At 67.0% G+C, this 57,671-nt stretch carries 44 protein-coding genes (2 of these 44 cut by a window edge); 18 read left to right on the forward strand and 26 right to left on the reverse strand.

All coding sequences use genetic code 11. The annotated features are described in order from the left end of the window. On the forward strand, positions 1-1,303 hold the 3' portion of the coding sequence (locus QK287_RS08470) for a 3-hydroxyacyl-CoA dehydrogenase NAD-binding domain-containing protein (protein ID WP_282359834.1). It extends 860 nt beyond the left edge of the window; the window shows 1,303 of its 2,163 coding nt (coding positions 861-2,163); its start codon lies beyond the left edge, outside the window; it ends in the stop codon at positions 1,301-1,303. Between the two features lie 236 nt (positions 1,304-1,539). Here QK287_RS08470 and QK287_RS08475 read toward each other — a convergent pair whose 3' ends face one another. From QK287_RS08475 to QK287_RS08510, 8 genes are all read right to left on the reverse strand, one after another. Next, positions 1,540-2,517: an aldo/keto reductase gene (locus tag QK287_RS08475; protein WP_226773217.1), complete on the reverse strand. Its 978-nt coding sequence runs from the start codon at positions 2,515-2,517 to the stop codon at positions 1,540-1,542. 83 nt (positions 2,518-2,600) lie between these two features. Next, complete coding sequence (locus QK287_RS08480) at positions 2,601-2,819, reverse strand: hypothetical protein (protein ID WP_282359835.1); 219 nt, start codon at positions 2,817-2,819, stop codon at positions 2,601-2,603. 68 nt (positions 2,820-2,887) lie between these two features. Continuing rightward, entirely contained in the window at positions 2,888-3,442 is a 555-nt protein-coding gene (locus QK287_RS08485; RefSeq protein ID WP_226773219.1) for a hypothetical protein, read from the reverse strand. After that, entirely contained in the window at positions 3,439-3,984 is a 546-nt protein-coding gene (locus QK287_RS08490; RefSeq protein ID WP_226773220.1) for a DUF402 domain-containing protein, read from the reverse strand. Before QK287_RS08490 ends, QK287_RS08485 begins: the two co-directional genes overlap by 4 nt. Beyond that, the gene (gene dxs, locus QK287_RS08495) at positions 3,981-5,954 is read right to left on the reverse strand and encodes a 1-deoxy-D-xylulose-5-phosphate synthase (protein WP_226773221.1); all 1,974 of its coding nucleotides are present in this window, start codon (positions 5,952-5,954) and stop codon (positions 3,981-3,983) included. Before dxs ends, QK287_RS08490 begins: the two co-directional genes overlap by 4 nt. A 132-nt stretch (positions 5,955-6,086) precedes the next feature. Further along, entirely contained in the window at positions 6,087-8,912 is a 2,826-nt protein-coding gene (gene acnA / locus QK287_RS08500; RefSeq protein ID WP_282359836.1) for an aconitate hydratase AcnA, read from the reverse strand. Positions 8,913-9,083: 171 nt separating this feature from the next. After that, on the reverse strand, positions 9,084-10,457 hold the full coding sequence (locus QK287_RS08505) for a TRAM domain-containing protein (RefSeq protein ID WP_226773223.1): 1,374 nt from the start codon (positions 10,455-10,457) through the stop codon (positions 9,084-9,086). Further along, entirely contained in the window at positions 10,454-12,430 is a 1,977-nt protein-coding gene (locus tag QK287_RS08510) for an APC family permease (protein WP_226773224.1), read from the reverse strand. The genes QK287_RS08505 and QK287_RS08510 overlap by 4 nt, the downstream gene beginning before the upstream one ends. 166 nt (positions 12,431-12,596) lie before the next feature. Here QK287_RS08510 and QK287_RS08515 point away from each other — a divergent pair, with 166 nt between their 5' ends. Next, positions 12,597-13,268 (forward strand): TrkA family potassium uptake protein, encoded by a 672-nt coding sequence (locus QK287_RS08515; RefSeq protein ID WP_282359837.1) that lies wholly within the window; start codon positions 12,597-12,599, stop codon positions 13,266-13,268. Further along, positions 13,269-14,003 (forward strand): TrkA family potassium uptake protein, encoded by a 735-nt coding sequence (locus QK287_RS08520; protein WP_282359838.1) that lies wholly within the window; start codon positions 13,269-13,271, stop codon positions 14,001-14,003. It begins immediately after the preceding gene. Between the two features lie 36 nt (positions 14,004-14,039). Here the strand turns inward: QK287_RS08520 and QK287_RS08525 are convergent, their stop codons facing one another. From QK287_RS08525 to dut, 4 genes are all read right to left on the reverse strand, one after another. Further along, the gene (locus QK287_RS08525) at positions 14,040-14,789 is read right to left on the reverse strand and encodes a DUF3159 domain-containing protein (protein ID WP_226773227.1); all 750 of its coding nucleotides are present in this window, start codon (positions 14,787-14,789) and stop codon (positions 14,040-14,042) included. After that, positions 14,786-15,196 carry a hypothetical protein gene (locus tag QK287_RS08530; protein ID WP_282359839.1) on the reverse strand — a complete coding sequence of 137 codons (411 nt, stop codon included), beginning with the start codon at positions 15,194-15,196 and terminating at the stop codon, positions 14,786-14,788. Before QK287_RS08530 ends, QK287_RS08525 begins: the two co-directional genes overlap by 4 nt. Beyond that, positions 15,189-15,920: a DUF3710 domain-containing protein gene (locus QK287_RS08535; RefSeq protein WP_226773229.1), complete on the reverse strand. Its 732-nt coding sequence runs from the start codon at positions 15,918-15,920 to the stop codon at positions 15,189-15,191. The genes QK287_RS08530 and QK287_RS08535 overlap by 8 nt, the downstream gene beginning before the upstream one ends. A gap of 166 nt (positions 15,921-16,086) precedes the next feature. Next, entirely contained in the window at positions 16,087-16,575 is a 489-nt protein-coding gene (gene dut, locus QK287_RS08540; protein WP_226773249.1) for a dUTP diphosphatase, read from the reverse strand. Positions 16,576-16,745: 170 nt separating this feature from the next. Here dut and QK287_RS08545 point away from each other — a divergent pair, with 170 nt between their 5' ends. Both QK287_RS08545 and sepH read left to right on the forward strand, forming a co-directional pair. Beyond that, positions 16,746-17,231, forward strand: a complete 486-nt coding sequence (locus tag QK287_RS08545; protein ID WP_282359840.1) for a DUF3093 domain-containing protein — start codon at positions 16,746-16,748, stop codon at positions 17,229-17,231. 161 nt (positions 17,232-17,392) lie between these two features. Beyond that, positions 17,393-18,733, forward strand: a complete 1,341-nt coding sequence (gene sepH / locus QK287_RS08550) for a septation protein SepH (RefSeq protein WP_282359841.1) — start codon at positions 17,393-17,395, stop codon at positions 18,731-18,733. Positions 18,734-18,783: 50 nt separating this feature from the next. Here the strand turns inward: sepH and QK287_RS08555 are convergent, their stop codons facing one another. The 3 genes from QK287_RS08555 to QK287_RS08565 all read right to left on the reverse strand — a co-directional run bounded on the left by QK287_RS08555 (position 18,784) and on the right by QK287_RS08565 (position 23,549). Next, entirely contained in the window at positions 18,784-20,010 is a 1,227-nt protein-coding gene (locus tag QK287_RS08555) for a nucleotide pyrophosphatase/phosphodiesterase family protein (RefSeq protein ID WP_282359842.1), read from the reverse strand. A 1-nt stretch (position 20,011) separates the two neighbouring features. After that, positions 20,012-20,755 carry a DUF5998 family protein gene (locus tag QK287_RS08560; RefSeq protein WP_253033111.1) on the reverse strand — a complete coding sequence of 248 codons (744 nt, stop codon included), beginning with the start codon at positions 20,753-20,755 and terminating at the stop codon, positions 20,012-20,014. A 103-nt stretch (positions 20,756-20,858) separates the two neighbouring features. Next, entirely contained in the window at positions 20,859-23,549 is a 2,691-nt protein-coding gene (locus QK287_RS08565) for a GNAT family N-acetyltransferase (RefSeq protein WP_226773234.1), read from the reverse strand. A 67-nt stretch (positions 23,550-23,616) separates the two neighbouring features. Between QK287_RS08565 and QK287_RS08570 the strand changes: the two genes are divergently transcribed. Both QK287_RS08570 and QK287_RS08575 read left to right on the forward strand, forming a co-directional pair. Beyond that, entirely contained in the window at positions 23,617-26,136 is a 2,520-nt protein-coding gene (locus QK287_RS08570) for a DNA topoisomerase IV subunit A (protein ID WP_282359843.1), read from the forward strand. 49 nt (positions 26,137-26,185) lie between these two features. Then, the gene (locus QK287_RS08575) at positions 26,186-26,704 is read left to right on the forward strand and encodes a DinB family protein (RefSeq protein WP_226773236.1); all 519 of its coding nucleotides are present in this window, start codon (positions 26,186-26,188) and stop codon (positions 26,702-26,704) included. A 43-nt stretch (positions 26,705-26,747) separates the two neighbouring features. Here the strand turns inward: QK287_RS08575 and QK287_RS08580 are convergent, their stop codons facing one another. From QK287_RS08580 to QK287_RS08595, 4 genes are read right to left on the reverse strand one after another with little or no spacing between them, the layout of a single operon-like run. Then, positions 26,748-27,740: a GNAT family N-acetyltransferase gene (locus QK287_RS08580; protein WP_282359844.1), complete on the reverse strand. Its 993-nt coding sequence runs from the start codon at positions 27,738-27,740 to the stop codon at positions 26,748-26,750. Positions 27,741-27,761: 21 nt separating this feature from the next. Next, the gene (gene cydD, locus QK287_RS08585; protein ID WP_282359845.1) at positions 27,762-31,277 is read right to left on the reverse strand and encodes a thiol reductant ABC exporter subunit CydD; all 3,516 of its coding nucleotides are present in this window, start codon (positions 31,275-31,277) and stop codon (positions 27,762-27,764) included. Between the two features lie 6 nt (positions 31,278-31,283). Continuing rightward, positions 31,284-32,333: a cytochrome d ubiquinol oxidase subunit II gene (gene cydB / locus QK287_RS08590; RefSeq protein ID WP_226773238.1), complete on the reverse strand. Its 1,050-nt coding sequence runs from the start codon at positions 32,331-32,333 to the stop codon at positions 31,284-31,286. 36 nt (positions 32,334-32,369) lie between these two features. Further along, positions 32,370-33,959: a cytochrome ubiquinol oxidase subunit I gene (locus QK287_RS08595; RefSeq protein WP_226773239.1), complete on the reverse strand. Its 1,590-nt coding sequence runs from the start codon at positions 33,957-33,959 to the stop codon at positions 32,370-32,372. Positions 33,960-34,290: 331 nt separating this feature from the next. Here QK287_RS08595 and QK287_RS08600 point away from each other — a divergent pair, with 331 nt between their 5' ends. Then, positions 34,291-34,677 (forward strand): BlaI/MecI/CopY family transcriptional regulator, encoded by a 387-nt coding sequence (locus tag QK287_RS08600; RefSeq protein WP_226773240.1) that lies wholly within the window; start codon positions 34,291-34,293, stop codon positions 34,675-34,677. A 6-nt stretch (positions 34,678-34,683) separates the two neighbouring features. Further along, complete coding sequence (locus QK287_RS08605) at positions 34,684-35,673, forward strand: M56 family metallopeptidase (RefSeq protein ID WP_226773241.1); 990 nt, start codon at positions 34,684-34,686, stop codon at positions 35,671-35,673. Between the two features lie 57 nt (positions 35,674-35,730). Here the strand turns inward: QK287_RS08605 and QK287_RS08610 are convergent, their stop codons facing one another. After that, entirely contained in the window at positions 35,731-37,839 is a 2,109-nt protein-coding gene (locus QK287_RS08610) for a DNA topoisomerase IV subunit B (protein WP_226773242.1), read from the reverse strand. Between the two features lie 237 nt (positions 37,840-38,076). Between QK287_RS08610 and QK287_RS08615 the strand changes: the two genes are divergently transcribed. Next, positions 38,077-38,298 (forward strand): hypothetical protein, encoded by a 222-nt coding sequence (locus QK287_RS08615; protein ID WP_160666415.1) that lies wholly within the window; start codon positions 38,077-38,079, stop codon positions 38,296-38,298. Between the two features lie 197 nt (positions 38,299-38,495). Here QK287_RS08615 and QK287_RS08620 read toward each other — a convergent pair whose 3' ends face one another. The 4 genes from QK287_RS08620 to QK287_RS08635 form a co-directional block, all read right to left on the reverse strand. Then, on the reverse strand, positions 38,496-39,824 hold the full coding sequence (locus QK287_RS08620) for an RNA polymerase sigma factor (RefSeq protein ID WP_226773243.1): 1,329 nt from the start codon (positions 39,822-39,824) through the stop codon (positions 38,496-38,498). Positions 39,825-40,151: 327 nt separating this feature from the next. Continuing rightward, positions 40,152-41,471 (reverse strand): DUF4192 family protein, encoded by a 1,320-nt coding sequence (locus QK287_RS08625; RefSeq protein ID WP_226773244.1) that lies wholly within the window; start codon positions 41,469-41,471, stop codon positions 40,152-40,154. A 92-nt stretch (positions 41,472-41,563) separates the two neighbouring features. Then, positions 41,564-42,895 (reverse strand): MFS transporter, encoded by a 1,332-nt coding sequence (locus tag QK287_RS08630; protein ID WP_226773245.1) that lies wholly within the window; start codon positions 42,893-42,895, stop codon positions 41,564-41,566. Positions 42,896-42,930: 35 nt separating this feature from the next. Then, positions 42,931-43,869: a PAC2 family protein gene (locus QK287_RS08635; protein ID WP_282359848.1), complete on the reverse strand. Its 939-nt coding sequence runs from the start codon at positions 43,867-43,869 to the stop codon at positions 42,931-42,933. A gap of 292 nt (positions 43,870-44,161) precedes the next feature. Between QK287_RS08635 and QK287_RS08640 the strand changes: the two genes are divergently transcribed. From QK287_RS08640 to QK287_RS08660, 5 genes are all read left to right on the forward strand, one after another. Further along, positions 44,162-45,688, forward strand: a complete 1,527-nt coding sequence (locus QK287_RS08640) for a leucyl aminopeptidase (protein ID WP_282359849.1) — start codon at positions 44,162-44,164, stop codon at positions 45,686-45,688. Between the two features lie 257 nt (positions 45,689-45,945). Continuing rightward, complete coding sequence (gene lpdA, locus QK287_RS08645) at positions 45,946-47,331, forward strand: dihydrolipoyl dehydrogenase (protein ID WP_282359850.1); 1,386 nt, start codon at positions 45,946-45,948, stop codon at positions 47,329-47,331. Between the two features lie 126 nt (positions 47,332-47,457). Then, positions 47,458-49,203, forward strand: coding sequence for a 2-oxoglutarate dehydrogenase, E2 component, dihydrolipoamide succinyltransferase (gene sucB / locus QK287_RS08650; RefSeq protein WP_282359851.1), 1,746 nt, complete (start codon positions 47,458-47,460; stop codon positions 49,201-49,203). A gap of 168 nt (positions 49,204-49,371) precedes the next feature. Next, complete coding sequence (locus QK287_RS08655; protein WP_282359852.1) at positions 49,372-49,722, forward strand: hypothetical protein; 351 nt, start codon at positions 49,372-49,374, stop codon at positions 49,720-49,722. Between the two features lie 255 nt (positions 49,723-49,977). Beyond that, positions 49,978-50,406, forward strand: coding sequence for an OsmC family protein (locus tag QK287_RS08660; protein ID WP_226773300.1), 429 nt, complete (start codon positions 49,978-49,980; stop codon positions 50,404-50,406). Between the two features lie 85 nt (positions 50,407-50,491). Here QK287_RS08660 and QK287_RS08665 read toward each other — a convergent pair whose 3' ends face one another. Next, entirely contained in the window at positions 50,492-54,043 is a 3,552-nt protein-coding gene (locus QK287_RS08665) for a S41 family peptidase (protein ID WP_282359853.1), read from the reverse strand. Positions 54,044-54,117: 74 nt separating this feature from the next. On the opposite strand from QK287_RS08665, the gene QK287_RS08670 reads away from it, so the two are divergent. Further along, entirely contained in the window at positions 54,118-55,020 is a 903-nt protein-coding gene (locus QK287_RS08670; protein WP_282359854.1) for a TIGR01777 family oxidoreductase, read from the forward strand. Between the two features lie 16 nt (positions 55,021-55,036). On the opposite strand, the gene QK287_RS08675 is transcribed toward QK287_RS08670, so the two are convergent. Further along, complete coding sequence (locus QK287_RS08675) at positions 55,037-56,716, reverse strand: serine/threonine-protein kinase (RefSeq protein ID WP_282359855.1); 1,680 nt, start codon at positions 56,714-56,716, stop codon at positions 55,037-55,039. A 107-nt stretch (positions 56,717-56,823) separates the two neighbouring features. Between QK287_RS08675 and lipB the strand changes: the two genes are divergently transcribed. After that, positions 56,824-57,492, forward strand: coding sequence for a lipoyl(octanoyl) transferase LipB (lipB, locus tag QK287_RS08680; RefSeq protein ID WP_226773304.1), 669 nt, complete (start codon positions 56,824-56,826; stop codon positions 57,490-57,492). Continuing rightward, positions 57,489-57,671, forward strand: partial view of a lipoyl synthase gene (gene lipA / locus QK287_RS08685; protein WP_226773305.1) — the 5' portion only. Its footprint extends 825 nt past the window's final position; 183 of the gene's 1,008 nt are visible here — the first part of the coding sequence; it begins with the start codon at positions 57,489-57,491; its stop codon lies beyond the right edge, outside the window. Before lipB ends, lipA begins: the two co-directional genes overlap by 4 nt.

The raw sequence follows: 57,671 nt of genomic DNA on the forward strand, positions 1-57,671 counted from the left end.
CGTGCTGGAAGCAAACCGCACCATGACCCAGGCTGAGTCGGCGGAGCTCGAGTGCCGGACCCTAGCGGACCTTATGCAGACCGACGAGTTCCGTTCCACTGTCTACGCCTTCCTGGATCTGGTGCAGCGCCGAGCCAAGCGCCCCGCCGGCGCCCCGGACCGCAAACTCGCCCGTCCGGTCACAAAAATCGGCGTCGTAGGGGCCGGCCTGATGGCCAGCCAGCTCGCGCTGCTCTTTGCCCGCCAGCTCAAGGTGCCGGTGGTGATGACGGACATTGACCAGGCCCGGGTGGACAAGGGTGTGGGTTACGTGCACGCGGAGGTGGATAAGCTGCTGGCAAAAAAGCGGATCAGCGCGGATGCCGCCAACCGGACCAAGGCCCTGGTCAGCGGCGCGGTTTCGAAGGAAACCTTCGCCGACGCCGACTTCGTCATCGAGGCCGTCTTCGAGGAACTCAACGTCAAGAAACAGGTCTTCAAGGAACTTGAGGCGATCATTTCGCCCGAGTGCATCCTGGCGACCAACACCTCCTCGCTGTCCGTCACCGCCATGGCTGAGGACCTGGAGCATCCGGAGCGGCTCATCGGCTTCCATTTCTTCAACCCGGTGGCAGTGATGCCTTTGCTGGAGATTGTCCGGGCCCCAAAGACCGACGACGCCGTACTGGCTACCGCGTTCGAACTGGCTAAGGGCCTGAAGAAGTCCGCAGTACTTGTCAAGGACGCCCCCGCTTTTGTGGTCAACCGCATCCTGCTGCGCCTGATGGGAGAAGTGACGGCCGCCTTCGACGAGGGTACCCCCGCCGGGGTGGCGGATAATGCGCTGCGCCCGATGGGCCTGCCGATGACACCTTTCGTTCTCGGGGCCATGGTGGGCCTGCCGGTCGCGCAGCACGTCCAGGAGTCCCTGCACGCTGCGTTCCCCGGCCGGTTCACCGTCTCGCAGAACCTGCAGAACCTGATCGCTCACGGGGTCCGGTCCATCTGGGACCCGGCCTCGGTGACGGCCGGTACGCCGACCATTCCGGCCGAGACCCAGGCCCTGATGTCCTTTGGGGATTCGCCGTCCACCGCCGGGGAGGTGCTGCGCCGCACTCAGGACGCCCTCGCCGAGGAAATCGGACTGATGCTGGACGAGGGTGTCGTCGCCGGTCCGGAGGACATCGACCTTTGTATGATCCTCGGTGCCGGCTGGCCGATGTTCCTTGGCGGCATCACCCCGTACCTGGACCGGGTCGGCGCCTCGGAGCGTGTCACCGGCCGGAAGTTCCTGGCGCCGGGTGTGGCGTCCGAGCCGGCCTAACGCCCGGAGCGGCCGGACGGTCGAAGTGACCTAACACCCCGCATGCCGGCGGCACTCCCGGCGGCGGGCATCAGAGTTCCTGAAGCCCGCCGCCGCTGCGCGTTAAGGTCGCTGGGCGTTAGGGTCGCTGGGCGATCAGATAAGGTGCGCAGTGGCCGCTGCCTAGCCGGCGTCGTGAGTAACCCGCAACGCCGTGCGGGCACGCGCAGCGGTTTCCCGGGCGACAGCGAGGCCATCTAGAAAAGCGCGACTTTCGGCGTTCGCGGGAAGAGGTCGTTGAGTTCGTCACGTTCCGCGGCGGTGGGGATCCAGGCCACGGCGGCGGCGTTTTGCCGGACCTGCTCCGGCCGGGTGGCTCCGGCGATAACACTGCTCACCGAGCGCTGGGCTGCAAGCCAGGAGAACGCCACCTGGATCTCGTTCAGGCCCCGCTCGGCTGCGAAGGCGCCCAGGGCCGCCAACTGTTCCCAGTCGGCGTCGTGGACCAGGTTCGTGCGGGTGTGGCTGAGGCGCGAACCCTCAGGTGCGGTGTCCCTGGCGTATTTGCCGGTCAGCAGGCCGTTGGCCAGCGGGAAGTACGGCAGCACGCCCAAGCCGTAGGCGTCCGCGGCCGGAGTGACCTCAAGCTCAGCGCGGCGGTCCAGCAGGTTGTAGTGGTTCTGGCTGGAGATAAACCGGGCTCCACCGCGGGCACGGGCCACGAATTCGGCTTCGGCGATCTGCCAGCCGGCACGGTTGGAGTGGCCGATGTAGCGGACCTTGCCGCTGCTGACGAGCTCATCGAGGGCATCGAGGGTCTCCTCGATCGGGGTCAGCGGGTCGGGTGTGTGGAACTGGTAAAGGTCGATCCAGTCCGTCCCGAGCCGGCGGAGCGAGGCCTCCGCAGCCTTAATGATGTACCGGCGGGAGCCACGGGCACCAAAGTCATTGCCGTTGGCACCGCCCATGTCCATCCCGAACTTCGTGGCGACCACTGCCTCGTCGCGGCGGCCGTTCAGGGCCTTGCCCAGCATGGTTTCGCTCAGTCCCGGTTCCCGGCCGTAGGTGTCCGCGACGTCGAAGAAGGTTATGCCGGAGTCCAGCGCCGCATGCACCACGGCGTCGGTCCCGTCCTGCGACTCGGTCGCCGTATTGGCCCGGCCAAGGTTATTGCAGCCAAGTCCAACGACGGAGACGGTCAGTCCGGAATTTCCCACGCGGCGGTATTCAGTCATGTACTTCAGCCTATAACGGCCCGGGCCCGTCCGCGGGCCGCTGCGGCGGCCGGCGTCCGGTGTGCTGCCCGGGCCGCGGAGGGTTATCCGGCGGTCAGCTCCAGCCCTTGATCGTCGAGGGCATCCTGGAGCTGGGCCAGGGTCCGCGGACAGATGCCGTGCATTCGGGCAAGTCCCCGCCCGCCGAGTGCCGCCACCTGTTCGAGTGACTCGACTCCGGCGTGTGCGAGGGCCCGGCGGGCCGGAGCCGAGATCCCCCGCGGCAGCGGGGTACGGCCCGGTTCAACGGATTTCGCCGCCATCTGGAATTCCTTTCCGTCGGGGTCCCCAAAAAATGGTCTGCAAGCTGCCCGTGGAGCGGCCCGCGGAACTAGAGGCTAAAGCTGTTCGCCGGCTTGGCTGAGTACTTGAGTCGAAAGCTGGACCCGTCGGTAGCGGCGCCGATGCTCAACTTGGTGAAGTCGAGGTCCTCGCCCCGAATGCAGACCTTGATGGCATTAACCGCCTTGTTGACGTCCGGGGTCAGGATAAAGATGTTGAGCTTGGAATCGGAAAATTCCGAGCGGTCCACTATTCCGAGGCCCCGCCACGCGAGGTGGCTGATCAGTGCGTCCTTGGCCTTTTCCTCGAGGTAACGGTCGCGATCCGTGCCACCCTTGGTCTTCAGTGCATACTGGGCCACGACCCAGAACTGCCCGTCCTCGGGGATTTCGGCAAAACCGTCTTCGGCGCACTGCACGGCGAAGGCATCCATCAGTCGCTCGGCAGCGCCGGCGTCGGCGACGTCGGTCTCATCGGTTTTGCTCTGGTGCCCGACGACGCCGTGGTTCATCACAAATTGGCTGTAGTCCTCGTCAAACCAGGCCTCCCTGAATTCGAGGACACCCTCATCGTTGCGCTTGTAAACCCGGATAATTCCGCTCATGCCCGTCCTTTCCTGAACCATTCGCGGTCTGTGCCGTCGAAGGGTGGCTGTTCTGCCTTGACGGCCTGGTAAAGCTGATCCGATGCGGCGCTGATCCGGGCCGCCACGTCCTCGGGGTAGTCCATCTCCACTCGGTGCTCGGCAAACTCGTCCTCATCGTCCACGTAGACTCCGCGCTCCGCGGTACGGATGACGTCCAGGTCCATGTCGATCAGGTGGAACTCGGTGACGCCGGGGCGGATGGTTCGCCAGCCGTGGTCCGTCGCGAGATCCACGTAAACCCTGACGCCGGCGGGATGGCCCGCTGCGTAGAAGGTGGCGACGTACTCGCCGCTTCGCGGAACCAGCAGCACGGCGTCCGATTCGGTGTAGAACGCGGCGCCCGGACGCGAACAGAACTCGTTGGTTCCCTGGAAGATCCACCAACCGTGGACGTCCTCGCCGAGGTAGGTACCGGGCACCACCCAGTGGGCCTTGCCGTTCCATTTGCGGTTCCGGGAGACTACCAGGTCTCCCGGAACCAGGTCCTTGGGGGTCCTCACAGAATCGGCAGGCTGCCGGTGCTGGGGTGTTCCTGGCCGGGGAGGGGACGCGCGAACGGTACCTTGGTCCCCAGGACCTGAGCCACGACGTCATGGGTGATCTGCTGGGCGGTCAAGCCGACCCGTTCGAGCACCTGGCTGCGGGTTCCATGGTCCAGGAATTCCACCGGCAGGCCCACTTCGTTCAGGGCGGTGTCCACTCCGGCGGCGCGCATTTCCTGCCTGATCCGGGACCCGACCCCGCCGGCGCGGACCCCGTCCTCGATGCAGATGACGAGCCGGTGGTGGGAGGCGAGGGCGACGATGGATTTCCGGACCGGCAGGACCCAGCGGGGGTCCACCACTGTGGAGCTGATGCCTTGCGCCCCGAGGCGGTTGGAGACGTCCAGGGCGAGTTCGGACATGGCCCCGACGCTGACGATCAGGACGTCGTTCTCGCTGGAGCCGACCGGGCGCCGTGCCAGCACGTCCACGCCGTCGCTGAGCCGCTCGACCGCCTCAACTTCGGCCCCGACAGTGCCCTTGGAGTAACGGATCACACTGGGGGCGTCTTCGATGGCGACGGCCTCGCGCAGCTCCTCACGCAACCGGTTGGCGTCCCGGGGCGCGGCGAGGTGCAGGCCTGGCACGATTTGGACCATGGCCATGTCCCACATGCCGTGGTGGCTGGCGCCGTCGGGCCCGGTAACGCCGGCCCGGTCCAGGACGATTGTGACACCGGCTTTGTGCAGGGCGACGTCCATCAGGAGCTGGTCGAAGGCGCGGTTCAGGAAGGTCGCGTAGACAGCGACGACCGGGTGCAGTCCCCCGAACGCCATGCCGGCGGCGGAGGTGAGAGCGTGCTGTTCGGCGATGCCGACGTCGAACACCCGCTCCGGGTGCCGGGCAGCGAACTTGTGCAGGCCGACCGGGATCAGCATGGCGCCGGTGATGCCGACGATGTCCTTTCGCTCATCGGCGATCTCGGCGATCTCGTCGGCGAAGACGGCGGTCCAGGATTTCGCTCCGCCGGCCTCGGTTGGCGCTCCCGTCTCCGGGTCAATAATCCCGACGGCGTGGAACTGGTCCGCTTCGTGTGCGCGGGCGGGCGCGTAGCCGTGACCCTTTTCGGTCATGGCATGCACAATCACCGGCCCGGCGTAATTCTTCGCGGTGGACAGTGCGTGCTCCATGGCCTGGAGGTTGTGGCCGTCGACCGGACCGATGTATTTCATCCCGAGGTCCTCAAACATACCCTGCGGGGCCCACCAGTCCTTAACGCCCTTCTTCATGGCGTGCAGGCTGCGGTAGGTGAACTGGCCCGCGGGTCCGCCGTTCTGCAGCTTGCGCCGCCACCAGTCCAAGGTGCCTTCGTAGGCAGGGGCGGCGCGGAAGGAATCGATGGTGGGGCGCAGCGAGGCGAGGTAGTCAGCGAATCCGCCCACGGTCGGGGCGTAGGAGCGGCCGTTGTCGTTTACGACGATCACCACCCGGCGCTTTTTGTCGGCCGCGATGTTGTTGAGGGCTTCCCAGGCCATTCCGCCGGTCAGCGCGCCGTCACCGACCACGGCGATAACGTAGCGGTCCCCGTCGCCGGTGAGCTGCCGGGCCCGGGAGATCCCGTCCGCCCAGGACAGCGAGGACGATGCGTGCGAGCTTTCGACGATGTCGTGCTCTGATTCGGCGCGGTCCGGGTAGCCCGACAGACCGCCTTGCTGGCGCAGGGTGCTGAAATCCTGGCGTCCGGTGAGGAGCTTGTGCACGTACGACTGGTGGCCGGTGTCAAAGACGATGCTGTCCCGGGGAGAATCGAAGACCCGGTGCACAGCGATGGTGAGCTCCACCACACCAAGGTTCGGGCCCAGGTGGCCGCCGGTCTGGGAGACGTTGGCGATCAGGAAGTCCCGGACCTCGGCTGTCAGCCGGTCCAGCTGCGCCTCGGACAACTTACTCAGGTCCTGCGGGTTGCGGACGGTCTCCAAGATTCCCAACGGCCCCTCCTTCGGGTGGTAGACATGCCTTTTAACTCTAACGCCTCAGGCATGGCGCCGGTGCCGGGCCACGAAAGCCCCGGTCCGTCGGGAACGGGCCGGGGCTTTCGGGTTGATACTTCCGGACTGCGGCTAGTTCGCGGAGATCTGCCGCAGCACGTACTGCAGGATGCCGCCGTTGCGGTAGTAATCGGCCTCGCCCGGGGTATCGATGCGCAGGACCGCATCGAAGCTCGTGACGGTACCGTCCTCGGCCGTGGCAATGACCTTCAGCGTCTTGGGTGTGGTGCCGTCGTTAAGGGCTGTGACGCCCTCAACCGCGAAGGTTTCCGTGCCGGTCAACCCGAGGCTGGCCGCGTTCTGGCCGGCCGGGTACTGCAGGGGCAGGACGCCCATGCCGATCAGGTTGGAGCGGTGGATGCGCTCGTAGCTTTCGGCAACTACAGCCTTGACGCCCAGCAGCGCAGTTCCCTTGGCTGCCCAGTCACGCGACGAGCCGGAGCCATACTCCTTGCCGGCGAGGACCACCAGCGGGATGCCGGCCGCCTCGTAGTTCTGCGCGGCGTCGTAGACGTAGGCCTGCGGGCCGTCGGCCTGGGTGAAGTCACGGGTGAAGCCACCTTCGACGCCGTCCAGGATCTGGTTCTTGATCCGGATATTCGCGAACGTACCGCGGATCATCACCTCATGGTTGCCACGGCGTGAGCCGTAGGAGTTGAAGTCCTTGCGCTCCACACCGTTGGCCAGCAGGTACTGACCGGCAGGGGTGTCCGACTTGAAGGAACCCGCCGGTGAGATGTGGTCGGTGGTGACGGAATCGCCAAGCTTCAGCAGCACCCGGGCGCCGGTGATGTCCTTGACGGGCTCCGGCTCCGCCTTCATGCCGTCGAAGTACGGGGGCTTGCGGACGTACGTGGATTTAGGGTCCCAGGCGAACGTGTCGCCGGCCGGCGTGGAGAGAGCTTTCCAGCGGTCGTCGCCGTCGAAGACGCCCTCGTAGCCGCGGGCGAACATTTCCTTGTCGATCGAGGAATCGATTACCTGCTGGACCTCAACCGGGTTCGGCCAGATGTCCTTCAGGAAAACGTCGTTGCCGGCCTCATCCTGGCCCAGCGGGTCAGCATCAAAATCGAAGTCCATGGTGCCGGCGAGGGCGTAGGCGATGACCAGCGGCGGGGACGCCAGGTAGTTCATCTTCACGTCCGGGTTGATCCGGCCCTCGAAGTTGCGGTTACCGGACAGCACAGCTGCAACGGAAAGATCGTTGGCCGCGATGGCCTCGGAGATTTCGGCGTCGAGCGGGCCGGAGTTTCCGATGCAGGTCGCGCAGCCGTAACCGACGATGTAGAAGCCGAGCTTCTCCAGGTAGGGGGTCAGGCCCGACTTGTTGTAGTAGTCGGTGACAACCTTGGAACCGGGAGCCACGGAGGTCTTGACCCACGGCTTCGAGGTCAGGCCCTTGTCGACGGCGTTGCGGGCCAAAAGCGCGGCGGCCAGCATCACGGACGGGTTGGACGTGTTGGTGCAGGAAGTGATCGAGGCGATCGACACTGCGCCGTGGTCCAGCTCGAACTCGCGGCCGTCAGCGGTCTTGACACTGACTTTCTTTGACGGCCGGCCGTTGGACTTCGGCCCGTGCGCGTGCGGGGCCTCGTCTGTCAGGTGCGTCTTGGTGGCGGTGAAGGACGGGGTATCGGACGCCGGGAAGCTCTCGTCAATGGCCTCATCGACGCTGCCGCCGACGAGGTCTTCCTTCACATAGTTGCGCAGGTCCTGGCGGAACTGGGCCTTGGACTCGGTGAGGATGATGCGGTCCTGGGGGCGCTTCGGGCCGGAAATCGACGGAACAACCGTCGACAGGTCCAGTTCGAGGTACTCGGAGAACTTGATCTCACGTGACGGATCGTGCCAGAGGCCCTGTTCCTTAGCGTAGGACTCCACCAAGGCGACGTTCTCGTCCGAGCGGCCGGTGAGGCGCAGGTAGTCCAAGGTAACGTCGTCGATCGGGAACATGGCGGCCGTGGAGCCGAACTCCGGGCTCATGTTGCCGATGGTGGCGCGGTTGGCCAGCGGCACGGCCGCAACGCCTTCGCCGTAGAACTCGACAAACTTGCCGACCACTCCGTGCTTGCGCAGCTGCTCGGTGATGGTCAGGACGACGTCGGTGGCGGTCGCGCCGGCCGGGATGGACCCGGTCAGCTTGAAGCCCACAACGCGCGGGATCAGCATGGAGACGGGCTGGCCAAGCATGGCTGCCTCGGCTTCGATGCCGCCAACGCCCCAGCCCAGCACACCCATGCCATTGACCATGGTGGTGTGCGAGTCGGTGCCGACGCAGGTGTCCGGGTAGGCCCGGACGACTGAGCCGGACTCGGTGTCGACCTCGCGGGTCATGACCGTGCGGGCCAGGTATTCGATGTTGACCTGGTGCACAATGCCGGTCCCCGGCGGGACAACCTTGAAGTCATCAAATGCGGTCTGGCCCCACCGCAGGAACTGGTACCGCTCGCCGTTGCGCTGGTACTCGATCTCCATGTTGCGCTCCAGTGCGCCGGAGTTGCCGAAGGCGTCGATCTGCACGGAGTGGTCAATCACCATCTCGGCGGGAGCCAACGGGTTGACCCGCTTGGGGTCCCCGCCAAGTTCCTTGACGGCCTCACGCATGGTGGCAAGGTCCACTACGCAGGGCACGCCAGTGAAGTCCTGCATGATCACGCGCGCCGGCGTGAACTGGATTTCAGTGTCGGGCTCGGCGCTGGGGTCCCAGCCGGCCAAAGCGCGGACGTGGTCGGCCGTAATGTTCGCGCCGTCCTCGGTCCTCAACAGGTTTTCAAGCAATACCTTGAGGCTGAACGGAAGGTTTTCTGCACCTTCGACGGAGTTCAACCGGAAAATTTCGTATTCGGTACCGGCAACATTAAGTTTGCCTTTTGAACCGAAGCTGTCCACAATGCTCATCACAGGACTCCTCTCGCAACAGTTTCATCTTTGTCGCGCCGCAGACCCCTTGCTAGTTAGGTGGCCCTAACTAATGCTTGGCCTTGCTCGCACAAGGATCGGTACAGGGTGCAGGAGGTCAGCCGTGGGTACGGAGCGCGACGTCGGACTACTTCGCCCATCCTAGTGGCCTCAGCCCCGCGGAGTCAGTAGCGCCACAGTCTCCATGTGGTGGGTATGCGGGTACAGGTCAAAGGCCCGCAGCCCTGCCAGCTCCCAGCCGGATTGCTGGAAGTAGCCGACATCGCGGGCAAAGGACGCCGGATCGCAGGACACGTAGGCAACGGCGCGGGGGCCGGCTCCGATCAGCTGGTTTACCACGGCCTTGCCGGCACCGGCCCGGGGCGGGTCCAGCAGGATCGCGTCGAAATTGCGCGCCTTTTCACGCAGGACGCGTTCCACCCGGCCCTGGACGATCTCAACCTGCGGTGCATCATGGAGGTTCTTGCGTGCGTCCCGGCTGGTCCCGGGAGCCCCTTCGACTGAGAGCACCGAACCCGTGGCGCCGACGGCGTCCGCGAGCGGGGCGGTGAACAGGCCCACCCCGGCGTAGAGATCCGCAACAACGGCCCCCGGTTCCAGGAACCCGCCGTTGTGCAGGAATCCGGTCACGGCCCCCACGAGGGCGGCGGGGGCCTCGCGGTGGATCTGCCAGAAGCCGTCGCCGGTCACACGGTAGTCGTGCCCCGCCGCGGTCTCCTGCACATAGGTGCGGCCGCGCAGCCGCAGTACCTCGCCTTTGACCGGATCAAAGCTCGCCACCGAAACATCGTCGGGCAGCTGGGCCAGGACCGCGCTGAGCCGCTTGGCCCGGGTGCCCGCGGCCGGGACCAGGAGCACCAGCGGCCGGGAGCCGTTCGCCGGTGCGGCGACCTCAATGCGTTCAATGCCCTGCAGGTCGATGTCCCAGAGCCGGAGGTTGTTGATGGCGTCAACGGCCAGCGGCATCTCCCGGACCGGAAGGACGGTATCGGAGCGGTGCGCGTGCATTCCAAGTTTGCCGGCCGGGGTCACGGCGAAACCGGCGCGGGTGCGCCAGCCCAGGCCGGCCGGCGCCGTCGTTCCCTCCTCCCCCACGGCTTCGACCAAGGAGCCTGCGGCGGTGTCCGTCCCTGCCAGCGGCAGTTCGACGCCGGCCAGGCGGTGCAGCTGCTCGGCCAGCACCTCGGCCTTGAGGCTGCGCTGGCGTGTCAGTGCGATGTGGCCGAGTTCTGCGCCTCCGACGGGCGGGTGACGGTGCGACCAGGAACGCGCGGAATCGGCCAGGTCCCAGAAGTGCGCCACCCGGTCCGGGGATGCGTCAAGGACTTCCACGACGTCGCCGCGCCAGAACTTGGCGTCCGCGCCGGACTCGGTGAGACGGACCTTGACTCTCTCGCCGGGAATGCCGTGCCGGACAAAGACCACCCGGCCCTCATGCCGGGCGACGCAGTGCCCGCCGTGGGCGACCGGCCCGACGTCGACGATGAGATCGGTGCGGTTTGGGGCCTGGGTGTCGGAGTTCATTGGATGTCCTGCAGTCTCTTGGCTTCTTCGGAGGATTTCAGCTGCCACGGCACACTGGCCACCATCACGCCGGGCTCGAAATGCAACCGGGTTTTGATGCGAAGTGCGGTCTGGTTGTGCACCAGTTGCTCCCACCACTTACCCACGACGTACTCGGGGATGTAGACCACAATCAGGTCGCGGGGCGAATCGCGCCGCATGTTCTTGATGTACTCCATGATGGGGGTGACCGTTTCACGGAACGGACTGGCCAGCACGGTCAACGGTACCGGGATTTCCAGTTTCTCCCAGTCCGCGACCGTCTGTTCGGTCTCTTCGCTGCTGATGTCCACGGTGATGGCGTCCAGCCGGGAGGGCCGTGACGCGCGTGCATAGGCGAGGGCGCGAAGGACCGGCTTGCGCACGTGGGAGACGAGGAGGACTGCGTGCACCCGGGTGGGCAGGGCCCGCGGCGAGGAATCCTCATCGACTGCGAGTTCCTTGGCCACGTTGTCATAGTGCGACCGGATGCTCCACATGATGAGGAACAGCGCGAACATTGCCAGCAGCGCGATCCACGCGCCCTGCTGGAACTTGGTTATCAGCACAATCACCAGGACCAGCGCGGTCATGCCGAAGCCGATCGTGTTGATGGTGCGCGACTTGAGCATACGCAGCTTGACGGCGGGGTCCTTCGCGAGCTTCAGTTCCCGGCCCCAGTGCCGGATCATGCCGAGCTGGCTGATCGTGAAGGAGATGAAAACACCCACAATGTAGAGCTGGATGAGCTTGGTGACGTCGGCGTTGAAGGCGATGATCAGCACCAAAGCGCCGGCTGCCAGCGCCAGGACGCCATTGCTGAAGGCGAGCCGGTCCCCGCGGGTGCGCAGCTGCCGAGGCAGGTAACCGTCCTGGGCCAGGATCGAGCCAAGCACCGGGAAGCCGTTGAACGCCGTGTTGGAGGCGAAGACGAGGATCACGCCGGTGGCGGCGACCACAATGAAGAAGGGGATGGAGCCGGCTCCAAAAATGGTCTGCGCAATCTGGCTGATCGCCGGACTCTGGATATAGCCCTCCGCCAGCGGCTTGCCATCGAGCAGGAACTCGGTGGCAGGGTCCAGCACAATGTGCACCTTCGTGGCGTTGGCCAGGTAGATGATCCCGGCCAGCATGGACGCCGCGATCACGCCGAGCAGCAGCAGGGTGGTGGCCGCATTCTTGGACTTGGGCTTCTGGAAGTTCGGCACACCGTTGCTGATGGCTTCAATCCCGGTCAGCGCCGCTGCGCCGGAAGAGAAGGCCCGGAGCAGCAGGAAGGCGCCGGCGAGGCCGACCATTCCCTCGTCGAAGCCCGCCGCGGGCACGATCGTGAAGGCTGCCGAGGGCGCTTCGCCCAGTTGGCCGGTGGCCGCCTGGAAGATGCCGATGGCCGTCATACCCAGGATGGAGGCCATAAAGATGTAGGTGGGGACGGCGAAGACGCTGCCGGCTTCCTTGATGCCTCGCAGGTTAACGAGGGCCAGGATCACGACGCCGATCACCGCGATGGCGGCCTGCTGGCCGTGCAGTGCGGGCACCGCGGAGGTCAGGTACGTCGCGGCCGAGGACATCGACACCGCAACGGTCAGCACGTAGTCGACCAGCAGCGCGGAGGCGACGGTGAGCCCGGCATATTTGCCCAGGTTCTCGTTTGCGATCTCGTAGTCGCCGCCGCCGGAGGGGTAGGCATGGACGTTTTGCCGGTAGGAGGCGACAACAGTCAGCAGCACCACCATGACGGCCAGCCCCACCCAGGGCGAGAACGCCACGGCGCTGACGCCGGCCAAGGCCAGGGTCAGGAGGATTTCGTCGGGCGCGTAGGCCACTGAGGACAGCGCGTCGGAGGCGAAGATGGGAAGCGCGATCCGCTTCGGCAGCAGGGTGTGGGCCAGGCTGTCGTTCCGGAAGGGCTTGCCTACCAGCACCCGCTTCACGGCATTGAATATTGTCGGCACTCCACAAAGCTAGTCGCATTCGGACCCGATGTCATGACGGCGACCGGGCGCCGCGCGGCGGCGGCTCCAGGTCGCCGGGGTGCGGCAGCGGCGGGGCTGGCTCCAGGTGGCGCCGTGGCCGGTAGAGTTTTCCGCAGTAGCAGTCACAAAGCTTGAGGAGGCACGGTTGGCGCACTTCGTGATTATGGGTTGCGGCCGCGTGGGGGCAACCCTCGCGCACACGCTCGAGGATGCGGGCCACTCCGTGGCCATCATCGACCAGGACGACCGCGCCTTCCGTCGGCTCCGAACGGGCTTCACCGGCCGCAAGGTCACCGGCGTCGGCTTTGACCGCGAGACCCTCAAGCAGGCCGGCGTTGCGGAGGCCTATGCCTTCGCGGCTGTCTCCAGCGGCGACAATTCAAATATCCTGGCCACCCGGGTGGCACGCGAAACCTTCCACGTCCCGCACGTGGTCGCCAGGATTTACGACCCGGGCCGGGCTGAGATCTACCAGCGGCTCGGCATCCCCACGGTCGCCGCAGTGCGCTGGAGCGCGGACCAGGTGCTCCGGCGGATCCTGCCCGAACAGCACCTGGCCGGCGACTATCGCGACCCCTCGGGCCGCCTTGTGCTCGCCGAAGTGGACCTGAACCCCGCGTGGATCGGCCACCCGGTCACCTCGATCGAGAAGGCCGCCGGGATCCGCGTCGCGTACCTGACACGGTTCGGTGAGGGGATGCTGCCCGCGGCCGGAACCCTGTACCAGGATGGCGACACCGTGCACGCCATGCTGGGCGTGGACCGCAGCAGCGAAGTCGGCCATGTTCTTGCCCAGCCCCCCGCCAAGGAGTCCTAAGTGAAAGTCGTTATTGTCGGGGCGGGAAGCGTCGGTTCCTCGATCGCGCGCGAACTGCTGGCCCACAAACACGAGATCCTGCTGATCGACCTCAAGCCCGAGGTAATCGGGCGAAGCGGACTGCGGGGCGCCCACTGGCTGGTTGGCGATGCCTGCGAACTGAGCACCCTCCAGGACGCGAAACTGGAAGACGCCGACGTCGTGGTCTCAGCTACCGGTGACGACAAGGTCAACCTGGTGGTCTCGCTGCTGGCGAAGACCGAGTTCGGCGTCGGACGCACGGTAGGCCGGGTCAACAACCCCAAGAATGACTGGATGTTCGACGATTCCTGGGGCGTCGACGTTGCGGTGAACACCCCGCAGCTGATGACTGCCCTGGTCGAGGAGGCCGTGGAGATCGGCGACCTCGTCCGGCTGCTGACCCTGCAGACCGGGGTGTCATCGCTGGTCGAGTTCACGGTCCCGCACGATTCACACGTCGTCGGACTGACCGTGGGCGGCATCGAATGGCCCGAGGATTCGACCCTTGTGGCAATCCTGCGGGATCAGGCACCAATCACGCCGAGCCGGGATGACGTGATTGACGGCGGGGACGAGCTGTTTTTCGTCACGACAATCGCAGCAGAGGACGAGCTGCGTGCCCTGCTCTCGCCGGAGTCCCAGGGCGAGCTGCCGGCGGAACAGCAGGGCGAAGACTCGCACGCCCACGAAGTCTTCGACGGCTTCGACGGCTAACCGGCTGTTGCCGGCAACCCCCGGTTGCCGGCCGGTTCAGTTGGGGGTTGCGGCTGGGGCGGGCCGGGTCAGCAGCCAGGCAACCCAGATGCCCAGGATGTACAGCGGTGCTCCCATCAGCAACCGCGTTGTGGCGAGGGCCGCGAAGCCCGCCTCGCCCATAAAGTACAGCGGAAGCTGGACCAGCAGGCGAAGGGCCAGGACCCCGATGATCACCCAGGTGCCGATCCGGTAGGCCCTGACCCGGGCTGGCTGCTTCCGCCAGTCCAGTCCTTCGTTCCGGATGAAGCCGAAGAGCAGCCCCGCAAACGGCCAGCGAACGGCGATCGAGATCGCCATCACCACGATGTAGGCGGCGTTGGTGAAGAATCCGGGGACGTAGAAGTCCTCGGCCTTGCCCGTGGTGTTGGCCAGCCACGCGGACAGCCCGACGCCGGCAATTCCCGCCAGTGCCTGCGTCAGCGGCTTGCGCTGGATGAGTCGGGCGACGGTAAACGCCGCCGCCACGGCCAGCGCGGAGACCAGCGCCAGGGGCAGCTCGCGCGCGATGGTGAAAGCGACCAGGAAGACCAGGCCGGGGAGGATGCTCTCGGCAATGCCCTGAATGCCGCCCGCGCTCTTGAGCACGTCGATGTTGCCGTTGCCGGACCGGTGCAGACCGGCCTTGGCGGCGTAACCTTCGGCGAGCTGCGCCGCTGTTGGCTGAACCGCTGTTGGCTGAACTGCTGTTGGCAGCGGCTCAGCGGGTTCCCGCCCTGCCGCGCCGGGATTTTCGGGAACCGTCATTGCTCCTCCTGCGGGGAGAGTATTTCGTAGCGGGGATTGAACATGGTCGGCAGTCCGTCCCGGACTGTGACCATGCCCTGCAGGCGCAGTTCGGTGCCGGCATCGACACCGGGTATACGGCGGCGGCCCAGCCAGACCACCCGGAGCCGGTCCTTGGGAACGGCGGACCGCTGGCGCCATAGGCCGGAGGCCGGCGTGGCGGCTGCGGTGCCGGATGCCACGGGGACGGAGCGTTTTTTGACCGGCGGCGCGTTGTGGTCGACGACGATCGCGGTAAAGGCAGCGACCTGGCTCGCCGGTGCGTAGGTGACCGATTCGATGAAGCCATGGCATAGCACGCGGCCGCGGTCCGGCAGTTCCCGGACGGAGACCGACGCAGCCGGGTCCTGGCGGGCAGCATCAGCCAATCTGGGTGGTCTCCGGTCCGCGTTCGGGGCGCTCGATGTCCGGGGCGGACTGTGGAGCGGGCACGGCGTTCTCCTTGGGCAAGTGCAGCTGCAGGAGGTCACGCGGGGGCATCGGGCTCTCGCCGCGCACCACCACGAGCTGCCGGAACAGTTCCTCGAGTCCGGCGGCCGCGTCGCGGTCTACAGCAGCCTCCCCGCCGAACACGCCGCGGAGGAACCAGCGCGGGCCGTCGACGCCGATAAAGCGGGCCACCCGGTAGCCGTGGCTGCCGTCGGCACCACCAGCGGGAAGCTTGGCGAGGAGTTCGGCGCCGAAGCCGCCCTGGACCTCCTCGACCTGGCCACCCTGGCTGCCGACGGACTGACCGATCTGCTCACGGATTTCCTCCCACAGGCCTTCGGAACGCGGAGCGGCGAACGCCTGGAGCTGAAGGCTTGAGCCGTTCAGGTCCATGGTGACGGCGACAACGCGCTGCGTGGCCTCTTCGACCTCAAGCCGGAGTTGCAGGCCTTCCGCCGGTGCAATCAGGAGGGCGCCGAGGTCCACGTAGCCGTCCTGGTCCTCGATCTCCGAGACGTCGAAGGGACCCGTGCCGCCGCGAAGCGGTGCGGCGGCTGCAGTCCCGGTCGAGTCATCGGCGGACGCTTCAGCAACTGCCCTCGGGGACTCCCCGGGTTCCGTCGCCTGTTCCTGCTTGGCTTTCTTGCCACGCCCAAAAACCATGGGGTCGTCTCCTTAATTGTGATCCTGTGCCGCCGCGCCACACTGCGCGTGCGGGGCTCCGGCTTTTATAGGCTGGCTGATGCAGCAAAAAAGCCGGCTGGTACGTCCTGCAAACGGGTCCTGCTGACCAGTTCGCGGCATCCGTTCGGGCCCGGCAGGCCTTTGCTTAGACCGGCGCGCCAAAACCTCCGGTAGACCCGAAGCCTGCGCCGCCGCGGACCGAGCCACTAAGTTCCTGGACCGGCAGGAAGCGGGCGTACTCCACTCGTTGAATTACCATTTGTGCAATTCTATCGCCGCGCGAGAGTTCGATCGCCTGGTGCCGGTCGGTATTGAGCAGCGTCACCGCGATTTCTCCGCGGTAGCCGGCGTCGACGGTTCCTGGGGCGTTAACTACTGTCAGCCCGTGTTTGGTCGCCAGCCCGGACCGCGGGTGGATCAAGGCAACAAAGCCGTCGGGGAGGGCAATGGCAACCCCGGTAGGGACCAGTTTGCGCTCCCCCGGTTCCAGCACTACGTCCTCGCGGGTCCGCAGATCCGCACCGGCGTCGCCGGGGTGCGCATACGACGGCGGTTCCAATCCGTCGTCGAGCATCTTCAGCTGGACCGTAAGGGTGGTGGTTCCGTATTCGGGCGCAGGCTGCGTTTCCGGCAAATCTTCGGGCGTTGCGTCGGTGGCGTCCACGGCAGTCGTTTCTTCAGTCACAGTTCCTCACTCTAACGCCAGCGGCGACGATCGGCCACGCGGCGTCCGGCCGGCCGGGATACAGGACCTGCTGCCGCCGCCAAGGTGAAATAGCCCGGGAAAAGTGGAAAGCTGGCCTTATGCCCGAATCCAGCGCAGCCACGCCTGCCCCCATAAGCACCCCCAGCGACGCCACAGTTGTGTACAACGAGAAACTCTGGCCGAACGCTTGGATCTGGCTGGTGGCCGCGGGACTGTCGGGCGCCGGGATTCTGGTATTCGCCCCGATCAGCATGTTCGCAGGGATCACCGCTGCGGTGGTCCTCTTTACCATCATCTCGGTGTTGCTGGTCCTGTCGACCCCTTCCATTACGGTCACGGCCGCCACCTTGCGCGTCGGCCGGGCCACGATCGAGCGCGGCTTTGTTGGCAGCGCATCCGCGTTCCGGGGCAAGGAAGCGACGGCAGAACGCGGCACCCGCCTAAACGGCCTGGCGTTCCTGTGCATCCGTGGATGGATCGATCCAGTGGTCCGGGTCGAGATCACCGACCCCTCCGACCGGACCCCGTACTGGCTGGCCTCCACGCGGCACCCGGACCAACTCCTCGCCGCCCTGGCCTCCTAGCCCGCACAGTCCCGGCATTAAGGGAGCGAACGGGGCCGGCTGCGGACCGAAAAGCCCTGGAAAGTAGCGGAAAATTGCGGCGCGCCCTCCGTCCTCACCGGAATTCGCCCGCATCGATGGCAGAGTTTCGATTGTTAGTAATGCCAGGGTGGAGGATTTGTATGCAGGATCTACGGCTTGTAGGCGTCCACGACGACGGGGAGCATCTCCTGTTGAGCGGCACCGGCGGCGAGATGTTCCAGCTGCCGATCGATGAGGCGCTTCGAGTGGCGGCCAGCAGGACCGCGGCTAAGGCCGCCTCCGGCGCTGCGCCCATTGCCATGTCTCCGCGCGATATCCAGGCGCGGATCCGCAGCGGCTCGACGGCGGCCGAGGTGGCTGAGCTCTCCGGCATTCCGCTCGCGAAAGTGCAGCGCTACGAGGGCCCGGTCCTGGCCGAGCGCGAGCACGTGGCTGCGCAGGCCCAAAAGGTGGAAGTCGCTGCCCCGGCCCCAGGCCATGACGTGTACCGCTCCGTGTTTGGCGACCAGCCGGCATTGCTTGGCGACATGGTGGCCCACCGGCTTAGCGCGCACGGCATCGATGCCTCCACTGTGGAGTGGGACTCATGGCGGCGCCCCGACGGCAGCTGGAACGTGGTGGCCCGGTTTGAGGCGAAGGCCGGCGGACCCGCTGGCATCGGCGAGGAACCCCCTGCCATGTGGACCTTCAGCCCGGCCCGGAAGTCCCTGCAGAACGCGAACCGCTGGGCGCAGCAGCTCAGTGAACTTGAGCCCCTCGACGGTCCGGTCCCGGCCCGTCGGCTCGCTGCCGTCTCCGACCGGCCCTTCGATTTTGAAACCGACGCCGATGCCGCCGCGCGGACCGCCACCGCACAGCTCCAGGTCGTCCAGCAGCTCCAATTGCAGCAGGAGCAAGAGTCCGACGGACTGCTTGACATGCTGCGCTCCCGCCGCGGCCAGCGCCTCGGTGTGGACGAGGACGCCGACGACGCCCTGGCCACGCTGCTGACGAACGGGGTCCCCGCCGCCCACCCGCGGCCCTCCGAAGTCCCTGCCGAGGTCTCCGCCGAACCGGAACCCGCCGGGACCGGGGGCAACACTCCGGAACCGGAAGACACCGAACAGCCGGTTCCTGCCGCGGATCGCTGGGAACGACGCCGCGACGGCCGGCCCTCGATCATGTCCAGGCTCACCTTGGCGCCCCGGCACCAGGACGCACCGGATGACGCCCTGCGGCTGCACGACGGCGTCAGCACCGAAACGCGCGAGATCACGATCGCGGCGTCACAGCTGCGTCCGGTCGGCAAGCAGGGGCCTGTTTCCAGCCCGGGGCTCGATGAGCTCCTCGGCGGCGGAACGTCCCGGCGCCAGCAACGGGAACCCGCAGCGGCAGCCCGCGATGACCGCGACGCCGAGCAACCGGAGCGCCAGCCGGCAAAGCCAAAACGCTCCAGCATCCCGAGCTGGGATGACATCGTCTTCGGTGCCCGCGGGGACTAGGCCTTCTCCGGAAGATCCGGTGCCCCCGGCGCGGGGCCCTGACCGCGCAGTCAGCCGCGGTGGGCCCTTCGTCCGTCCGCCTGGAAACACAGCAGCGGGACTTCACGTTCGGCTTTTGTCAGCGATCCGTGCTGGCCCACCACCTCAAGGGCCGTTGGCCGGACCCGCCGGGTGTCATAAAAGGCCACGGCGTCCCTGGCCGCGATCATCACGTCCCCGATCCGCGTAACAACCTCGGCCCGGACCTCACCAAAGAGTCCCGCGGCGATGCCTTCCGCCCGGGTAAACGCCCAGATCCGCTCTCCGAAGCGTGCCCGCCAGGCCTCAACCAGCCGCAACCGGCCGGCATCGCCCACCTGGTCGTCCAGGTACAGGTGGACCATCCGCGGCTCCCCCGCCGTGTGCCGGACACCGGCCACAAGTTCGGGGTCGGCGGAATAATCGATTCGCTGCGACTGCGGCACGTCAAGCATGCCGTGGTCCGCCGTGAGCACAATGGTGGTGCCTGCCGGCAGGGTGGCGCTCAGCCGTTTGGCGGTGGCATCGAGTTCCTCCAGCTGGTGCTCCCACTGCGCTGACTGGCAGCCGTAGCGGTGCCCGGCCTTGTCCAGTTCGTTGACGTAGAAGTACATCAGGGACCGTCCCGATCCGGCCATCGCCTCGGCGGCGGCAGCGGTCCTGGCCTGCGCGGTGGTGGCAGTGACGTAGCGGCCACCACGCAAGGCAGCGCGGGTCATGGCCGAGTCACTGAACTTCGGGAGGCTGACTGTGGTGACGTCCACATGGTCCGCGGACTGCTCGAACACCGTCGGGAACGGCTGCCACCGCTGCGGGTCGACGCCGGCGTCCCAGCCGCCAAGCATGTTGACCACCCGGTCCTGATCCGGGTCCAGCACGTCGTAGCCCACCATGCCGTGCTGCCCGGCGGCCAGGCCGGTGCCGAAGCTGGCCAGCGACGCCGCGGTGGTGGACGGAAATGCGGAGTCCAGCCAGACCGGCACCTCGCCTTGCCCGGACTGCATGACGGAGCGCAGGAACGGTGTGTGCGCCGACTTCTGCTTCAGCAGGTTTCGGCCCAGCCCGTCGGCGAGAACAACGCAAACACGCTGCGCAGCCGGCAACTTGAGCCGGTTCTCGAAACCCGGCACGCCCAGGCTGGCGGCGGCACTTGTGAGCACTTCGGCGATGGAACGCTCACCGAACGCCGGGGCCGCGGGCAGGTTCTGCGCAAGGGCCGCGGCGGAGGACAGGGGTTGGGGGGTGCCGGCCGGTGCCATCTCAGCGCTGGTGGCCGCGGCTGGTGCGGCTGCCGAACACGCCCATACGCGGGCGCGGCGGAAGTCCCGGACCGGTGTGCGGGACCGGGGCCGTGGACCCGGTATTCACGGCGCGAAGGGCACGGGCGAACAGCTTGGCGTCCTGGACAGCCTGCAGGCCGTCGGCCTCGGCGCTGATCCGGAGGACAATGTCTTCCTGGGCGATGGTGCCGCTGTAGCCATGGTCGGACTCGCACTGCGGGTCGCCGCAGCTCGCCGGTCCCATGTCGAGGCGCTGGCCGCCGGACCAGGCGATGGACAGGGTCAACTCCCGCACGGGATCCGACGGTTTGTAGTCCTGGGGCTGGGCGTACACATAACTGAGCAGCACGGAACGGATCTGTGTCACCGGAACGGATTCGGTGGAGACCTGGGCCACGATCTGTTCCCCGGCCTCGTCCAGCTGCTGGTCATCCACATGGGTGATGACGAGCATGTCCTCGGTCAGGACCAGCACGGAAATGTGGCGCCGCACTTCGGCGCGGTCGAAGTGCGTCTCCAGGTGCACCAGGTGGGCCACGCAGTCACGGCCGTCAAGTGCATCGGCGACGACGTCGGCCACCAGCCGGGGGTAGAAACCGGCCTGCTGCAGTGCCCCTTCCAGGCTTTGACCCTGCGCGCTGTGATCATGCAGGCCTTGATGGTGCGCGCCCGGACGTCCGGATACTGCCGCCTGGGGCTTGGGTGTCGGAGACTGAAAGCTCATGGTCCCCATTTTCACAGATCGGCTGGGGACATGCTAACCCGTTGCCGGCCGGGCGCCGCCGCCGCCGTGGCGCCGGCACTCCCCCGCACCGGCTCCCGGGCCGTCAGCTGCGCATGGCCCGCCGGGCGCTGTCGGTACGCTGGGCAGCATTCGCGATCCGGACGTCGGCAGCGAGGATGGCCGCGCCGTCCGGCCCGGCGAGCACGGGGTTGAAGTCCACCAAGGCGATTTCCGGGTGGTTGTCCTTGAGCTTGGTCAGCCGCGCCGCGAGGTCCTCCAGGGACCGCGCATCCACGGCCGGCAATCCCTGGTAGCCGAAGAGCTTGCGCGAGGCACGGGGGGACCGGATGAAATCATGCAGGTCGGAGCCGGAGAGCGGAGGCACCCGGTGGGCCCAGTCGTCCAGCAGGTTGACCGCATCGCCGGCCAGGCCAAAGGAAACCACGGGGCCCAGCAGCGGGTCCTCGATGGCGCGGAAGGTGCACGCCTGGCCTACCGGCGCCATGGTCTGCACCTCCAGCGACGGCGAGCCGTAGCGTTCCAGCGACTTGCGCATCTCCAGTACGTTGCGGCGCAGCGAGTCCGCATCCTGGATGTCCAGGCGCACCCCGCCCAGGTCCAGCCGGTGCCGCAGCGCAGGGTCGGTTGTTTTCAGGGCCACCGGCCAGCCAAGCCGGTCCGCGGCCGCGAGGGCCTGTTCGACGGTGTCGAAGCCGACCGACGGCACCACCCGGATACCGTAGCGGGCCAGCAGGCTGGCGGCCGTGTCCGGGTCCAGCCGGAGCAGTTGCTCACCGCCCACCCCGTCCAGCAGGCGTTCGAGCTCCTCGTGGGTGCCTTCGGGGTCGCAGCCCTCCGGCTCCGTGAACAATCCCTGGTCCCGGTCGAGCCACTGGGCGTAACGGACCACGGCACTAAGCGCCGCCACTGCCGTCCCGGGGTTGGAGAAGCAGGGAACCGCCGCCGGACCCGCGTCGGCTCCGACCATCCCTTCAACGTAGATCGAGGGGTCAAGGAGCCCGCTGAACGCCGCGACCACGGGTTTGCCCGCCGCCACCGAACATTCGGCCAGCACTTCGGCGATCTTCTCGACGGTCAGGCCGTGGGCCGGGAGCAGGGCGACCATCACGGTGTGGACGGTGTCCGCCGTGAGGATCTCCTGCAGGCTGTGCCGCAGCGCGGGCAGCGCCACGGACATCCCGGCGTCGAGGTCGACGTCGGTAACGATCCGCTCCACACCGAGGCCCTGGGCCGCGGCACTGTCAGCAACGACCTTGCCAAGGGCCCGCGAATTGCTGAAGACGGCGATACCCGGCCCCTTCGGCAGCGGCTGGCTCGAGACGATCTGCGCGACGTCCATAAGTTGCTCGATCGTCTCAACGCGGATCACCCCGGCCTGGCGCATCATCGCGTCAAGTGCCTCGGGCGGGGCCAGGGTGGTGCGGACCGCGTGGCCGGGAGGCAGGCCCAGGCCCGTCGCGTCGGATTTGGCCACGATGACCGGCTTGGTCCTGGCCAGGCGCCGGGCCAGGCGAGAAAATTTGCGCGGGTTGCCGATCGATTCCAGATAGAGCCCAACGGCGGTGGTGTCGGCGTCGTCCTCCCAGAACTGCATCATGTCGTTGCCGGAGACGTCGGCCCGGTTCCCGGCCGAGAGGAACGTGGAGATCCCGACGCGGCGCCGGCTGGAGGCGGCGTAGAGCGAGACACCGATCGCCGCTGACTGGCTGAACAGGCCCAGGCCGCCGCGGCCGGCCAGCGTGGGCGCCATCGAGGCGTTCAGTGATACAGCAGGGTTGGTGTTCACAATGCCCAGCGAGGCCGGCCCGATTACCCGCATGCCGTTGGCACGGGCCTGCCGGACGAGTTCGCGCTGCCGGGCCAGGCCGCGTTCGCCGTCGTCGGCATAGCCGGAGGTAGCCACCACAATTCCCTTGACCCCGGCGGCGCCGCACTCCGCCACGATTTTGGGGACCTCGGCATAGGGGACTGCGATGATGGCCAACTTAACCGGGCCCGGCACTTCGGCGAGCCGGGCAAAGGAGAGCATGCCGGCCAGCTCAAAGGCTTCCGGGTTGATGGCATAGACCGGGCCGGTGAAGCCGCCCTCGATGATGTGCTCCAGCAACTGGTAGCCCACGGTGCCCCATTTGCGGCTGGCCCCGATCACGGCGACAGAGGACGGCGCAAGCAGTTCCTGGATGCTGCGGGCCTCGGCGCGGTGTTCCCGTGACTCCATCACGGCGCGCGACTTGTCGGTGGGGTCGATATTGAATTCGAGGCTGACCACACCGTCGTCGAAATGGCGTTTGACGTCGTAGCCGGCATCTGAGAAGACCATCAGCATCTTGCGGTTTTCCGGGAGGACCTCGGCGCTGAATTTCCGGATCCCGTTTTCGCGGGCGGCGGCGGCGAGGTGTTCAAGCAGAATGGACCCGATGCCGCGGCCCTGGTGCGCGTCGGCGATGTTAAAGGCCACCTCGGCGTCGGCGGGGTCATCGAGCCGGTCATAGCGGCCGATGCCCATGATTTCCCCGCCTACTGTGATGACCAGGGCCACGCGGTCCTTGTAGTCCACTTCGGTGAACCGTTTGAGTTCCTTGGCGGACAGCTTGGACTTAAAGGCAAAGAACCGCATGTAGATGGACTTCTGCGACTGTCCCACGTGGAAAGCCTGGACAGCGTCCGAGTCGGACGGGTGGATCGGGCGCAGATGGGCCGTCCCGCCGTCACGCAGGACAACATCGGCTTCCCAATATTCCGGATATACGCCTTCCGCGGGCTGATCCACCATAGGCTTAGCCTAGTCATAAAGTTACGCAGCGCACGCTCAGCACCCCGCAGAAGGACCCACCAGCCTCATGGCCCGCCGCCAAAGCCCGTCCCCGGCAGGGGAAAGCAGCCAGGATTTCGTCGAGAACATCGTCGACATCGATGTCACCTCGGAGATGGAAGGATCGTTCCTCGAGTACGCCTATTCGGTGATTTACTCGCGGGCCCTTCCGGATGCCCGCGACGGGCTGAAACCTGTGCAGCGGCGCATCCTGTACATGATGAGCGAAATGGGCCTCCGGCCGGACCGCGGCCACGTCAAGAGCGCCCGCGTGGTGGGCGAGGTGATGGGTAAGCTTCACCCCCACGGTGACACCGCCATTTACGACGCGATGGTGCGCATGGCGCAGGACTTCTCGCTGCGGCTGCCGCTTATCGACGGCCACGGCAACTTCGGCTCGCTCGACGACGGACCCGCCGCACCCCGGTACACCGAGGCCCGGCTCGCGGCGGCGGCATTAACGCTGACCGACCACCTCGACGAGGACGTGGTGGACTTCGTCCCCAACTACGACAACCAGCTGACCCAGCCGGACGTGCTGCCGGCGGCGTTCCCGAATCTGCTGGTCAACGGCGCCACGGGCATCGCCGTCGGGATGGCCACGAACATGGCCCCGCACAACCTGGTCGAAGTGATTGCCGCCGCGCGGCACCTGATCGAGTACCCGGAGGCCACGCTCGAGGACATCATGAAGTTCGTCCCCGGCCCTGACCTGCCCACCGGCGGACGGATCGTGGGCCTGGACGGCATCCGCGACGCGTACGCGACCGGCCGCGGCTCCTTCAAGACCCGCGCCAAGGTGGAGGTCGAGCAGCTCTCGGCCCGCCGCACCGGTCTGGTGGTCACTGAACTGCCGTACATGGTGGGACCGGAAAAGGTGATCGAGAAGATCAAGGACGCCGTTAACGGCAAGAAGCTGACCGGTATCAGCGACATCGTGGACCTCACGGACCGCAAGCACGGCCTGCGCCTCGTGATCGAACTGAAGAACGGCTTTAACCCCGCTGCCGTGCTCCAACAGCTCTACCGCTACTCGCCGATGGAGGATTCCTTCGGCATAAACAACGTCACACTCGTCGACGGCCAGCCGCAGACCCTGGGCCTGCTGCAGTTGCTCTCCGTCTACGTGGAACACCGCATCAACGTGGTGCGCCGGCGAACCGCTTACCGGCTCGGCAAGAAGAAGGACCGCCTGCACCTGGTCGAGGGCCTCCTGATCGCCATCGTGGACATTGACGAGGTCATCCAGATCATCCGGTCCTCGGACGAGGCGGCCGCGGCCCGGACCCGGCTGATGTCCATCTACGATCTCTCGGAGATCCAGGCCAACTACATCCTGGAACTCCGGCTCCGGCAGCTGACCAAGTACTCCCGAATCGAGTTGGAGAAGGAACAGGACGAGTTGCGCCGCGAGATTGCCGAGCTCGAGGCCATCCTCGGCTCCAGCGAGCGGCTCCGCGGCTTGGTGTCCGCCGAGCTGGCAGAGATCGCGGAAAAATATGGAACACCCCGCCGCACCGTGCTGCTGGAATCCGAGGCCGTCTCCCCCACTGTCGCCGCGCTGGCCGCCGCGACGGGTACCCGGGGCAAGGCTGCGCCGCTGGCCCTCGAAATCCCGGATGACCCCTGCTGGGCGATCCTGACGGTGTCCGGGCAAATTGCGCGGACCACCAACCGGGACAGCCTCGCCGAATCGGGTCCGCGGACCAGGCACGATGTGTTCGCCTCGGTGGTGAAGTCCTCGGCGCGCGGCGAGATCGCCGCCGTCACCTCCCAGGGCCGTATGCTTCGGCTCCAGGTGATGGACATGCCGGTATTGCCGCCGACTTCCGGTACACCGAACATGGCCGGCGGCGTCCCGGCCAAGGACTTCATCACCCTGCTCAAGGGCGAATCGCTTGTGGCGTTCGCGCCGCTGGATGAGGTGCTCGCCATCGGCACTGCCCAGGGCGTCGTGAAACGTGTCCAGCCCGACTACCCGCTGAACCGCGAGGACTGGGAAGCCATCGCGCTCAAGGACAAGGACACCGTGGTGGGGGTGGCTCCCGCCGGGTCCGACGACGTCGACCTCGTTTTTGTGACCCGGCAGTCCCAGCTGCTGCGCTTCGCCGCCTCCGCTGTCCGTCCGCAAGGCAGGACCGCCGGCGGCATGGCAGGGATCAAGCTGGCCGCCGGGGACCGGGTGATGTTCTTCGGCGCCGCGAGCCCGGACGACAGCGCCGCAGTTGTCGTGACCATCGCGGGCACGGAGGGGGCCCTGCCGGGCACGGCCCCTGGTGCCGCCAAGGTCACGGCGCTGGCCGAATACCCTGCCAAAGGCCGCGCCACCGCCGGGGTCCGGGCACACCGTTTCCTCAAGGGTGAGGACACCCTGCTCCTCGCGTGGGCAGGCCACGGCCCGGCAAAGGCCTCTTCGCTGGCCGGTGTGGCGCGTTCCCTTCCCGGTGAACACGGCCGCCGCGACGGGTCCGGCATTCCGCTCTCGCAGGCAATCGACGCGATCGGTCCGAGTATGTCCTGGCAGCCGGAACCCGGTGCGGATTCCTAAGCCGGCAACGGCGCATGCCGCGGCGGGACAATACGCTTAGACTGCTCCCATGCCTATCATCGCGGACAACAAGGACTGGACCTGGGTGCTGTCGCAGCCTTGTCCGGAATGCGGTTTCGACGTCACAGCAAGCACCCCGGCGACGGTGCCGGGGCAGCTGGCAAGCATGCTTCCCCGCTGGCGGGCGGCACTGCGTCGCCCGGAGGCGGCGGAACGCCCGGACGTAAACACTTGGTCGGTACTGGAGTACGCCTGCCATGTCCGGGACGTCTTCAGCCTGTTCGATTACCGGCTGGATCTGATGGTCAGCGGCGAGGACGCCCGGTTCGCAGATTGGGACCAGGACCTCACCGCCGTCGAGAAGGACTATGCCAGCGCCGATCCGGCCAAGGTCAGCGCGGAACTTACCGCTGAGGGCGAGCAGATCGCGGCGTCCTTCGGCCGGGTCCCGGAGGACCAGTGGGACCGCAAGGGCACCCGGAGCAACGGCTCGGAGTTCACCGTCCTGACGTTCTCGCAGTACTTCCTGCACGACGTGATCCACCATCTCCACGATGTGGATGCCTAACCCGCCGACAGCCGGCTGGTGAACTACCAGCGGGTCCGGGCCGCTACAGTTCCTTGTCCCAGGCCATGCTGCGGCTGACGGCCACATAGCCCATCTTGGTATAGAGGGCCAAGGCACCGGTCGGGTTCTCCGAGTCGACGTCGAGGGAGGCCTGGTCCATCCCGGCCGCGGCGAAACGGCGCATCGCGTCGGTCAGCAGGGCTTGTGCCACGCCGCGGCCGCGGAACTCCCGCCGGACGCCCAGCAGGTCCGTGTAACCCTCCGTGTAGCCCCTGGACCCAGCGATGGCAGCGTCATGGCTGGCGAGCTGGTAGCCGGCGACCCTCCCGGTGGCCCGTTCCAGCACCACAGCGCTGAGATCCGGCCGGGCCAGCGGGTCGTTCAGCACAAAGCCCCACGCCTCATGGTCCCGGGGCTCGCTGCCCCAGTGGTCCTGGAATGCTTCATTGTGCGCAAGCCGCACCGGCTCGTGCAGCTCGGGGCCAAAGGTCACCAGCTCCAAGGCGGCGTCAAGCACAACCTCGGGGACGCCATCCTTTAGCGGGCGGTGCATCTCGTTAAAGTAGCGGACAATCCGGTAGCCGGCGGCCTGGAACAGCGCCGCCTGGTGCGTGTGCTGCTCTTCCGCCTGGAGCCGCAGCTTGGGCCTGGCTCCCGGCATTGCGTCCACGGCAAAACGCTGCCGGGTCACGGATTCCATCCAACCCAGCAACCCGGTGCCGATCCCGGTTCCCTGCCATCCGGGATCGACGGCGCCGTAGCCGATCGCCTTCTCGCCTTCCGGGTTCTTGGTGATCCGGCCGTAAGCCCGGGCCACGCCCTCCCCGTCGATGCCGAGGATGGTATTTGCGGCAGCAGGATTCATTGTCGAGGCGAGGACCTGTTCCAGGTCCGCACGGCGTTCGAACCAGGCCGGCTGTTCGACGCCGGCGGTCCGGGCGATCAGCGCGGCCCAGCCATCCAGGTCCGCGGGCCGGCCGGCCCGCCACTGCAGGCGGTGGTCCAGGCTGGTTCGGGGATCGGCGTGTCCGTGCATGGCAACAGGTTAACCTGCGGTCTACCCCCGCGCCAGCGACGGCGTTGGCGCCCCGGAACGCGGCTCATGGCCGGCGGCCGCGTGGTCCAGATCCAGGCGGGTGTCCGCATCGGCAATATCCGCCGGGTTGTGAGTCACCAGCACTACTGTGCGGTCCCGCAGGCCGCGCCGGAGCTGCGCCAGCATCAGCCGGCCGGACTCCGCGTCAAGGTGCGCCGTGGGTTCGTCCAGCAGGATGATATCCGCCCCGGTCAGGAGCGTGCGGGCAACGGCCAGCCGCTGCCGTTCGCCGCCGCTGAGGAACGCACCCCCGGGCCCGATCCGTGTGTCCAATCCGTGCTCCAGCCGCCCGATCAGCGGAGCGAGGCCCACGTCAGCCAGGGCAGCGCGCAGCAGCTCTTCCTGTCCCCGGCGCCGGTCTTCCGGGAGCCCGAGGAGCAGGTTGCCGCGGATGGTCGAGTCGAACAGATGCGCCTCCTGCGGGCACCACGCCGCCCGCCCACCCAACAGGACGTGGCCGCCTGCTGCCGGCAGGAAACCCAGGATCACGGCAAGCAGGGTGGATTTTCCGGAGCCGGAAGCCCCGGTCACAGACAGCCAGCGGCCGGGTTCGGCCGTGGCCGTGAGCGCAGTGAAGACCGGCAGCCCGCCGGGCCAGGCGGCGGCAAGGTCCTGGAGTTCGATGCCCGGCCGGCCGCCTGCCCTGGCCCCGACCGGCACCAGCCCGCCGGAAGTCTTTGCGTCGTGGTCATCGAGTACGCCCGCTTCGCCGATTCGCTCAAGCACGGCCCGCAACGCCGGGTACTGCCGGACGGCCGTTGTGATTCCCGCGTAGGGCTCCACCAGCGCGAGTTGGAGCAGTACAACGACGGCGGCAGTGGAGGCTGCGACGGCACCGCTGAGGACCGAGGGAGCCGCCAGCACCGCGCTGGCGAGGGCTGCGCTTCCGCAAGCCAGCACGGTCAGGCCCTGCCCGAGCCCCTCGGCCCAGGCCGAGCGCTGGGAAGCAGCAGTCGCCGCGCCGTCGGCGCCGGTGATGGCGTCGAGCACGGGTGCGCATACGCCGTTGGCGTGGAGCTCGGCGCGGGCATCGAGGGCCGCCGCCACTTGGCGGAGGACCCCGGAGCGGAGGCTTTGTTCGGTGCCGGCGGACATCCGGTCCGCGGCCAGGGCCAGCGCCGGGGCTGCCACCAGGCTTAGCAGGGCGGCGGCAATCACGGCCGGGAGCGCTGCCGGCACCAGCAGCGCGATGCCGGTAACGGCGGCGGCAGCGACGGCCAGGGCCGTCAGCGGCGGCAGGACCACACGGGGCAGGAGCTCACGTATCGTGTCGACGTCGTCCACCACGGTACCCAGGACGTTGCCGCCCTGCAGCAGCCGGCGCAGCGAGAGGGCGCGCCGGCTCAGCGATTCCCAGAGCCGGCCGCGGAGCCGTGTCAGGGCAGCAAAGACAGCATCGTGCAACAGCAGGCGTTCAAGGTACCGCAGCGCCGCCCGGCCGATGCCGAAGAAACGTACACCCACGATTGCGGTGAGCAGGTACAAGATGGGCGGCTGCTCGCTGGCGCGAATGATCAGCCAGCCGGAGAGCCCGGAGAGTGCGACGGCAAAGAGTGCGGCAAGGGTGCCGACAGCACCGGCCGCGGCGAACGCGAACTGGACCGGTGCGAGCAGCCGGCGGAGCCGCGCCGCCGTCGAACCGTGGCCGGCCGGCGCTCCAAGCGCGCCCCGGTGTTCCGGGCCCTCACCCATTCCCGGCTCCGCAGGCACGGGCCCGGACAGCTGCACTCCGGACAGCTGCACATTGGACGGCCGGGATGCGGCGGCAGGGGAAACGGCCGCCGCGGCGGCCGCCGCCACCGAGCTGCCGGCACCGATTGCCGGCGCTGCACCGATTGCCGGCGCTCGCCCGGGGGCCACCGCCACCAGCTCATCGGCAAGCTCCCGGGTCGCCTGGTCGTGAGCCACCAACACGATGGTGACCTTTCCCCGCAGCCCGGCAACGGCGCGGCTGACCGCTGTTGCTGAGGCACGGTCCAGGTGTGCCGTAGGTTCATCGAGCAGCAGCACCGTAGCGCCCGCTTCCACTCGGGCCAGGCCGCGCGCCAGTGCGACGCGGCGCAGCTCCCCCGGGCTGAGTTCGGCCGGGTGTTTCGCGGCGAGGTGCTCCGCGGCGCAGGCACGCAGGCAACGCAGGGCCGTGGCCGCGCCGGCGCCGGACGCGGCTCCGTCCGGTGCGGCGCCCAGATAGAGCCGCACCTCGTCCAGCACTGTCGGTGCAACCATCACGGGATGCTGCGGTACCCAGGCCAGGTCGGCCGGGGTGAATCCTTCTAACCGACCGGTGACGGTGGTTTTTCCGCCGGTGCCGATGGTGCCGGCCAGGACGCCGAGTACTGTGCTCTTGCCGGCACCGCTGGCTCCGTCGAGGGCGGTGATCCGGCCCGCGCCGGCGGTGAAGCTGAGCGGTCCGACGGCGGAGTCCAGGCTGCCTCGGTAGCTGACGACCAGCCCGACCACTGCCACGGCAGGGGGGCCGGCGGCCGGGCCTGCCGTGCCGGCAACCGCGGCAGCGGATGGCGGGACGGGGCGAAGCGGCGTGGATTCGGGTGCCTCGAGGACTGCGGTGGTTTCGGCGAGCGCGGCGCGGCCGTCGTCACTGGCGTGGTGGGCAGTGCCCAGTTCCCGCAACGGCAGGTAACAGTCAGGGGCGAGGATCAGGGCCAGCAGCCCGGCTTCCAGTGCCATGTCACCGTGCACCAGCCGGACGCCGATAAAGACCGCGACGACGGCCACAGAGATGGTGGCGATGAGCTCCAGCGCGAGCGCGGACAGGAAGGCGGTCCGCAACGTCCCCATGGTCCGCCGTCGATACTCCTCCGAGAGGTCCTCAAGGGCCTTGCGCTGGGCAGTGGCGCGGCCGAGCCCAACGAGCACGGGCAGGCCCTTGGCGAGTTCCAGCATGTGGCCGGAGAGCCGCGACAGCGCCGACCGGGCTTCCCGGACGCGCTCATCGGTGTACCGGCCGATCAGGACCATAAACACCGGCACCAGCGGGACGGTCAGCACAATCACAACGGCACTGATCCAGTCGGCGAACAGAATGCGGGCTCCCAGCAGCAGCGGGAGCGCAGCGCAGTTCACCAGGGCCGGGAGGTACTGGGTGTAGTAGCTGTCCAAGGCATCCAGTCCCCTGGTCGCGAGAATGGCAAGGCCGCCGTCGGCGGGCCCGGCGGACCGGGTGCCGCTGCGCAGCGCACGCGCCAGCAGCTGCGAACGCAGTTCCTCCTTCACACCCAGTGCAGCGCGGCGCGACGCTGCCGCCTGCGCCCAGACGGTCAGGGAGCGCAGCACCACCCCGGCAACCCCCCAGTACAGCTGAGCGTTCCAGGCCGGGTCGCCGGCCATCAGGCCGGCCAGCATGGATGCCACCGCCTGGCCGACCAGCACGAGGGACAAGGCCTTCAGGGCCGCGAGCAGGCCCAGCAGGTACAGGGCTGTGCGGTTGGCGCGCCCCCGGGGGAACTGCGGTCTCATCAGGTGCTAGTCCTTGGGTGCCAGTGCTTTGGCTGCGATAGCCGGGAGGAAGCTGTGGGCCGCCGGGATGTGCGCGTCGCTTACCCGGCGCCGGAACACCCAGTACGTCCATGCCTGGTAGGCGAGCACCAGCGGCAGCCCGATGCAGGCGACGACGGTCATCAGCCCCAGGGTGTAGTCCGAGGAGGAGGCATTTGAGATTGTCAGGTTGAAGTCCGGGTTCAGCGTGGACGGCAGTACCACGGGAAAGGCTGCGCCAAAGATTGATGCGCTGCCCAGCAGCAGGAAGGCGCCCAGCGACACAAACGCCCGTCCCTCGGCACCCTTGCGGGCAAAGGTCCAGGCCAGGACTGCTGCCACCACTGCGGCAACGACGGCCAGCACGGTCCAGATCTCGCCGCTGAGCAGCTGCAGGCTCACGGCCCAGCCCGCGATCGGAAGCAGCAGCACGGGCAGCAGCCGGACGAACCACCGGCGGGCGCGGTGCCGGATCTCGCCGTCGGTCTTCAAGGCCAGGAAGGCGAGCCCGTGGAGCAGGGAGAAGCCGACGACGGCAAGCCCGCCGAGCACGGCGTAGGCACTGAACCACGCGAAGGGGCCGCCTTCACGGTCGCCGTTGGCGTTCAACGGGAGTCCGGTGGTGGTCAGTGCGAGGGCGGCTCCTACGCCGAAGGCCGCCACAAGGGAGCCGAGCGAGATGGCCCAGTCCCAGCGGGCACGCCATCGCGGGTCGTCCACCTTGCCGCGGTATTCAAAGGCCACGGCGCGGAAGATAAGGGCCACCAGGACCAGCAGCAGCGGCAGGTAGAGGGCGGAGAACAAGGAGGCGTACCAGAACGGGAAGGCCGCGAAGGTAGCACCCCCGGCCGTCAGCAGCCAGACCTCGTTGCCGTCCCAGACCGGTCCGACGGTGTTGAGCAAGACGCGGCGTTCGGTATTGTTCCGGGCGAAGCCCTTCATCAGCATGCCGACGCCGAGGTCAAAGCCTTCGAGAAAGAGATAGCCCGTCCACAGCACCGCGATGGCGATGAACCAGATGGTGGGAAGCAGTTCCATGCTGAGTATCCTCTGCGTTTCTTGGGGAGCGAAGGCTTAGTAGGCGAAAGCCAGGACGTCGTCGGCATCCCCGGGCGTGCCCGGGCCGCCCGGCGCCGAGTCATGGTCATCGGGAACGTGGGCGAGCTCGGGCATGGCCGAGACCACCCCGCCCCGGATATACGTGACCAGCAGCTTGACTTCCACCACCAGCAACACCGCGTACACGGCGGTCAGCACCACAAGCGAGGTCAGGAGCTCACCGGCAGAGACGCCCGGTGAGACGGCCGCGGCCGTGAACATAAAGACCTGGTCGATCCCGCTGGGATCCGGGTTGGGGGCGACAACAAAAGGCTGGCGGCCCATTTCGGTGAAGATCCAGCCGGCGGCGTTGGCCCCGAATGGTGCCAGGATCCCGAACACGGCAAGCCGCATCAGGCCGCGGGAGGCGGGCACTGTCCCTTTGCGGGTGATCCACAGTGCAGCGAGGGCGGCCAGGGCCGCCGCTCCGCCGAAACCGATCATCATCCGGAAGCCCCAGTAGGTAACCTCCATGACCGGAACGTACTGGATCTCCTGGCCGGCGCGGTCCCCATAGATCGGGTTGTCCGGCAAATTGGTCCCGTAGTCGGCCTTGTACTGGTCAAGCAGGCTGTTTACGCCCTTGACCTCGGTGGTGAAGTCCCCCTTGGCGAGGAAGGACAGGATTCCGGGGACCTCGATCACGGCGACTACGTCATCGCAGTTTTTGGAGCCGACGTTTCCGACGCTGAGGATGGAGAACCCGGTGCCGTCGTGGCAGGCCGCCTCGGCGGCGGCCATCTTCATGGGCTGCTGCTCGAACATCAGCTTCCCCTGCAGATCTCCGGTGATGGCGGTGCCGGCGAAGGAAATCATGGCGACGACGGCGCCGATCCGCAATGAACGGATCCAGACGGCGTGGTCGGTGCGGTCCCGGCCGGGGATGGCGGCCTCGCCGGGAATCACCCTTCCATCGGCATCGACGGCGTCGATCCCATCGTGGCGGCGGCGCCACAAGTGGTACCAGGCGATGCCCAGCAGGAAAGCCCCGGCGACGGCCAGGGCGCCGAAGAGGGTGTGCGGGACAGCAACCAGGGCGGTGTTGTTGGTAAAGACCGCCCAGGCGTCGGTCATCACCGGACGGCCGTTGATCATCTCCACGCCGACCGGGTGCTGCATCCAACTGTTCGCCACGATGATGAAATAGGCGGAGAAGACCGATCCGATCACGGCGATCCAGAGGCAGGCAAGGTGCACGGCGGGCTTGAGTTGCTTCCAGCCAAAGATCCACAGGCCCAGGAACGTCGATTCCACAAAAAACGCCAGCAGGGCTTCGAGGGCCAGCGGTGCGCCGAAAACGTCGCCCACAAAGCGGCTGTACTCACTCCACGCCATGCCGAACTGGAATTCCTGCACAATGCCGGTGGCGACGCCCATGATGAAGTTGATCAGGAAGAGCTTGCCCCAGAACTTGGTCATCCGGAGGTACTCCGGTTTGCCGGTCCGGTGCCACATCGTCTGGATCACGGCGACCACAAGGCCCAGCCCGATCGTCAGCGGCACCATCATAAAGTGGTAGACAGTGGTGATTCCGAATTGCCAGCGTGCGATTTCCAAAGCGTCCAAGGCAGTCCCTAACTGTGCTGAGCGGGCAACTTCTACATGATGTAGAAAACTTCTTCTACAAAGTGTAGAACAAATCATCAGCTCGCTGCACCCAGCGTTGCACGCCACGGAACGAGCCGCAATGGTGCCTGAGCACGGGAAACGCCGCGCCTGCGGTGTCCCCGGCTGCGCCGGATGGCCCCTGATCGACTCCGGCCTGCGACACGCCCGGCCGAAGTCTTCTACCTCATGTAGAAACTATCCGCAAAACACGGTAAATTTAAGACCACAGCATTGATGGAACGCCCTGCAGGCTGGATCGCCGCAGCGGCACTGACAAAGGACGTACGGAATGGCTAGTCTCGGTGAACTGGAACGGGCAGTGATGGACCTGCTCTGGGCGGGCCACGAGGCTGCCACAGCAAACACCCTGCGGGATCTGCTGGCACAAAGCACACGCGCCGAAAACGGCGCCAGGGGGCACGAGGGCAAGGATCTGGCCGTTACGACGGTTCTGACAGTACTTTCCCGGCTGGAGCGCAAGGGCCTTGTCGAGCGGGAACGCGGCACCCGTCCGCACCGCTACCAGGCCGTCTCCAGCCGCGAGGACCACACCGCTGAGCTGATGCACGAGGTTCTGGGGTCCGCGCCGGACCGCGAGGCCGTGCTCGCCAGGTTTATTGGTTCGGTCACGGACACCGAGGCAGAAACGCTGCGCAAGCTGCTGGGGCTCAGCTAGCGCCCGATGTTCTGGACCTCATGGTTTCTGGCGGTCCTTGCGATAGTGCTGGCCTGGCCGGTGCCTATCCTGCTCTCGCACGCCCAGTGGCCGGCGCGCTCCCCGTTCACGGCCATGCTGCTCTGGCAGACCATCGCACTGGCGGGCGGCCTGTCGATGATCGGAGCCATGCTGGTTTACGGGCTGGAGCCGGTCGGAGACAATCTATTGGCCGGCCTGAGGGCTCTGGCCCGGATCGTCTTCAACAACGCGCCGACAACGGCGTTGGGGTTTTGGCACATTTTTGCGCTCTCGGCAGCGGCCCTGCTCTCGGCGCACCTTGTGTTCACGCTGCTGCTGACCTACTACAAAATCCAGCGCCAGCGGCGCCGGCACCGCGAACTGCTGGAGTTGCTGGCCTCACCTTCCGTTGACGGTCCGCGGACCATGGTGATCAATGTCGACTCCCCCGTTGCGTATTGCCTGCCGGGCGGGGCCCGCTCGGTCACCGTCCTCTCCGACGGATTGATGGCGGCTTTGGAGCCGGCGGAGTTGCGTGCGGTCCTGAACCACGAGAACGCCCATCTGGACCAGCGCCACCACCTGCTGCTCTGGGCCTTTGCGGCCTGGCGGCAGGCCCTTCCCTGGCTGCCTACCACCCGTCTGGCGCAGGAAGCGGTCAGTTCCCTGATCGAGATGCTTGCCGACGACGTCGCGCTGAAGACCGAGAGCAGGGCGACCCTGATCAAGGCCATCGCGATTGTGGCCAGCGGGTCACCCGGCGCCGCAGGCGGCCGGTTGGCTTTTAGCGAACCGGAGCTCTCCGACGTCGAAACCGGGCAGCCCGGTGCCACCGGAGGCGCCGGTTCCGCCCGGGCAACGGCGTCCCGAGTCAGCCGGTTGCTTGCGCCGCAGCCGCCCCTGCCGCAACCGCTGCGGGCCGGCGTCCTGGCAATCTGCCTGGTGCTGCTGACGGCGCCGACAGCGTTGCTGATTGTCCCCGGCCTGCTGGGCTGACCACCGCGGTTGACCGTGGCCGCTCCGCCGCCGGGCTGTTGTACGCCGGCAGGGGCGTCAGGCGTCGATGCGCTCCCGGTCCAGGCTCGCAGCGCCGGCAATGATGAAGTCCTTACGGGGCGCGACGTCGGATCCCATCAGCAGGTCGAAGGTTTCCTCAGCGTGCTTGGCGTTCTCGATTCCCACCTTGCGCAGGGTGCGGTGCCGCGGGTCCATAGTGGTCTCCGCCAACTGCTCCGCGTCCATCTCGCCCAGGCCCTTGTACCGCTGGATCGGCTCCTTGTAGCGTTTGCCTTCCTTGGCGAGCCGGGCCAGCAGGGAATGCAGCTCGGCTTCGGAGTAGGTGTAGATCATCTCGTTCGCCTTCTGGCCGGCGTTGATGACCTCCACCCGGTGCAGCGGCGGGACGGCGGCGAACACGCGGCCCTCATCGATCATCGGGCGCATGTAGCGGAAGAACAGGGTCAGCAGGAGGGTCCGGATGTGCGCACCGTCGACGTCGGCGTCGGTCATCAGAATGACCTTGCCATAGCGGGCGGCGCTGATGTCGAAGCTGCGGCCGGAGCCTGCACCGACCACCTGGATGAGGGCCGCGCATTCGGCGTTGGAGAGCATATCACCCACCGAGGCCTTTTGAACGTTGAGGATCTTGCCGCGGATGGGGAGCAGCGCCTGGAAGTCGGAGGACCTGGCCAGCTTGGCGGTTCCGAGTGCCGAATCGCCTTCCACGATAAAGAGCTCGGAACGTGCGACGTCGTCCGTGCGGCAGTCCGCCAGCTTGGTGGGCATGGAGGAGGTTTCCAGGGCGTTCTTGCGGCGCTGGGTTTCCTTGTGCACCCGCGCGGAGATCCGCGATTTCATCTCGCTGACGACTTTTTCCAGCAGCAGCGCTGACTGGGCCTTGTCATTGCGCTGGGACGAGGTGAGCTTGGCGTTGATCTCCTGCTCCACGACTTTGGCGACGATCGCGCGCACGGCGGAGGTGCCCAGGATCTCCTTGGTCTGGCCCTCGAACTGCGGCTCTGCCAGCCTGACCGTCAGGACGGCGGTTAGACCGGCGAAAATGTCGTCCTTCTCGATCTTGTCGTTGCCGGCCTTAAGCTTCCGGGCGTTGGATTCTACGGCCTTCCGGAAGGTTTTGAGCAGCGCCTGCTCGAAGCCCGACTGGTGGGTGCCGCCCTTGGGTGTGGAGATGATGTTGACGAAAGTGCGCACGGTACTGTCGTAACCGATGCCCCACCGGAGGGCGACATCGACTTCGCAGTCCCGTTCGACCTCGGTGAGCTGACTATGGCCCTTCTCATCAATGACCGGGACCGTTTCCTTGAATTTGCCGGCACCGTGCAGCCGCCAGACGTCGGTGACGGCGGGGTCCGCGGCGAGGAATTCGACGAATTCGGAGAGGCCGCCGTCGTGGTGGAAGACTTCCTCATGTGCGCCGGACTCCCCCGGGGTGCCGGGGACTTTGCGCTCGTCCCGGACGGTGAGCTTGAGCCCGGGGACCAGGAAGGACGTCTGGCGGGCGCGGTCCGCAAGTTCGTCGTAGGAGAATTTGGCGTCCGGGGTGAAGATCTGCCGGTCCGCCCAGTAGCGGATCCGGGTGCCCGTGACGCCGCGCTTGGCTTTGCCCACAACGTCCAGGACGGAGCCATCAAGGAATGGCGCGAAGACGGACGCCGGATCGAGCCTGCTGCCGTTGTCTTTAAAGCGGCCCGGCTCACCCCGGCGGAAGGACATCTTGTAGGTCTTGCCGCCGCGGTCGACTTCCACGTCCAGCCGGGACGAAAGGGCATTTACCACTGACGCGCCGACGCCGTGCAATCCGCCGGACGCGGTGTAGGACCCGCCGCCGAATTTTCCGCCGGCGTGCAGCTTGGTAAACACAACTTCAACGCCACTGAGTCCGGTCTTCGGTTCGATATCCACCGGCACGCCGCGTCCGTCGTCGTGGATCTCCACGGAGTTGTCCGCGTGCAGGATGATTTTGATGTCGTGGCCGAAGCCGGCAAGTGCCTCGTCGACGGAGTTGTCGATGATTTCCCACAGGCAGTGCATCAATCCGCGGGAGTCTGTCGAACCGATATACATGCCGGGGCGCTTTCGAACCGCTTCCAGGCCCTCCAGCACGGACAAATGCCTGGCGGTGTAGTCAGAACTTGGTGCCACGGGGCGGGGACTCCTTCAGGGACGGGACCGTCGCCGTCGGACGGGCAAAGCTGTTAGACGCTCTTGCTAGCCTAGCCGGAGTGCCCTCCGCCGGCGTGCTGCCACTCCCAACAGCCCGAAGCTCCGACGGGCGTTACCGAGACGTGATACGCGTACAGCGAAAGTGTGCCATCCAAGCCATGGATTCGCTGCGAATGCTGGTTATATAGGTATACCGATCTACCAAGGAGGCCGAACATGACAACAGCAGTTGCGGACCGCACACTGAGCACCGTTGACCGGTGCGATCGTTGCGGAGCACAGGCATATGTCCGGGTTGTTCTCGGCGCCTCCGGGGGTGAGCTGCTTTTCTGCGGCCACCACGCCCGCGCCGTGGAGCCGACGCTACGGCCGCTCAGCTCAGACTGGCACGATGAGACCGGCCGCCTTCACGAGAAGCCGCCGGTCCCCGTCGACTAGACCAGCACCCGGTCGACTAGACCAGCAAGAAATGGCCCCTCCGGATTCGGAGGGGCCATTTTGGTCTTAGCGTTCGTCGCGGCAGAGACCACCACGCGCTCAACGACCACTAAGCTTAACGATCAACGCGGAGCCGCGTCCGGCCCCATCCTGGTGGATGCCGGGCCGGGTGCGACTCCGCGTTGCTGCGTTTGTCCTTAGTCCAGGTAGTCCCGGAGGACCTGGGACCGGGACGGGTGCCGTAGCTTGGACATCGTCTTGGATTCAATCTGTCGGATCCGCTCACGCGTGACGCCGTAGACCTTTCCGATCTCGTCTAAAGTCTTCGGCTGTCCGTCGGTGAGGCCAAAGCGCATCGCCACCACACCGGCCTCGCGCTCGGAGAGGGTGTCCAGTACCGAGTGGAGCTGTTCCTGCAGGAGGGTGAAGCTGACCGCGTCGGCGGGGACGACTGCCTCGGAGTCCTCGATGAGGTCCCCGAATTCCGAATCGCCGTCTTCGCCCAGCGGTGTGTGCAGGGAGATCGGCTCGCGGCCGTACTTCTGGACTTCAACAACCTTCTCGGGTGTCATGTCCAGTTCCAGGGCCAGCTCTTCCGGAGTTGGTTCGCGGCCGAGGTCCTGCAGCATCTGGCGCTGCACGCGGGCCAGTTTGTTGATGACTTCCACCATGTGCACCGGGATGCGGATGGTGCGGGCCTGGTCGGCCATGGCCCGGGTAATCGCCTGGCGGATCCACCAGGTGGCGTAGGTGGAGAACTTAAAGCCCTTGGTGTAGTCGAACTTCTCGACTGCGCGGATCAAGCCCAGGTTGCCTTCCTGGATCAGGTCCAGAAACAGCATGCCGCGGCCGGTGTAGCGTTTGGCCAGCGATACCACGAGGCGGAGGTTTGCCTCCAGCAGGTGGTTCTTGGCCCGCTTGCCGTCGTGGATGACGAATTCGAACTCGCGCTTGAGTTTCGGATCCATGCTTCCGTCGTCGGCGTTGATCTTTTCCTCGGCAAAGAGGCCAGCCTCGATGCGCAGGGCCAGGTCGACTTCCTGCTCGGCGTTCAGCAGGGCGACCTTGCCGATCTGCTTCAGGTAGTCCTTAACGGGGTCGGCGGTGGCGCCGGCAGACATAACCTGCTGCACGGGTGCGTCGTCGTCGTCGGCGTCGGAGTAGACAAAGCCGGAGCCGGTAGCGGCTGCTGCCTTGGCCGGGATCTCCTCGCCGTCTTCACCGATCTCAACGGCCTCGACCGCGGCGTCGTCGAGGTCTACCTCGGCGTCCTCATCATCGTCGCCGTTCGCGGCTTTGCCGGCGGCTTGGGCCGCGGCCTTAGCGCCGGGCTTGGGCCCGCGCTTTTTGGGCTCAGGCTTGGCGACTGCCGACTCGGTGCTGTCGCCATCGGCCGAGGCGGCGTCTTTGACAGCCTTGTTGGCGGCGCGGGTGGCGGCGCGCTTGGCGCTCGTCGCCGCCTTCTTCTCCTCGGGAGACAATACGGCCTGGTCGGCGGGTTCCTTCTTCGCGGAAGACGGGGTCACAGAAAACCTTTCTAGCGGCGGTCTGTGGAATCACCATACGGGCAACACCACTATGACCCTGTCAAGTCCGTGTTTGACATCAGATGCGATCACGTCCAGCAGAGCCACTGAGTAGAACTCCTGGAGCGACCGTAATGTTCCCTGTTTCCAAGGTCCATAACGAGCACCTAATACACGGACCCAACCGGGTCTCGGCAACCATTGTCTCACGAATTTCGAAATCGGCACGGACCCGCAGGGCACCCGGAATGGTTTTCTGCCGCCGGTACCGTGCCACTGTCACAGCCGGAGCCTCGGTTTCGCCCCGGTGCCCGGTACCGGCGGGCCTCAGGTGCCGTCCGGCGCGAAACGCTGCCAGGCTGTCTCCCGTCGTCCCGCCCAGCCACACAGCGTTCCGCGGCGGACAAGTTCCGCCAGTAGTTCCGCCAGGCGGTATCCGGGATGTTCCTCGGTGGCCCGGCTGAAAAGCGCATCGGCAAAGGACCCTTTGCCTCGGCACCATTCAATCCAGCCCTGCCCGGTGAGTGCGGCGGCGGCGGCTTCGCCTCCGCCCGCAGCCAGCTGCTCCAGGACCCGGTCCAGGCCTGCCATCGCGGCCCAGTCGGGCAGCTGGGGTGCCAGCCCAAGGAGGATCTCGCCGTAGCCTGGCAGCTCCTGCAGTTGCTGCGCGGGACGCTCACGGCCGGCTCCCCCGCCGCGGCTTTCCTGGTCCGGCCGCTGTCCACCGTCGGGTTCCGGCCTCCGGCTTTGTCGTTCGCCGGGAAAGCCTTCCAGCGGTGGCAAGGGCGCCGGCGCCCGCGTCGCACACAGGGTTGCCGGCGGAGAGCAGGCCGCCGCGGCCGCAAAAACACCGAAGTCCTCGGCACCGCGTTCCGCGGCCGCCTGCCCTGCCGCCGCCATTACCAGCACCGCGTCACGCCAGGACGGAACGCACAGGGAGGCGCGGAGGTAGCCGGTGAGCCCCGCCGCGAGTGTGGGCCCGGGCGCCGGGGCGGCTATCACCTGCGTCCACACTGCCAGGACCTGGCTGAACTGGAGCTTGTCCCGGGTGCGGGCGGCGAACTGCCGCGCCCAGCCACGCTGGGCTTCCAGCACCGCAGGGTCAGGCGCGCCCGTCCGCGACCGGGATGAGGTGGTGCCGGGCGCCGGGCCGACGGTACTGCCGCGGAAGACCATCTCGGCGTTAAGCCGGCTGTTCCTGATTTCCTCCACGGGACGTCCCGGTGGTGCGCAGCACAACGGGTCGAGGCAGTAGGCGTTGCGCCAGTAACCGGAACCGACCAGCCAGGCATCCCGTACCGGCATTCCGGCGCCGGCCAGCGCGTCCTCCAGTTCAGCCAGCAGCGGAGCCCACCGCGCGCCGTCGCCGTCCGTTTCGGTAAAGAACGCAAGCAGCGAGCCGTCCGCCGCGTCGTCGGCCGCCAGGTAGGACGCCACGGTCCGGGCAAAGGCCACCGGGCGGACAGGGCCGGACCTGCCGGGGCCGCCGGCGCTCCCGGGGAGGTCTACCCGCAGCGTTGCTCCGAGCCTTTTGCCCTGCATTGTTATGGCGACGAGGCTGTGGGCTGGCCAGTAGCCAAGGGAATGCGGGATAAACCCGAGGATGTCCTCCGGGCCGGATATTTTCAGGTCATCGGGTGCTTTCATCCAACCAGCCTCGCGGTACGCGCGGTCCCGCGTTAGTGGCGCCTGCCCGTATGTGGACAACCCGCACGGGCGAACCGCGCAGCTGCTGGCGGTCAGGGTGTGCGGCGACGCTCCGCGCTGAGCCTGCGCTGCTCGGCGAGTGCCCGCAGCAGCGGCCGGACCACAACGCCCTGTGCCGCCATCTGCCTGCGCACCTTGCGGCGGATGATCACAATGGCGCCTGCCCCGCCTGCCAGCAGCAGGAACTGCACGCTCAAGGCGATCCGGAAGGGATCGAGCCCGTACAGCTCGCCGCGGGAGAATCCGGTCGCGTACAGGACGTCAAGGATCAAGCCAATCAAGTAGATCGCAATCAGGGAGGCGATAAAGCCGCCCACATTCACGATCCCGGTGGCGGTGCCGATCCGGTGCGCCGGGTTGAACGTGCGGGCGAAGTCGAAGCCAATCATGGAACCGGGGCCGCCGATGGCGAGTACCACCACCAGTCCGGCCAGCAGCCACAACGGGGAGCGCCCCGGGATCAGCAGCACAGCTGCCCAAGCCGCAGCAGTGGCCGCGGAAATCAGCAGCACCATGGTGGACCGCCGCAGCGGGTGGCGGGCAACGAAGCTGCCCATCACCGGTCCGGCGGCGATGGCCGCTGCCACGTAGAGGGTCAGCAGCGCCGACACTGTCGGGGTTTCCAGGCCCTGGGCAGAGATCAGGAACGGGTAGCCCCAGGTCATGGCGAAGACGGTACCGCTGAACTGGACGGTGAAGTGGCTCCAGAGGCCCAACCGGGTGCCGGGCTGCCGCCACGCGTGCGACAGGCTGACCCCCGTGGCGCGCAGGCCCTGGCTCGGCTGCGGTGCGGGGTGCCCGGGTGGCAGGTCCTGAAGCAGGACCAGCACAAGCACCGTGGCGAGTGCTGACATGGACGCCAGCGTCAGGAATGCGGGGGTCCAGCCGGCGAGGTGCAGGATCATAGCGAACGGCACCACACTGAACAGCTGGCCAAGCTGGCCTGACATTCCGGTCAGCTGGGTGAGCAGCGGGACGCGGGTGGGCGGAAACCAGATCGGGATCAACCGGATCACCGAGATGAACGTCATCGCGTCCCCGGCGCCGACCAGTACCCGGCCCAGCACCCCTCCCGGGATGTTCTCGGCAAACGCCAACTGAAGCTGGCCGAGCCCCATCAGGACTGCGCCGCCGGCGATCATGGCCCGCGACCCGAAGCGGTCCACAAGAATGCCAACAGGTATCTGCAGGACTGCGTAGACGAGCAGCTGCAGCACGGTGAAAAAGGAAATTTCGGCAGCGCTGGCATGGAAGCGCTCGGTCGCTTCCAGCCCCACAACGCCGAAGGAGGTGCGCTGGCTGACCGCCACGAGGTACGCGAAGACACCAACGATCCAGATCAGCCAAGCGCGGGGTGAGGTCACTCCTCCATTATGCCCAGTCGACGGAGAAATCGTATTTATTCTCCGGGTTCTTTACGGGCCAGGTAGGCCTCAACGGCGGCGCCAAGGGCATCTGCGTTGGGCAGCTGGTCATTCTCGTCGGCGAGCAGGGAACGCCGTACGGTACCTTCGGCATTCTCGTCATAGCGGGTCTCGAGCCGGGACACCACCTGCTGCACCTCCGTGGAAGCGTCAATCTGCTGGGCGATCTGGCGTCCGACTTCGCGCCCGGCTTCCCGAAGCCGGTCAGCCGGCAGCATCAGCGAGGTGGCCGCCCCCAGGTATTCGAGTCCGGCGACGGCGGCCGTGGGGTATTCGGCTTCGGCGAGGTAGTGCGGGACGTGCATCACGTAGCCGGCGACGTTGCGCCCGGCTTCCGTCAGCCGAAGTTCCAGGAGGTGGCCGATGGCGGCCGGCACCTCGACGGTGGGCTTCCACACCGAGATGCCCTCGATGAGCTCCGGCCGGTTGCCGTGCACCGTGACGCCGACCGGCCGGGTGTGGGGTACGGGCATGGGAATGGAATGGATCCAGGTGACGAGGTTGACATCAAGCGCCTCGACGATGCCAATGACGGCCCGTGCAAACCGCTCCCATTGCAGGTCAGGCTCGAATCCGGCAAGGAACAGGAATGGGCTGCCCAGCCCGTCGACCAGCCGATAGAGGGCAAGGCGCGGCGCCTGATAGTCCTGCAGGTGGTCCTCGACGAAGCTGATCTGCGGGCGGCGGCTCCGGTAGTCCATCAGTTGGTCGGCGTCGAATTCGGCGACAATGCCGGAATCCAGGGTGTCCAGCAGTTCCCCGGTGATCTGGCTGACGACGTGACCCGCATCGGCAAATCCGGTGAAGCCCATCACGAGGTTCAGTCCGCGCAGTTCCGGGCTGTGGAACAGCGCGTCATCACGCAGATAAAGCGATTCGGGGTCCAGCAGGGAGCCAGAGATCCGTTCAAACACGGCATGTTCCTTTCCTCTTAGTCTGTGGGAGCGGCCGGACACGCCAAGAGGGCGTCGGCGCTGTTATCCGGTACAACACGCCGTGGCACGTACTCATTCCTGTCCGCGGTGTGCCGCAGCTCTCATTCAATTGAACACCCGCGCCGGGGAGAGACTACGATCGGAGCTGGCCTTATGACGGCTTGGCGACACCCGGGTTACGTCGCAAACCGACAACGGCCAGGTTCCATGGCAGGACGGAAGAACATGCGGTTCCTGCCCACAAAAACTCAAAGAATTGAGGACTGTCCTCGTGGTCAAGAATAGTGAAGTCAAACTTAGTGCGGTTGCAGGGGACCTGAAGAAGTCCCCCAGCGATGCCCTGGTAATCGGAGTGGGGCAGGGCGCCGACGGTCCCGTCCTGCTGAGCAACCCCCTGACCGCCAAGGCCGCCGAAGCCCTCGCGGACTCACTGAGTGTTCTTGGCATCACCGGCGCAGCGGACCAGGCCCACCGCCTCCCGGGCCTGGGCGAGGCAGGGGCGAAAGTCCTCGTGCTCGCCGGCGTCGGAAAAGTGTCCGCATCGCAGCCGCTCACCGAGGAAGCCCTCCGCCGCGCCGCCGGCTCGGCGGTCCGCCAACTGGCGGGACTCGGCACGGTCACAGTGGCGTTTCCGACGACCTCGCTCGGCGATGTTGCCGCCGTCGCCGAGGGCGCAGCGATGGGCGCCTACTCCTTCACCGAATACCGTTCATCCACGGACGGCCTGAACGAACCGGTGAAAAACGTTCTGATAGCCACGGATTTTGCGGCCGACAAGGGTCTCAAGACGGTCCTGGAACGCGCGGCCCTGATCGGCAAGGCCGTCAACGCGACCCGCTCGCTGGTTAACCAGCCGCCGAGCCACCTCTTCCCCGAGTCCTTTGCGGAAGCAGCCAAGGATCTGTCCAAGGGCCTGCCGGTCAAGGTGACCGTCTGGGACGAGAAGCGCCTGGAAAAGGACGGGTTCGGCGGAATCCTCGGCGTCGGCAAGGGCTCCACCCGGCAGCCCCGCCTGGTCAAGGTCGAATACTCCCCCGCCAGGGCCACCGCCAAAATCGCCCTCGTGGGCAAGGGCATTACCTTTGACACCGGCGGAATCTCACTCAAGCCGCACCTTGGCATGGGTGATATGAAGTCCGACATGGCGGGCGCCGCCGTCGTACTGAACACCGTCCTGGCCATCGCGGGCCTGGGCCTGCCGGTCAAGGCCACCGCCTGGCTCTGCATCGCGGAGAACATGCCCTCCGGCGCTGCGCAGCGTCCCGCCGACGTCCTGACCATCTTCGGCGGCAAGACCGTCGAAGTCCTGAACACCGATGCCGAGGGCCGCCTGGTCATGGCGGACGGCATCGTCGCCGCCAGCCAGGAATACCCGGATGCCATCATCGATGTCGCCACACTCACCGGGGCGCAGCTCATCGCCCTCGGGGACCGCACCGCCGGCGTGATGGGCTCCGAGTCCGTCACCGGCGCGCTCAAGACCGCAGCTGACCGCGCCGGCGAGCTCGTCTGGCCGATGCCGCTTCCCGAAGAACTGCGCCCCAGCCTCGAGTCACAGGTCGCCGACATTGCCAACATCGGCGAACGCCACGGCGGCATGATGACCGCGGCCGTGTTCCTGCGCGAATTCGTGGGCAAGGGCAAGGACGGCGAGCAGATCCCGTGGGCCCACATCGACATCGCCGGGCCGTCCTTCAACAACGGCAGCCCCTACGGCTATAACCACAAACAGGGCACCGGCTCAACCGTGCGCACCCTGGTGGCCTACGTCGAGGACATCCTCGCCAAATCCAGCTAAGCACCGGACGCAACTCCGGGCGGGCACGCGCCCTGGTGAGCAGGGCGTGACGCCCCGCTCACCAGGGCGCGTGAGTCTGGACACAAGCCCTCCACAAACGCCATGGCAAGGTGGAGCATGTATAAGTGGTTCGCTAAGGTGAACTGCGGTAGTCACAAATGAAAGGGAACGGCCCCGCTGGCATAATCGCAGCAGGGACATTCCAAGACCAGATGATGCGTACTCCCGTGTCATCGTTCACGCGAGGGAGCGTTTTAGTGGCCGATCAGGCAACTGCGCAAGAATTCGACATCCTGGTACTCGGCGGCGGCAGCGGCGGCTACGCCACTGCCCTGCGTGCCGTTCAGCTCGGCCTTACCGTCGGCCTGATCGAAAAGGGCAAGCTCGGCGGCACCTGCCTGCACAACGGCTGTATCCCCACCAAGGCCCTGCTGCACTCCGCGGAACTGGCAGACCACGCCCGCGATTCGGCAAAGTACGGCGTCAACGTCACGCTCGACAGCATCGACATCACAGCTGTCAACGCCTACAAGGACGGCATCATCGCGGGCAAGTACAAGGGCCTGCAGGGTCTGATCAAGTCCAAGAAGGCCATCACCGTCATCGAAGGCGAGGGCAAGCTCCAGGGCACCGACACCGTAGTGGTGAACGGGACCGCCTACAAGGGCAAGAACATCGTCCTCGCGACCGGGTCCTACTCCCGCTCCCTGCCGGGGCTGGAAATCGGCGGCAAGGTAATCACCTCCGACGAAGCCCTCACCATGGACTACATCCCTAAGAGCGCGATCATTCTGGGCGGCGGCGTGATCGGCGTCGAGTTCGCTTCCGTCTGGAAGTCCTTCGGCGTCGACGTCACCATCATCGAAGGCCTGCCCTCGCTGGTTCCCAACGAGGACGCCACGATCGTCAAGGCCTTCGAGCGTGCCTTCAAGAAGCGCGGCATCAAGTTCTCCACCGGCACCTTCTTCCAGGGCGTCGAGCAGAACGACGACGGCGTGAAGGTCACCCTCGTGGACGGCAAGACCTTCGAGGCGGACCTTATGCTCGTGGCCGTCGGACGCGGCCCCGTCACGGCCAACCTCGGCTACGAGGAAGCCGGGCTGAACATCGACCGCGGCTTTGTTATCACCAACGAGCGCCTGCACACCGGCGTCGGCAACGTCTATGCCGTCGGTGACATTGTCCCGGGCGTGCAGCTGGCGCACCGCGGCTACCAGCAGGGCATTTTCGTTGCCGAGGAAATCGCCGGCCTGAAGCCGGTAGTCGTCGAGGACGTCAACATCCCCAAGGTCACCTACTCCGAACCGGAAATCGCGACTGTCGGCTACACCGAGAAGGCCGCCAAGGCCAAGTTCGGTGACGACCAGGTCCAGATCCAGGAATACAACCTCGCCGGCAACGGCAAGAGCTCCATCCTGGGCACCAGCGGCCTCGTGAAACTGGTCCGCCAGAAGGACGGCCCCGTCGTCGGCGTTCACATGATCGGCTCCCGCATGGGCGAGCAGGTCGGCGAGGCCCAGCTGATCGTGAACTGGGAAGCTTACCCGGAGGACGTGGCCCAGCTGGTCCACGCCCACCCGACCCAGAACGAGGCCCTGGGCGAAGCCCACCTGGCTCTGGCCGGCAAGCCCCTGCACGGCTGACAGTTCCGCCCGCATCACCGCAAGAACTTCGGGCGAAGTGCACCCGGCACAAAATGCCGGGTGCACTAAGCTCGACCAAGGCAGCAATCATCCGCACTAAAGATCAATAAGGAGAACGGGGACGACATGTCTGAATCCGTTAACTTGCCCGCCCTCGGTGAGAGTGTCACCGAAGGAACCGTCACCCGCTGGCTCAAGCAGGTAGGTGACCGGGTGGAGGTGGACGAGCCGCTGCTCGAGGTTTCCACCGACAAAGTAGACACCGAGATCCCCTCTCCGATCGCCGGCGTGATCGAGGAAATCCTCGTCGCCGAGGACGAGACCGCCGAAGTCGGCGCACCGCTCGTGCGCATCGGCGACGGTTCCGGTTCGTCGGGTTCGGGCGAAGCGCCCGCCGCGGCCCCCGCCGAAGAGGCCCCGGCCCCCGCCGCGGCCCCCGAGTCCCCCGCGGCGGCCGAAGCTCCGGCCCCCGAGGCTGAAGCACCCGCCGCGGCCCCCGCTTCCGACGGCGAAGGCCACGAAGTCACCCTTCCCGCCCTGGGCGAGAGCGTCACCGAAGGCACCGTGACCCGCTGGCTCAAGAGCATCGGCGACACAGTCGAGGTCGACGAACCGCTGCTGGAAGTTTCCACTGACAAGGTCGATACCGAGATCCCGTCACCGGTGGCCGGCGTCCTGCAGGAAATCCGTGTCGCCGAGGACGAAACGGCCGAGGTCGGTTCCGTCCTGGCCGTGATCGGCTCCGCTGCAGCAGCCCCGGCTGCAGCCCCGGCAGCGGCCGCTCCGCAGGCCGCCGAAGCGCCGAAGCAGGAAGCTCCCAAGGAAGCCGCACCGGCTGCCGCGCCCAAGCAGGAAACCCCCAAGCAGGAAGCACCGAAGCAGGAAGCACCGGCTGCCGCGCCCAAGCAGGAAACCCCCGCCCCGGCAGCCTCATCCGCGGAGTCCGGCTACGTCACCCCGCTCGTCCGCAAGCTGGCCAACCAGCACGGCGTGGACATCTCGGCGTTGACCGGCACCGGCGTCGGCGGCCGCATCCGCAAGCAGGACGTTCTGGCGGCAGCAGAAGCCAAGTCAACGCCGGCCCCCGCCGCAGCCCCGGCCCCCGCCGCCGCCGCGCCGGCGGCACGCCCGTCGGCGGAACTTTCCTCGCTGCGCGGCACCGTGCAGAAGGCACCGCGCATCCGCCAGGTCATTGCCCGCCGCATGCGTGAGTCGCTGGATATCTCCACCCAGCTGACCCAGGTCCACGAAGTGGATATGACCAAGGTCGCCAAGCTGCGCGCCAAGGCCAAAAACTCCTTCCAGGCCCAGAACGGCTCCAAGCTGACCTTCCTGCCCTTCATCGCCAAGGCCGTCGCCGAGGCCCTGAAGCAGCACCCGAAGGTCAACGCCTCCTATGACGAGGACAAGCAGGAGATCACTTACCACAACGCCGAACACCTGGCGATTGCGGTAGACACGGACAAGGGCCTGCTGGTTCCGGTGATTGCCGACGCCGGCAACCTGAACCTTGCCGGTCTGGCCGGCAAAATCGCCGACGTCGCAGATCGCACCCGCAACGGCAAGATCGGCCCGGACGAGCTCTCCGGCGGAACCTTCAGCATCACCAACATCGGTTCCGTGGGCGCCCTGTTTGACACTCCGATCATCAACCAGCCGCAGGTAGCCATCCTCGGCACCGGCGCGATCGTCAAGCGGGCCGTTGTGGTCTCCGATGCGAACGGCGATGATTCGCTGGCCATCCGCTCGATGATGTACCTCTCGCTGACGTACGACCACCGCCTGGTGGACGGCGCTGACGCGGGGCGCTTCCTGCAGACGCTCAAGGCGCGTCTTGAAGAAGGCGCCTTCGAAGCGGACCTGGGTCTTTAGCAGCCACCAAGCCTAAGGCCACCAACGGCGACGGCGGTGCGGGCAGCGATGGGAAACCACCGCTCCCCTGCACCGCCGTCGCCGTTTTCGATTCCACCGCCGGCCGCGCGGCGCCCCGGCGGATGGGCCTTACTACAATCGGTAGAATCCTCTGGCTACACTGGTCCCATGAATATCGTTTATAACATCATGGTCTTCCTGCACATCATTGGCGCGGCCATGATCGTTGGTATCTGGATCGGCCAGATGAAAAAACCCACGGTACATCCCCGCCAGTTCGACGGCGCACTCCTGCAGCTGGTCACGGGCATCGTGATGCTGGGCCTGATCCCGGCCCTGGACATGGACGCAAACTACTTCAAGCTCGGCATCAAGTTCGCCATTGCCCTCGCCGTGGGCGTCCTGGCCTTTATGGGCCGGCGCCAATACAAAAAGGGCGAACCGGTCAGCAAGGGACTCGCCCACGGCGTCGGCGGTCTTGCGCTGCTCAACGTGGCCATTGCCACGCTCTGGCAGTAGGCAGTAGGCAGTAGGCAACAGAAACCACAACGGCGACGCACCCGCAGGGGTGCGTCGCCGTCCTCGTTAACCCACTCCTCGGCGCGGCACTCCTTGTGGGACGCTGGACGCGCCGGGCCCCTTACCCCCAATGCGGTCACAATCCTCTGAGAGCGGACACCGGTGCGTCGTCAGCGCCGAATCCCTAGGATGGGAGACGGCACAATCCGGCTCTTTGCCGGTTCTGTGGGACAAGAACAATCTGGAGGAGTGGACATGGCAGCAACACGCACCGCACACACTGTATGGAACGGCGACTTGATGACCGGCGCCGGCAACACAACGCTGGACAGCTCCGGTCTTGGCAACTTCGACGTCACCTGGAAGGCGCGCGCGGAGGCCTCCGAGGGCAAGACAAGCCCGGAAGAGCTCATCGCCGCAGCCCATTCAGCCTGTTTCTCCATGGCCTTCAGCCTCGCCGTCGCGCAGGCCGGCCACACGCCGGAGGAAGTCAACACCAAGGCGGATGTCACGTTTGTCCCCGGGACTGGGATCACGGGCAGCCATCTGACCCTCAGCGCCCGGATCCCCGGCATCTCCGAGGACGAGTTCCAGCGCCTCGCCGAGGACGCCAAGACCGGTTGCCCCGTCTCGGCCGCCCTCACCGGCATTAAGATCACCCTGGACGCCAGCCTGGCCTCCTAGTACCAACAACGGCGAAGGCCCCCGTTCCCCAGCCAGGGAAACGGGGGCCTTCGCCGTCGGGCGCTAGGCGACCCGGGTGTGCCGCCTAGTGGCCCGACCCACGGGCCGGCAGCGGGGCCGGCCGCAGAAGGCGGTAGCCCTCGCGCAGCGGCGGGCGGTCGGTCGGCAGTTCCTGGACCATTTCTTTCAGAGCGCCAATGCCGTATTCCAGTTGCGGGTCGTTTCCGGCGGCATACGCGTGCGGCGGGAAGGTCACCTCGATGTCCGGCGCGACGCCGAAGTTCTCGACCCCCCACCCCACACCGCCGGAGAACCAATTGGCGTAGCGGGGCTGGGTTACTCCGGTGCCGTCGGCCAGGGCGAAGCGGTTGTCGATACCAACGACGCCGCCCCAGGTCCGGGTGCCGATGACCGGACCGATCCCCCGCAGTTTCGCAACCTGGGTGATGATGTCCCCGTCGGAGCCGGCAAATTCATCGGCCAGGATAATCACGGGTCCGCGCGGCGCGTGGTGCGGGTAGGTCCGCGGCTTCTCCCCGCGCGGCATGCTCCAGCCGGTGACTTTGCGGCCAATGAGTTCGGCGACAAGCTGGGAGGTGTGTCCGCCGCGGTTGCGGCGGACGTCGACGATCAGCCCGTCGAGCGCCGTTTCGGTATCAAGGTCCCGGTGCAGCTGGGCCCAGCCGTTGGCCATCATGTCCGGAATGTGCAGGTAGCCGAAGGTTCCCTGCGAGGCCTGCCGGACGGTCCGGCGATTGGCGCTCACCCATTCCTGGTAGCGCAGCCTTTCCTCGTCCCGGACCGGGACCACAGCCACCCTCCGCTGCTGCCCGGCCCGGTCGCCGTGCCCGGCGCCGTTGCGCAGGGTGAGCTCAACGGCGCGTCCCGCGGCGCCGACCAATTCCATGGCGGGGGTTCGCTCCCCGGTGAGTTCGACGCCGTCGATCGCGAGCAGCACGTCGCCGGCTTTCGCGTCAGCTCCCGGGCGGGTCAGCGGCGAGGTGGCGAGCGGGTCGGAGGACTCCCCCGCAAGGATTCGCGTGATCTCCCAGCCCGCGCCGGTGAACGCGAGGTCGGCGCCGAGGCGGCCCTGGCCGTTGCTGCCGTTCTCGGTGACGGCGACCGGCCGGACGTAAGCGTGCGAGGTGCCCAACTCGCCGTGGAGCTCCCAGAGCAGATCCACGAGGTCATCGTGTGAGCCGAGCCGGTCCACGATCGGGCGGTAGCGGGCGTGCACCGAGTCCCAGTCCTGGCCGGCCATGTCTTCGGTCCAGAAGAAGTCGCGCTGCAGCCGCCAGGCTTCGTCGAACGCCTGACCCCAGACACTGAGCGGATCAAGCTTCACTCGGATGCGGCTGAGGTCCACCTTGACCAATTGGCCCGACTCCTCGTCAGCCTTGGCGTTGGCAGGCGAAACGCGGATCTGCTTCTCGTGCAGGACCACCACCTTCTCCCCGTCGCCGGAGAGCCGGTAACTGTCCAGGGCTTCGACGATGATGGTGGTTTTGCGGCGCGCGAAGTCGAAGCGGACAAGGCTGGGTGCAGCGTTCTTGTCCTCCAGGCTGGCGCGTCCCTCGCCTGTCACGCCGGAGAGTTCGCTGTCAAGCCAGAGCAGGGCCCCCTCCGTGGCGGACAGGTGGGAGTAGTTTCCCTGCGGCACCGGCACGCTGATAACGCGGTGCGCGAGGCCGTCCGGGTCGACCCGGACCGCCGGAACCACGTCTTTGGCGGCACTTTCGTCGGCGTCGGCCGGGCCGGCAACGCTGCTCTCCGGCAGGTCAACGCTTGGTCCGAAGGGCGAGGCGGTGTCCGCGGCAAGGGCCACAAGGTACGGCTTGATCGGGCTTGGGAAGGACAAGTCAAAGGAGTGTCCGTCATAGACCGGGTCGAAGCTGCGGTTGGAGAGGAAGGCGAGGTACTTCCCGTCGGGGGTAAACGACGGCGATTCGTCGCAGAAACGCCCGTCGGTGACATCGATGATGGCGTTTGTGCCCTCCGCTGCGGCGTTGGTGACTGCTGTGATGCGCAGCCGGCTGCGGGAGCCGAAGGAGGTGACCGGCTCGGACCAGGCCAGCCAGGCGGAGTCCGCGGACCAGCTGAATCCTTCGATGCTGCCTTCACCGATGCTGCTCACGAGTGCGAGCGTGCCGGTCCGCGTGTCGGCAAGGTAGACGTCGCCGAAAGCAGTCCCGACGGCGAGCCAGCTGCCGTCCGGGCTGGCTTCGATGGCGCAGGCGCGGGTCGCTTTGGGGAAGTCCAGCCTGGTCAGCCGGGGTGCCGGTTCCTGCTGCCTTGCTGCGGCTCCGTCGACCAATGCTGTGGTGTCCTCGGAGCTGGTGTCGGCTGGGCCCTCCGCCGCTCCTGCCGGGACGGTTGCCACGGCGTCGGGCCGTGTGAGTGCTGCCGCGGAAACGGGCCGGGGCAGGGCCGGGCCGGCGTCGGGTTCCCCGCCAGTTCCGGCTTTCTCCTGCGGCGCGGCGGCAGGCAAAAGTCCCGCAGGCTGCTGCGAGCCGGAAACGGTGCCGCCGTCCGGCGTACCTGCGTTCAAGGGCTCCGCGATGGCCGTCAGGTACAGGGCTTCAACGCCGTTGTGGTCGGCCACGTAGGCGATCCGGCCAGCGCCGAAGGGGCGCGGCAGGCGGGCCCGGACGCCGGGGGTGGCTTCCAGGACGCGCGACGGGCCGTCCTTGTGCCGCAGCCAGTGCAGCGTGCCGTGGGCCTCTACGGCGCTGGAGCTGCCGGTGCGGTCCGGAACCACGTCACCGAGGTGCCGTGATGGCTTCAGCGGCACACCGCGGCGCGCCTGTGAGGCTGAACCGAGGGAGATCTCGAGTTTAACGGCGTCCGCGCCAAGGTCCGGCAGCAGCCAGAGCTCACCGGCCGATTCGAAGACAACCCGCCGGCCGTCGGTGGCCGCGTGGCGTACGTAGAAGTCCTCGTGGTCAGTGTGGCGGCGCAGATCGGAACCGTTAGGCAGCACGGAGTAGAGGTTTCCGTAACCCTCGTGGTCGGACAGGAAGGCGATCCTGCCGTCGACCCACAGCGGGTCCGTGAGGTTGCCGTCCAGCTCTGCGGCCAGGCGTTCGAATTCGCCGTTTCCGTCGGCGTCGATCCACAATTTGCCGGCGGCGCCGCCCCGGTAGCGCTTCCACCAGGCCGGTTCCCGGGAGAGCACGCTGGCCAGGACCACGGGGCGTTCGTCGCCGACGACCGGGCCGAAGGCGAGGGATTCTACCGGGCCCAGCGGGAGTTCAGTGGCCCAGCCGCCGGTAACGGGAAGGCTGTAAGCGTGTGTGTGGCGGCTGTCAGCCTGCCGGAACGCGCTCGTGACCAGGACGTCGCCCTCGGGGGTGAAGCCCTTAACCCGGGTTGTGGCGTGGCCGAAGTAGCTCAATTGGCGGTAGCCGCCGCCGTCGACCTCCGCGGTGACGACTTCCGGTGACGTTCCCTGCACAACCGTCCACACCAGCCGTTTGCCGTCCGGGGTGAAGCGGGGGTTGCGGGCGGGCAGCTGCAACGCGGAAACGCGCCAGGCTCGGCCCCCGCCGAGGGGCGCAATCCAAACGTCGTCTTCGGCCACGAAGGTGACCAGGTCGCCGTGCAGATGCGGGAACCGGAAGTAACTCGAGGAAGTCATCGTTCGATCATAGTCAAGACCTGCCCGCACGCCGGGCAGGTATCCCCGCTGCGCCCGACGTGGTGAGATGGATCATGCGAATCATTATTGCCGGAGCCTCGGGGCTGATCGGAACAGCCGTTTCCCACACCCTGCGCAGTGCCGGGCACGACGTCGGCACGCTGGTCAGGCGTCCGCCGGACTCGCCGTCCGAGTTCCAATGGAACCCCGGCGAAGGCCGTATCGATGACACCGCGCTGAAGGGCGCCGACGCCGTCATCAATCTCTCCGGTGCCGGCATCGGCGACCGGCCCTGGACCCGGTCGCGCATCAACGAACTCCGCAGCTCGCGGCTGGGGGCCACCAGGACACTGACTGCGGCCATGGGCCGCCTTGACACTCCCCCGGCGGTCTTCCTGAGCCAGTCGGCCTCCGGCTATTACGGCAACGCGGGACCGGCTGTGCTCCGGGAGAACGCCCCTGCCGGCAGCGGAGTGCTCGCCCGCATCTGCGTCGACTGGGAGGCAGCCGCGCACGAGGCTCCGGCTGGCGTCCGGGTGCTCACGCCACGCACCGGCGTCGTTTTGAGCCGTTCGGGTGGAGCCCTGGGCAGGCTAATGCCGCTGCTGCGCCTGGGCGTGGGCGGACCGCTGGGCAACGGCCGGCAGTACTGGCCTTGGGTGACGCTCCCGGATGTTGCCGGCGCCTATGCGTTCCTGCTGGACAGCCCGCTGTCCGGGCCGGTGAACCTGTGCGCCCCGGAGAGCGCGGACGTAAACTCGCTGATCGCGCACCTGGCTGCGGCCCTGCACCGCCCCGCGGTGCTCCGCGTCCCCGGGCCGGTGCTGCGCCTGGTCATGGGCCAACTCGCCGACGAACTGCTGCTCGCCAGCCAGCGTATGGAACCGGCTGCGCTGAGCGGGGCCGGTTTTGCCTGGCAGCATCCCTCGTTGGCCCAGGCCGCAGCCTGGGTGGCAGCACCGGGCCGCACGTCCTGACGAGCGCGGACGCACGCTAGCCGGATCCGTCGAGGACATCCTGCAGACGCCAGTGTCCGGCCACCGGCGCGAGTACCAGGCGAAGCCGTTGCTCCGGCCCTGCGCCGGCCTCGGCCAGGACCGCGCCGTCGGGGCCGCGCTCCTGGTAGGGGGGTGTACTCGCGGTGACGGCCACCACCGCACGGGCGGAGCCGCTGCCTGATTCCGTGGCCACCCGGGTCAGGACGGTGCTGAACCCGGCCAGCACCCGGCCCGATTCCTTGAGCCGGGCACTGATCCGGACATCCGCCACGGCCGCTGTCGATCCCGGTACATTGACCTGCTCCAGCAGCAGGAAGTCGCCCGAGCTGAACGCCAGCGAGCGGAGCCTCGCCAGCCCCAGGACGGCGACCCCGGGATCCGGCGAAGCAAGCTGTGCCGTCACATCCGGGGGAACCGCAGCAGTTCCCCCGTCCGCCGCGGTGGATGCCGCCGCGGCGGATGCCGGGGCCGCGGATGCCGGGGCCGCGTCCCGGACCACCCCGGCATCCGAACGGGGAAACCCGGGAATCGGAGCCCAAAGCCCGGCGAAACCCCACGCTCCGACGAGGGCCGCGGCGACGGCCAGTGCCGCGGCGGCGGTCCGGAAGACCCTTCCCCGGGACGCACGGCCCCCAGAGGCGCGGCCCCCTGGCGCACGTCCCCCAGAGGCGCGGCCCCCAGAGGCGCGGCGTGCCGCGTGGCGCGCGGCCGGATAAGCCGCGGCGAGAGGTGCGCGGCGGAAGCGGCCCGGCAGGGACCGGAGCTGTTCCACGCGGCGCTCCCGTGCCGTGCCGGGCAGGGTGCGGCGGGTCAGCAGCTGGGGAAGGACCGTGGGGTGGACCGAGACCGAGAGGTCCACCGGCGCCGCCCCGGCGCTGCGATGAACGGCGGCCGCCAGTTCGCCGGCGGAGGGCCGAAGCCTGCGGTCCTCGTGAAGTCCGGATTCCAGCGCTGCTGCCAGCGCCGGCGGAACCCCGGGAACAAGCAACGGAAGCGGCGGCCGCTGCGGTCCGGGCTGGGGCGGGTGTCCGGTCAGGCAGTACCAGCCCAGGGCGGCGAGCGAATAGACGTCGCGCCCCGGCTGCAGTCCGGCCCGGACGGCGTCAACCGGCGCCGGGTCGCTGAAGCCCGCGGTCCCGGCCCCGGCCACAGCCCTCGCGTCGGCAACCATACGCGCTACCCCCAGATCAGCCAGCAGCGGTTTACCGTGCGCCGTGAACAGCACGTTGCCCGGTGAAACATCACCGTGGGTGAAACCAAGACCGTGCAGGTAGGCGAGGGCCTGGGCAATCGGCGTCAGCACCGTCACAGTCTCCCCCGGCCCCAGCGTTCCCCGTCCGGCCACAAGCTGCCCCAGTGAGCCGCCCGCCGCGTAGTCCATCGTCAGCCCCAGGCTGCCGTCCGCCGCGCCGTCCAGCCGGACAACACCGTGTGCCTTCACCAGGTGCCCGTGATCCAGGACGGAGAGTATCCGGATCTCGCGCCGGACCGCGTTCTCCATCTCACTTGGGCCAAGGCCGTCGCCGGCATTAAAGCACTTCAGAGCGAACTCGCGTCCGGTGGACTGTTCATTGACCAGCCACACCGTGGCATTGCCCCCGCGCCCCAGGCAGCGGCCGACGTCGTATCCGGGAACCGCCGGGGCACACGTGCCAGACCAGGTGTGATCTTCCATAGTCTAGGAATAGCGCAGACCGCAGAATCCTGCAGAAGTTATCCACAGGAGCGAGAGATTCGACACAGAATCGGCGCCCGGGGCGGCCGGGGTCTAAGCTGGATGCCATGGCTCTTGAGTTCTCCCGCCTGGGTTTCGCCCCGGAATTCGTCGAATATGCCCGAGGCTGGGACATCCAGCGCAACCTCCATCAGCGGGTCCTCGCCGGAACCGCACCCAGTACGGTCCTGTTGCTTGAACACGCCGCCGTTTATACCGCGGGTAAACGCACCGAAGACCACGAACGCCCGTTTGACGGCACCCCGGTGGTTCCCGTGGACCGTGGCGGCAAGCTCACCTGGCACGGGCCCGGGCAGCTCATCGGCTACCCCGTTATCAAACTCAGGAACAAAGCCGGCATCCGCGATTATGTGGAACGGCTGGAGGCTGTGATCATCGCCGTCCTGGCCGACTACGGAATCAATGCCGTCCGGATCAAGGGCCGCGCCGGGGTCTGGATCGAGCAGGACCGGAACGGACCGGCGCGCAAAATCGCGGCGATCGGCATCCGTGTCCACGAGGGCGTCACGATGCACGGCTTCGCCATCAACTGCAATAACGATCTCGCCCCCTACGGCCAGATCGTTGCCTGCGGCATCAGCGACGCCGGCGTCACCACGATCTCGCAGGAGACGGGCCGGGACGTCTCCCCCGCCGACCTCGTGTCGCGGATCATCGAAGAACTGCGCAACAATGAAGAAGCGCTAGTTGCAACCCATGAAGGAGCTCTACTGTGACCCTGGCACCAGAAGGCCGGAAAATGCTGCGTATCGAGCAGCGCAATGCGGCCACCCCGGTGGAACGCAAGCCGGAATGGATCAAGGCCAAGGTCCAGATGGGCCCGGAGTTTGTGCAGCTCAAGAAACTCGTCAAAAAGGAAGGCCTCCACACCGTGTGTGAAGAGGCCGGCTGCCCC

The organism is Arthrobacter sp. AL05, from assembly GCF_029960715.1.
Lineage (GTDB): Bacteria > Actinomycetota > Actinomycetes > Actinomycetales > Micrococcaceae > Arthrobacter.

Coding starts and splice junctions, on each gene's coding strand:
- QK287_RS08475 (WP_226773217.1), bottom strand. CDS start 2,517: ATGACTGAATACCGCCGCGTGGGAAATTCCGGACTGACCGTCTCCGTC.
- QK287_RS08480 (WP_282359835.1), bottom strand. CDS start 2,819: ATGGCGGCGAAATCCGTTGAACCGGGCCGTACCCCGCTGCCGCGGGGG.
- QK287_RS08485 (WP_226773219.1), bottom strand. CDS start 3,442: ATGAGCGGAATTATCCGGGTTTACAAGCGCAACGATGAGGGTGTCCTC.
- acnA (WP_282359836.1), bottom strand. CDS start 8,912: ATGAGCATTGTGGACAGCTTCGGTTCAAAAGGCAAACTTAATGTTGCC.
- QK287_RS08505 (WP_226773223.1), bottom strand. CDS start 10,457: ATGAACTCCGACACCCAGGCCCCAAACCGCACCGATCTCATCGTCGAC.
- QK287_RS08525 (WP_226773227.1), bottom strand. CDS start 14,789: ATGACGGTTCCCGAAAATCCCGGCGCGGCAGGGCGGGAACCCGCTGAG.
- QK287_RS08535 (WP_226773229.1), bottom strand. CDS start 15,920: ATGGTTTTTGGGCGTGGCAAGAAAGCCAAGCAGGAACAGGCGACGGAA.
- QK287_RS08545 (WP_282359840.1), top strand. CDS start 16,746: ATGCCCGAATCCAGCGCAGCCACGCCTGCCCCCATAAGCACCCCCAGC.
- sepH (WP_282359841.1), top strand. CDS start 17,393: ATGCAGGATCTACGGCTTGTAGGCGTCCACGACGACGGGGAGCATCTC.
- QK287_RS08555 (WP_282359842.1), bottom strand. CDS start 20,010: ATGGCACCGGCCGGCACCCCCCAACCCCTGTCCTCCGCCGCGGCCCTT.
- QK287_RS08560 (WP_253033111.1), bottom strand. CDS start 20,755: ATGAGCTTTCAGTCTCCGACACCCAAGCCCCAGGCGGCAGTATCCGGA.
- QK287_RS08565 (WP_226773234.1), bottom strand. CDS start 23,549: ATGGTGGATCAGCCCGCGGAAGGCGTATATCCGGAATATTGGGAAGCC.
- QK287_RS08570 (WP_282359843.1), top strand. CDS start 23,617: ATGGCCCGCCGCCAAAGCCCGTCCCCGGCAGGGGAAAGCAGCCAGGAT.
- QK287_RS08575 (WP_226773236.1), top strand. CDS start 26,186: ATGCCTATCATCGCGGACAACAAGGACTGGACCTGGGTGCTGTCGCAG.
- QK287_RS08580 (WP_282359844.1), bottom strand. CDS start 27,740: ATGCACGGACACGCCGATCCCCGAACCAGCCTGGACCACCGCCTGCAG.
- cydD (WP_282359845.1), bottom strand. CDS start 31,277: ATGAGACCGCAGTTCCCCCGGGGGCGCGCCAACCGCACAGCCCTGTAC.
- cydB (WP_226773238.1), bottom strand. CDS start 32,333: ATGGAACTGCTTCCCACCATCTGGTTCATCGCCATCGCGGTGCTGTGG.
- QK287_RS08600 (WP_226773240.1), top strand. CDS start 34,291: ATGGCTAGTCTCGGTGAACTGGAACGGGCAGTGATGGACCTGCTCTGG.
- QK287_RS08605 (WP_226773241.1), top strand. CDS start 34,684: ATGTTCTGGACCTCATGGTTTCTGGCGGTCCTTGCGATAGTGCTGGCC.
- QK287_RS08615 (WP_160666415.1), top strand. CDS start 38,077: ATGACAACAGCAGTTGCGGACCGCACACTGAGCACCGTTGACCGGTGC.
- QK287_RS08625 (WP_226773244.1), bottom strand. CDS start 41,471: ATGAAAGCACCCGATGACCTGAAAATATCCGGCCCGGAGGACATCCTC.
- sucB (WP_282359851.1), top strand. CDS start 47,458: ATGTCTGAATCCGTTAACTTGCCCGCCCTCGGTGAGAGTGTCACCGAA.
- QK287_RS08655 (WP_282359852.1), top strand. CDS start 49,372: ATGAATATCGTTTATAACATCATGGTCTTCCTGCACATCATTGGCGCG.
- QK287_RS08660 (WP_226773300.1), top strand. CDS start 49,978: ATGGCAGCAACACGCACCGCACACACTGTATGGAACGGCGACTTGATG.
- QK287_RS08665 (WP_282359853.1), bottom strand. CDS start 54,043: ATGACTTCCTCGAGTTACTTCCGGTTCCCGCATCTGCACGGCGACCTG.
- QK287_RS08670 (WP_282359854.1), top strand. CDS start 54,118: ATGCGAATCATTATTGCCGGAGCCTCGGGGCTGATCGGAACAGCCGTT.
- QK287_RS08675 (WP_282359855.1), bottom strand. CDS start 56,716: ATGGAAGATCACACCTGGTCTGGCACGTGTGCCCCGGCGGTTCCCGGA.
- lipB (WP_226773304.1), top strand. CDS start 56,824: ATGGCTCTTGAGTTCTCCCGCCTGGGTTTCGCCCCGGAATTCGTCGAA.